The sequence below is a fragment of the Ancylothrix sp. D3o genome, from assembly GCF_025370775.1.
GTDB lineage: Bacteria > Cyanobacteriota > Cyanobacteriia > Cyanobacteriales > Oscillatoriaceae > Ancylothrix.
The window spans coordinates 1-41,595 of sequence record NZ_JAMXEX010000024.1 but is presented as its reverse complement, the minus strand read 5'-3'; the positions used below and the strand labels follow the sequence as shown (position 1 = coordinate 41,595).

Sequence of the window (41,595 nt, the reverse complement as noted above, 5' to 3'; positions counted from 1 at the left end):
GAGTTTGAAACGTTCTATACCAAGAACATTCTCCTCAACGAAGGTATCCGCGCTTGGATGGCACCGGCTGACCAACCCCACGAAAACTTTGAGTTCCCCGAAGAAGTTCTGCCTCGCGGTAACGCTCTGTAAGAGTCCATTGTCATTAGTAATTCGGCTGGAAATTCGATTTGACAAATGACAAAGTACAGACGTTCTGCCAGAACGTCTCTACTGACAAAGGACAATTGACTTGTAAAACAATACCCCTCACCTATGGACGGTGGGGGGTATTTTTACGCAGGCCGCTCTCAACCGATTAGAAATAATAATAAAATATTCAGCTAAAGCTAAGAAAATTAAATATTTAGTTTGATTTAGATAGCGGTTTTCAATTTTTCGAGCGTAGAGGCCGGTGTTTAAAAAGCTGTCAATTTGGCGAGCGAAGGGGCGGGGTTTTTAAAGGCTGTGTCTGGGATGCCGGTGCTTTTTAGAGTGAAGCAGCCTCTCCAAAAAACTGGGTTTGTTTGTCCGTACCTACATAGCTAAAAAAAGCCGGTGGCATTTTCTGGGCACTCCAGCAAAATCTTCAAAAAAATCAACAAAATTACCCAAAAACAACTTGTCACTCCAAAATCTTGTGCTAAAGTAAGAGATAGCTGAATCCAATAAGCAACAAACCGCTTAGGGAGAAAGGAGGTGATGCCTATGCCAGATAGTAGTAAACGCATGGGTCATCAGATTGAAGTAAGCCGGCTGTGCGCCGGGGCTGTTCTCTAACAGCGAGCCTAATTCCCTTCGGGGAAACTTAGGTTTCAGAAGTTAGGCGAGCTAGGAGTTCCTTCCGGCAGTCTGGTTCAATCTGAAGACCCCCTAGACCGCTCTCACATTGGTAATTTGGGATTAAACCCAAAAAACCCCGCGTGAGAGCGGATAGTTTTTTGAGGAAAAATTTTATGAAAACGCCCGACTGACTTAAAATAAAACTACACATTATGTTAGGCGTGGCGTGGGCTAAAAAATATGGATCAATTACTCCCAGAGGCTGAGATTCAAGAACGTGCCGCCCAGTTGTCCGGCTGGACAGTGGAGGGCAAACAATTAAACTGTCAAAGGGAATTTAAAGATTTTGTCGAAGCGATAGAATTTATTAATCGGTTGGTGGAACCGGCAGAACAAGCAGGACATCACCCAGACCTGGAAATTTCCTATAACAAAGTTACCATTCGCTTGAGCACTCACGATGCCGGTGGTTTAACAGAAGCAGACTTTAAACTAGCTCAGGTAATTGCTGAGATAGTTTGAGACAAGAGCAAAAATTGAAAGCAGGCTTTGTAGAAAAGTGAATTATCCCCAGATCGAGGTCATGGTGCTAAAAAACCAGGAACTTCAGGCAGGAGATGCCGAGAGAACAGAATTAATAGAGCAACTTTTGGATATTGGCGCCGCGTTATCCAGCAGTTACGATCTGGGAGAATTACTGAATTTAATTTTAACCAAAAGCAGAGAAATTACCTGTAGTGATGCCGGCAGCGTTTATTTAGTAGATGACAGCGACGGCAACCCAAAATTATTATTTAAAGTCGCTCAAAATGCCTCCCAGCCAAACGTATCATTTAGGGAATTTGCGATTCCCATGACAAGGCAAAGTCTGGCAGGCTATGTAGCAACAACCGGCCTGAGTTTAAACTTGGCAGATGCTTATAACTTGCCAAAAGAAGTGCCTTACCAGCTAGACAGAAGTTTTGACAGAGATATAGAATATCACACGCGCTCGGTGTTGGTTTTACCAATGCAAAATCGCTCAGGAGAAATCATGGGAGTTTTGCAACTAATTAACAGAAAAATAGCGCCGGATGTGGTGGTGACGGCAGAAAACGTCCTCGAAGTCACCCAACCTTACTCAACCTGGGAAGAAAGAATTATCCGTTCTTTGGCATCGCAGGCAGCAATCTCGATAGAAAGAAATCATTTACAAGAAAATATTCAAAACTTATTTGAGGGATTTGTAAAAGCTTCGGTGCAGGTAATAGAAGCACGAGATCCTTGTACATCGGGGCATTCCGAAAGAGTGGCAACGCTAACAGTTCGCCTCAGCCAAGAAGTTAGCAGCATCCACAACGGCCCCTTGAGAAGTATTTACTTTAATGATCGGCAAATTCAAGAACTGCGCTATGCAGCATTGTTGCATGATTTTGGCAAAGTCGGAGTCCCCGAAGCAATTTTAGTAAAACAAAAAAAACTGTATCCAGAACAGCTAGATGTGATTCGTCACCGCTTTGCTTTAGCACGGCGCACCGTAGAAATGGAGTACACCGAAAAAAAATTTAAGTACCTCGTGAGTGACATCAAGCACAGGAAAGATATTTTAAATGAAGGCTGTGCGCTTTGCACAGAAATAGAGCAACTAGACCAGCAGTTAAGCCGAGAAATTGACCGGCTCAATGATTACTGGAAACTGCTACTCGAAGCAAACGAGCCGCGCATTTTAGCCGAAGCCCCCCTCTCAGAACTGTCCGAGTTGTCGGGCTATACTTATCGAGATGTGGACGGAGAAATTAAACCGCTTATTTCGCCTGGTGAAATGGCACAACTATTAGTTCGCAAAGGCAACCTTACACCGGCAGAACGTTTAGCTATCGAGTCTCATGTTAGCCATACCTACGAATTTTTAAAGAGCATTCCTTGGACGAAGGATCTTAAAGACGTTGCTAAAATTGCTTACGGCCATCACGAAAAGCTCGATGGCACCGGCTATCCGCGCCGGTTAAAAAAAGAAGAAATTCCCATTCAAGCACAAATTCTGACAATCGCTGATATTTATGATGCCTTGACGGCTGGAGATAGGCCATACAAAAGAAATTTGCCGGTTGAGGCCGCTTTGCAAATTCTGCGCTATGAAGCCGGTCAAAATAAAATAAACGCCGACGTATTAGAGATATTTGAACAAAGACAAGTGTTTTCTGTGCTTGGGCATAGCTTAGAAGTAGAACTAGAATCAGCATAAACTCGCCGACAGCGTTTGCCTAGTTAGGGCGGATTAGAAGTAGGTCGAGAAAAGAACATATTGCCCAAACCAGAAAGCATCCAATATAAACCAGACGACAGAGTTAAATCAGTTTTTTGAAACAGCAGTGGCGATGACGCAAACCACATCAATGTGCTACCCTTATAACAACTTCATTAGCGACAGACTGGACAACCAGAAAGTAGCAATGACTCGGTGCTTGGCACGCCGATTGAGAAAACAGCTAAAAGCTCAATTCTCTAAAATCCCTTCTCCAGTTCAAGGAGCGGGAAATGCCAACTCCGGGTGAGTCGCCACTTTTAGAACATCCAAACTCATAGCTGGATGGGAAAAACGCTGGTTGTGTGGTAAACATAAAGACATAGCCTATTAATCTCTCAAAAAAAAAGGTGTGAGGAGAAGAGGGATGATGAATAAAATTTTGTTGAATACTCTACTGGTCAGCCCAGCCGTTTTAGGAGCGGCTTTAGCAGTGATGGGGCCGGTTTCGGCTGCAAACACAGCGGCAACTCCTGATCTGGGTACAAATCAAGCAACCGCGCAAAATCTGCCTTTAAACGTAGAGGCCGAATCGCCAAAGGTTGAGATGGCTTTAAGCGCAAGCCAACCGGCCATCGACACAAGCGCAGCAAAAGCTAATTCTCTGCTTGTGACGCCCGAACAAAGCGATCTCAAGGCAGTGACACCGGCATCAGCACCGGCACAGCTTGCCCAAACGCCGGTTAACAGCAACCCGGCACCGGCTCCGAATTTGCTGCAACAAATCAACAGATACAGCAAAGAAGGCGCGGCCAATAACTCAAACGGTCAGGTGACATCGGTTTCGCAGCTATCAGACGTGCAACCGACAGACTGGGCCTTCCAAGCCTTACAAAACCTTGTTGAGCGCTATAACTGTATTGCCGGTTATCCCGATGGCACGTTCCGGGGCAACCGGGCGATGACTCGTTATGAATTTGCAGCCGGTTTAAATGCTTGCTTAGAAAGAATTACCGAAATCATTCGGCCAAACGCTAACTTTGTCACCATAGAAGACTTAGCGGTACTCAACCGGCTGCTCGAAGAATTCCAAGCCGAACTGGCCACCCTGCGCGGTCGCGTGGATGCTTTGGAAGCTCGCACCCGCGAACTGGAAGAAAATCAATTTTCTACCACCACCAAACTCGTCGGTGAAGCAATTTTTGTCGGTACCGACTCAATTGGTGAGACCACTGATGTGCCGGCAGCCCAGCAACGGGTACGCCTGAACCTCAACACCAGTTTCACCGGCAAAGACTTGTTAATCACTCGTCTGCAAGTCGGTAACGCCACCCCCTTAGATGTAAACGGATTTTCCCGTGAAGGCACCCAAACCTTTAACGTCTTTGGCGACACCGGCAACTCGGTTAGACTGGACACTCTCGAATACTTCTTCCCCTTCAACGACAACATCGATGTTGTGATTGCAGCCAACCGGGGCCAGTGGGATGACTTTACCCCCACCGTCAACCCCTACATGGAAGACTTCGACGGCGGTAACGGCTCGATTTCTGCCTTTGGTCAACGTAACCCCATCTACCGTTTAGGCGGTGGTACAGGGATTGGCGCAAATATCCGCTTAGGCCGCACCAACATCTTAAACATCTTCAAACCAAGCTCGCTCACCATCGGCTACTTGGCCCCAAGAGGGTTTGATCCCAGAGCCAATGAAGGCGGTGGCGGCTTCTTCCGGGGTGATTACTCGGCATTGGCCCAGCTTAACTTTGCCGTTGGTAACGTTTCACTGGCTGCAACCTATATCCACTCCTACTTCCGCCCTGGCAACTTTGGCTTTGATAATGGCCTGGCCAACGGCTTAGGGACACCAGACAACCTTAACACCAGCGGGTTTGTGGGAACCAATTTCGCCAACAACTTTGCTGGTAACCCAGTCTCTGCTAACTCCTACGGTTTGCAAGCTTCGATGCAGCTTAGCCCCCGCTTTGGCCTTAGTGGCTGGGTTGGCATGACCGATGTAAACTTACTGCGGAGTGATCGTGGCTTTGGTCGTGGCACAGGCCGGATCTGGAACTATGCTGTTACCCTTGCCTTCCCTGATTTGTTCAAAGCCGGCAACTTGGGCGGTATCGTCTTAGGTGCTCAACCCTACATGACGAACTTTGACGTCGCTGGAGATAATAATCGCTACGACATCGATGGAGATAATATTCCCTGGCACGTTGAAGCTTTCTATAAGTACCAGATCAACGATAATATCTCCTTCACTCCGGGTGTGATTTGGCTGATTAACCCCAACCAAAACCTCAATGTGGGGGCGGAAGATGCTGTGATTGGTACACTACGCGCTACTTTCACGTTCTAAGCATTTTTAAATCTTATCTAGCGTAATGTAGAGACACGATTCGTCGTGTCTCTGCTTTTTTCGGGCTATTAAACCAATTTTGTCCTTTGTTGTTGGTCATTCGTAAAAAACAAAACAAATGACTTTTGACAAAGGACTTTTGACAAATGACAATAATCATCCAAACTCCGGTGGAGAACCGGGGTATAATAAAAATATACCCACCACCCTCAATAAACACCGTGCAGCTTTCATCCAAAAGCGAATACGCTCTCCTAGCTATGCTAGAGTTAGCCTCCCACTATAACGATGGGGAACCCCTGCAAATTCGTCAAATTGCAGCCCAGCAAAATATCCCTGACCGATATCTCGAACAACTCCTGGCCACCTTAAGACGCTGTGGCTTAATTCGCAGTCAGCGCGGTGCGAAAGGCGGTTATATTTTAGGCCGCGAACCCTGGAAAATTCCTTTGTGGGAAGTTATAGTCTGTATAGAAGGGTTGGAAACTCACAAATCTGATAATCTCGCCCCACCCAAAACCCTTGAAGGTGCAGTGGTTATGGATGTTTGGCAAGAAGTTCGCTCTCAGGCGAATGGTGTTTTGCAAAAATATACTTTGCAAGATTTGTGCGAAAAAAGAGATGCCCGCCGACAGATAGATATTATGTATTATATTTAGCTGGCAAAATTTAGCTTCGTAGAGAGTTTTTGGTGGCTCTGCTACTCTATCAAAAAGAACATGGGAGGGCTAGAACCCCTGAGTTTTAAGCAGGTTATGAAGCCCGACGCACGAGGCTTTAGCCTCCTGTTTCCATTTCATTTCTTAACACAAGACGGTCAATCGAGCCTTCTCTTCAAAGTAGTAATAGTCTTGTCTTTTTCTACTGTGTACAAGCATAACTTGTGTTTTCGCCTGTCAGATAATCTAATTCTCAAATAATTATTTTTGATGTGCGTTCACAACGTTGCTGCATATATGACAATATATTTCTCAGGAGGTGAAAACAAGTTGTACAAAACAATTCCAGTTAAGGCAAAGTTTACAGACGCAGAAAATGATTTTTGGCTTGACCAATGCAGTCATGCAAATAGCTTAATTAATTGTGCTGTTTATCATACTCGCAAAACTTATTACTCTCGATTGGAAGAAATGGATAATGCTTTCGCAACTTACTGGCGAGGGGATGATTTAAGGCATAGTTGGAAGGTTTATAAATCTCAAACAAATTATCTGGAACTAGACAAAGTTATGAAACAGAACCCACACTACAAATCATTAGCCGCACAAGCAGCCCAACAAACATTAAAATTAGTTGGTGAGTCAATTGCTAGTTACAACGGATTGGTCAATGCTTATTATAAAGGAGAAGTGGATAAGCCTTCGTTACCTAAGTACAGAAAGAGAGGAGGATTAGCAGCATTAACTTTCCCTCGTCAAGCACTTAACTACCGGGATGGTCTTTTTTATCCTTCCATTAGTAGGGAGACTAAGCCTGAATTAATTAGCGAAGTTAAATTGTTTTTACCGTAATTTATAGATCCTGATTGGGTAAAGGAGGTAACAATCCGTCCTTATTACGGTGAATTTTGGGTTGACTGGGTGATTGATGATGGGAAGGAACCGATTAAGCACAATCCTAACCTCGACTACTCTCAGGCTTGGGGATTTGATCACGGCGGAACCAATTGGCTAACGGGAGTTTCAACTCTGGGTAAGAGTCTCATCATTGATGGCAGAAAACTTAAATCAATCAATCAGGGTTATTGTCGATTGGTGGCTAAGTACAAACAAGGAAAGTCAGAGCTTTACTGGGATTCCAGCCTTGACAGAGTACAACGCCGACGCAATAACCAAATGCGTGATGCCATTAATAAAGCTGCTAGATTCATTATTAACCGTTGTTTAAATGACCGTGTTGGAAACTTAATCATTGGATGGAATAAAGGACAAAAGAATTGCTCCCAGATGAGTAAGCGTAATAATCAAAACTTTGTTTTAATACCGACTGGGAGATTAATCGAACGACTCAAACATCTTTGTAACGAATATGGAATTGTTTTTATCCTAACCGAGGAAGCGAATACTTCTAAAGCGTTCTACTTGGATGGCGATACCCTCTACAAGCATGGTGAGAAACCCGCAGGATGGGAAGCGTCAGGTAAAAGAGTAGAGCGTGGTTTGTATAAGACAGCTAAAGGGAAAGTTATCTCAGCAGATGCTCAAGCAGCAGCAAATATTATGAGAAAAGTAGCCATACAGCTAGGCATTAGCCTAGCCGAGGTGGGTAGGGGATGCTTGACAGTCCCGCAACGATTTGATTTGTTTACTAAAATGAGCAAATCATATCGTCAAAAGACGTTACGTCGTGTGGCTAAAGCCCACGAAGCAATAAACTTTTTAGAATCCCCTGTGCTTCTAGGCAGGGGAGATGTCAAAATTAACGTTGTTCCCTAATTACAGCACTTCTCGTGACCATAACTCCCATCTCACCCAACTTAAACCAACGACCCGACAGCCTTGGCAGATTTGGCCAGTTTGGCGGTAAATACGTTCCTGAAACTTTGATGCCGGCTCTGGCAGAACTTGAAACTGCTTATTACCAATACCGCAAAGACCCGGATTTTCAACAAGAATTACAAGAACTTTTACGCGATTATGTAGGCCGGCCCAGTCCCCTTTACTTTGCTGAACGCCTCAGCGAAAACTACCGCCGGCCCGACTGCCAACCGCAAATTTACCTGAAACGCGAAGACCTCAACCACACCGGCGCTCACAAAATTAATAACGCTTTGGCCCAAGCTTTGCTGGCAAAACGCATGGGTAAACAGCGCGTTATTGCCGAAACCGGCGCCGGTCAGCATGGAGTCGCCACTGCCACCGTCTGCGCTCGCTTTGGCATACAGTGTGTTATTTATATGGGCGTACATGATATGGAACGCCAATCGCTGAATGTATTTCGGATGCGCTTGATGGGAGCAGAAGTGAGGCCGGTTTCATCCGGCACCGGCACCCTCAAAGATGCCACCTCCGAAGCCATCCGCGACTGGGTAACAAACGTTGAAGACACCCATTATATCCTTGGTTCCGTTGCCGGCCCCCACCCCTACCCGATGATTGTTAGAGATTTTCACGCCATTATCGGCGAAGAAACCCGCGCCCAAAGTCTCGAAAAATGGGGCGGAGTGCCTGATATTCTCATGGCTTGTGTAGGTGGCGGTTCTAATGCAATGGGGCTGTTTCACGAATTTGTCGGCGACACAAGTATCCGCCTGATTGGGGTGGAAGCTGCCGGCCTAGGCGTCAACACCGGCAAACACGCCGCTACTCTCACACATGGCCGCGTCGGTGTGCTACATGGTGCTATGAGTTATCTACTTCAAGATGACGACGGGCAGGTGATTGAACCGCATTCCATTAGTGCCGGTTTAGACTATCCAGGGGTAGGGCCAGAACATAGCTATTTAAAAGACTTGGGACGGGCTGAATATTACAGCGTGACTGATGAGGAAGCTTTGGCTGCTTTTCAACGCCTTTCTAAACTAGAAGGCATTATTCCGGCGCTGGAAACATCTCACGCCATTGCTTATTTAGAAACTCTTTGCCCCCAATTAACCGGCTCTCCCCGCATTGTTATTAACTGCTCAGGTCGGGGTGACAAAGACGTGCAAACTGTGATTAAATTTCTCACTCCTAGCTAATTGTTAAAATGGGGAAGTAACAGGTTTGAGCGGCCAATACTTTGCAAGACAAACTAAATTCTATTCCCAGCCAAATTTCCCCCGCCTCTGAGACTTTACCGGGGGAGCAAAATGTAGTTAAAAAAAACCTAACCCCCCGGCCTTTTTCCTTGGAAAATAAGGGAGAAGAAAGGCTTATTTGTCTTAAAAATATAGGGGTGAGGCCAGAGTTCAATCACAGCCAACACCCTCAGCAAAATCAGCGATGGAAAAAGCATTTTTATTTAATGTTGCCGGTGACTTTGTTGTGTTTAAGCTTGGGTACAGCGGGGTGTGTGGTTGTGCTAGATGAGAAGAATTTTCCTAAACTACCTAACTCGACTGTAGCCCCTCCCCCGCCTCATAAATCCATAAACCCTACAACTTTAGAAAGAGCGATTCACGAACAAGTAAATCAATACCGGCTCTCTCAGAATTTACCGCCGTTAAAACTTGATCCTAATATTATTGCTGTTGCCAGAGTACACAGCCAAGCAATGGCAAGCGGACGGGCAACATTTAGCCACGATGGTTTTGATCAGCGAGTGGAAGAAATCTCTCGTTGGATAGATTATCGAAGTGCTGGCGAAAATTTAGCATATAATTTTGGCTACAGCGACCCCGGAAAACAAGCTGTGGTCGGGTGGATCAAAAGTCCGGGCCACAGAAAGAATATGGTGGGAAATTTTGATTTAACCGGCATTGGTGTTGCACAAAATGCCAAAGGAGAGTATTACTTTACTCAGCTTTTTATTCGTCAGCGATAATTATGGACTTAGATAGGTTTCAGGTTTATGACCGCGATTTACCGGATAGCGTACTCGCAGAATATTTGGTTGGGGATGGATTAGCTGTTGATACCGAAACAATGGGATTACTGCCTTGGCGAGATCGTTTGTGTTTGGTGCAGTTATGTAACTCAGAAGGTCGTGTTACAGTGGTTCGGATTGGCAGAGGTCAAAGACACGCTACAAATTTAAAAATGCTTTTGGAAGCGGAAACGGTGCTGAAAGTTTTTCACTTTGCCCGCTTTGATATGGCGACTTTGCGTTACCATCTGGATATAAAAGTGGCACCTGTTTTTTGTACCAAAATGGCGAGTAAACTGGCGAGAACTTATACTCAAAAACACGGGCTTAAAGAGGTTGTGCAAGAGTTAGAAAAAGTTGAATTAGATAAAACTGCTCAGAGTTCTGATTGGGGAAATGCAGCCAATCTTTCAGACGTACAGCTTAGTTATGCGGCAAATGATGTGCGTTATTTATTGCCGGTGCAGCAAAAGTTAAAAGTTATGCTGGAACGCGAGGAACGCTGGCAACTGGCCCAGGATTGCTTTAATTGTTTGCCGGTGTTCGTGTCCCTAGATTTAATGCAATACAAAGATATTTTTGAGCATTAATATATAGCTTGGTTAAGCAATTTTTCCCAAACTTAAAAACCCGTTTTCCTAAAGAAACCGGGTTTTTGAATAGGCCAAAATTTAATTAAACATCGCGCGATTGAGTGTCTGCGTGGTGTTTGATTTGAGCGGCTGTATTGTAAGCAGAAGGGCTGGGGGGCTGTCTGTCTTCGTTAGCGCCTTCGGTGGAACCGGCAATGGCTCTCCAAGCATCTAAACCGCCGCGTAATTCAGCTACACTTGTAAAACCGGCTTCGCGTAGCAAACTTGCAGCTTGAGCGGTTTGCTCGTCGCTTTCACCATAAACGTAAATGTCTCGGCTTGGTTCCAAGCTGGATTGTGCCCGCTCGACGAGTTCATCAATAGGCATACACATGGCACCCAAAAGGCGAGCTTGGTTGAAGGTAGCACGCTCACGGACGTCTAAAATAGTTAAAGCAGGTTCGCCCCATTCCAAGCGAGCTTTCAAATCGTGAGCCGAAGATATGGCTTTTAACTTGGGAGGTGTGGGAGTAATATCAGGTAGGGCATCTTTTGCTTTTGAAATTGCGTCTGAAATATTCGACATGGGAATTTCTCTTTTCTCTACGTTATTGGCAATATAACAAGCCATTTCAGGCCAAAGGATCTTTCTAGGGAGAGAACTGTTTAACTATCTTTGGGCATAATAAATTGGGAAGCGTTGATTGTTTAGAGTCACAAACTCACGCACCATCAATCAGAAAAAACATCAAAAGCTTTTATTCAATGTATTTTTTAAGGAAAAATTTTTAATAACGTGCTTGGCTAAAAATTACTTGTGAGTTATTTTGATTAAATCACTGATGACGAATATGATCTCTGTTGTCCCAAAAACCGCTTATATGCAGCGCATCGAATCTTTGCCGGCTGATGTTTGTTCCTTAATCGCTGCCGGTGAGGTGATAGACTCGCTGGCGGCGGTGGTGCGAGAATTGGCGGAAAATGCCCTCGATGCCGGTGCAACGCGGATTATGATTGGTGTTTGGCCGGAACAGTGGCGCGTCCGCTTGGCTGATAATGGCACCGGCATGGACTTAGAAAACTTGCAAAAATGCGCCCGTGCCCATACCACCAGCAAAATTCATAACAGGGAAGACTTATGGAAAATCAAGAGTTTAGGTTTTCGTGGTGAAGCTTTGCATAGTTTAGCGCAATTGTCAAGCCTGGAAATTTGCAGTCGGGTGAGTGGCGAGGCGGGGTGGCGGGTATTTTATAACAATTTGGGGGAAGCTTTAGAAACAGAACCGGCAGCAATTGCTCCTGGTACAATTGTCACGGTTTCTGATTTATTTGGCAATTGGCAAGCACGCCGAGCCGGTTTACCCACGCCTGCTCAACAGTTGCGAGCAGTGCAATTAATGGTACATAATTTAGCCTTGTGTTATCCGGGGGTAATGTGGCAAATTGAACAAAACGAACGCCGGTGCATGAGCCTTAGTCCGGGGGTTAATTCTCAGCATATTGCAGCGCAATTGTTGCGGGATGTGAAATTACAAGATTTGCAATATCACGAAGTAGAATTAGGGCAAAATCAAGGTTTAGAAATTGTAATTGGTTTGCCAGATCGCTGTCACCGACACCGTTTAGATTGGGTAAAATTTGCCATCAATGGCCGGTTAGTAAAAAACCCAGAAATTGAGCAAACTTTGCTTACTTGTTTTGCGAGAACTTTACCAAGAGATCGCTATCCCGTATGTTTTTTACATTTGCGAGTTTCTCCAGAACAAATAGACTGGAACCGGCACCCTGCGAAGGCAGAAATTTATTTACATAATATGGCAGAATGGCAGGCGGCGATAGCATCAGGAATTGCTGAAGCTTTGCAGTTAAGTAATAGTCATCAACCAGAGGCCGGTCAACAAAAAGTCGGAAAATTATTAAAAGCTTCCGAACAAAAAGGCGGGTATGCTGTTAATCGTTCTATTGAACCGGCACCCAAAGAAAGTATCTCTGAACGTTTACAACTGCGAGCAGTTGCCCAAATTCATAATACCTATATTTTAGCTGAACATCCGACTGGTTTGTGGTTAATAGAACAACACATTGCCCATGAGAGAGTTTTGTATGAAGAAATTTGCGAACGATGGCGATTGATTAATTTAGAAAAGCCGGTTATTTTAAACCAATTATCGGAGACGCAATTGGAAAATTTACAAAAAATTGGCATAGAAATAGACCCTTTTGGCGACCAACTGTGGGCCGCAAGAAAAGCGCCTGAGATGTTAGCAAGTCGAGATGATTGTGCGGAGGCAATTTTAGAAATTTCTCAAGGTGATTTGCAAGCGGCACAAGTCGCAACCGCTTGTCGTAGCGCCATTCGCAACGGTACAACGCTCTCGTTAGCCGAAATGCAAATATTAATTGAAAGATGGCAAAATACAAAAAATCCCCGCACTTGTCCGCACGGAAGACCGATTTATTTAGCTTTAGAAGAAACGGCACTTTCTCGATTTTTCCGCCGGCATTGGGTTTTGGGAAAAAGTCATGGAATTTAAGGAGGGCTGGCAATTACAGCAATCATAATAATCGCAGGCGGGACGCCTGCGCCACTCTGGACACTTACATTTATTTATCATTGGAAAAGATGGGAGGAAATGAGGTATTTATGAAAGTGATAATTTTAGGGATAAGTTGTTTGTTGATGTCGGGTTTTTGGGGTATGCCGGCTAGTGCAGAAAATTCGGAACATCTGGAAAAATTACTTAAAACCAATGAATGTATTAAATGTGATTTAAAAGGGGCAAATTTGAAAGGAAAAAATTTAAAAGGAGCGAATTTAAGCGAAGCAAACTTAAGTGAAGCCGATTTAACAAATGCTGATTTACGTTCAGCAAACCTGAAAAACACTCAACTGCAAAACACAACCTTAGTCGAGGCAAATTTAGAAAAGGCTAATTTAGAAAATGCCAAAATGCGAGACGCAAAAATGAGAAATGCAAAACTGCGAGGTGCAAACCTGAATTATGCGAGAATGCGCGGGGTGAGGTTGCGGGGTGCAGACTTGCGAGAAACAAAATTAGCGGCAACTTTTTTAAATGAAGCGATTTTGATGGAAGCTAATTTAAGGTTAGCAAATATGACTGGGGCTGATTTAACCGGCAGCAAATTAAATCAAGCAAATTTAGATTCGGTAAACTTACAAAATGCTAACCTAACAAATGCTGATTTAACAGGAGTTTTTCTCAATGATGCAGATATGAGAGGCGCAAACCTCACCAACGCCAACCTCACCGGCGCACAATTAGTATCTGTGGGTTTAGTTTCGGCAAAATTAAATAATGCTAACCTGACATCTACAAATTTAACTCGTGCAAATTTCAGTTATGCAGATTTATCGGAGGCGAAGTTAAACAACGCTAATTTAACGAAAGCTATTTTCAGTTTAGCAAAATTAATCAAAGCAGATTTAACAGGTGCAAGACTGCAAAATACTTATCTTTATAAAGCAAATTTATTTCACGCAAACCTCACCGGCGCGAATTTAGAAGGAGCAAATTTAGTACAAGCAAACCTCATTGATGCGAATATGACGGGGGTAAATTTGGCCGGTGCTAATTTAACGGATGCGAATTTACCCAAACCTTAAAATTAAAGTTTTGGAAATGGTTAGCGCCGCGCCTGTAAAAGCAAATGGGACAAAATCTTTGCAATATTGTAAGCATCATCAACTCCCCGGTGATGGGTTCCTTCTAGGGGTAAATTCAAATACTCTAAAGCCGCCACCATTCCCAGTTCTTTTGGCAAAGCATAAACGAGAGCAAACAGGGTTTTTACGTTGATATGTCTGGGATTGAAAGGATAGGGAACTAAACGAGATTCGCATTGTTTAAGGAATTGTTTTCTGTCATAGTCACCATAACTTGCCCAGACGCAATCTTTAGAGTGATATTTTCGTTTTAAAATCTTACAAGCGTCTGCAAAAGTGATGCCTTTCTCGACTTGTTTTTGAGTTAAAGTTGTTAATTCTGTGCAAAATTTACTCACTGTTGAAAGTTCAGGCTTTATGAGTATGCTTTGACGATCAACCGGCTTCCCAGAGGCGATATCCAGCGTACAAATTCCTATTTCTATAATTTCGTTTTCTTCGTTGGGTGGGGGTGCAGTTTCCCAGCAAGTTGCTTCGATGTCGATAACAAGAATTGTGTTGAGGTTTTTTGACATAGTTTTCGGCAAGTAAGAAGAGGTTTCTGAAATAATTTTAGTTAAAATTTCATCAACCCTGAAAAATTCAGTTTCAAATAGCACATCAGCGTTCATCCGCGTACGCACGAAGTGCAGGCTACGCCTAACATCTGCGGTTAAAAATCCACCCCATCCCCGCCAAACCCAACAAAACCGGCACCAACCAATCGCCCCACCGCACATACAAAGTTTGACTATTTCGGCGGTAAATAACATCAGAATGAACCTCAAAACTATTAATACCAGAAAGCCAAATAGTATTACCATGAGGATCAACAATACCCGAATAGCCGGTATTAGTTGATCTTACCGCCCAACGATCAGTTTCAATTGCCCGCATCACATCCTGTGCGTGGTGTTGCGCCGGCATAGTTTCCGCATAATGAGCATTATTAGAAGCAGTCAAAATAAACTGCCCACCCAAAGCAGCTTGGCGGCGAAAATGTTCCGCAAAAGCAGACTCATAACATATTCCCATAATCGCCCTACCAAACGGCGTATCAAACACCTGATTTGAACTTCCCGCCGCCATGTGAGCATCCAAAGGAGAAAGCCGATCAATCAACTTGCCTAAAACATTTTCAAAAGGAATATATTCCCCCAAAGGAACCAATTTAACCTTATTATACCGGCTAAAAGCCTCCCCATTTCCCATCACCGTAAACAAACTATTCGTATAACTTAAACCCTGTTCACCAAACGCCCCCAACCACAGCACAACTTTCTTATCTAAAACCGCCTTAAAAATCGGTGCATTTTTCAAATCATCAAAATAGTAGGGCAAAGCACCTTCAGGCGTTAAAACCGCATCTACCCCCCTCAGAGCTAATTCTTGATAACCCTTCGTATAGTTATCCATAGCCCGATTTTTACCCTTCTCAAAAAGCTTAATCGTATTCGGAATATTGCCTTGAATAATCCCCACCTTCAACGCCATTTCTGACGGTGTTGCCACCGGCTGCAAATAAATCCCCAAACCAGTCAAATGTAGCAAAACCAAAATACCACCCGCCACCACCAAATCACGGCGCATCTTGGCTTTTTTATCCCACTTCATCAACCCTTCCGCAATCAAACCATTAACCGCAACAATCGCCGCCGTAATTGCAGTGGGCCCCCCAATCTTTCCTAACTGCAAAATCAGCAAATTATGCGGACTTTGCGTATAAGAAAGCGAAGTCCACCAAAGCGGGCCACTACTCCAAACAGCCTCCAAAAAACACCATAAAGCCGTCCCCGTCAACACCCACAACCAACCCGAAACTTTAGGCTTTTTCTTAACAATTAACCTTAGACAAAAAGCCCAAAATGTAACTAAAGCCGCCCCCCAAAACGTAATAAAAACCCAGCAAAAAAAAGCAATAGCCAAACTAGCCAACCAAGGCACACCCATCCAAGTCATCGGATGAATGCCAGTAATCCAAAACAAAGCCACCCCATGATAACCAAAAGCCCAAAGCAAAGGAAGCAAAACAAAAAACTTCCACCCTTTTTCCGCCTGCCGTTTCACACAAACCCATAAAGGAACAAGAGCAACCCAAGCCAGCGGCCAAGCCTCCACCGGCGAAGTTGTCACTCCCATTAAAACCCCCCCAAAAAAGGGAAGTAAAAAGTAAAAAACAGACATCCCTACATTTTTACTCCCCAACTTAAACATCATCAAACCTCTTGCAAAAGCCCATAAACTCATCCTATTTATCTGCGTTTATCTGCGTTCATCTGCGGTTAATAAAAAAAGCTATAGACTTTTGCAAAAAACCTATTCTGCCACCTCTTCCTCCTCACCATTAGAAGGAGGAACCAAAGCCACAGCAGCAATAGCATCATCCTCATCCAAACGCTGCACCCGGACACCAGTTCCGCTGCGAGATTGAGGAGAAATAGCATTAACCGCTTGACGAATAATAATCCCGCGACTTGTCACCATCATCAACTCATCGCCCTCATTTACCACCCGCAAAGCAGCTAACTGATCGCCACTGCGACGAGACTTAAACTTAGTAGCAATTACCCCCTTACCGGCCCGATTTTGTAAGCGGAATTGCGAGAAAGGAACACGTTTCCCATAGCCGCCGGTAGTAATCACCAAAATCCACAATCCCTGCTGAGTATTCAAATCAGCTTCTTGTTCTGTGATTTCAGATTCTTCGCCAATAGCCTCTATTTCCAAAGCATTGGTTTCCGTTTCTTCCACCACAGCATCTATCTCTTCATCATCCTCAATTTCCGCCTCTTCATTCGACGTTTGAGCGAGGTTAGCAATGAGTGAGCCGGGCAAAATATCCATGCTAATCAATTCATCATCCTTGGCGAATTTCATGGACTTAACACCCCGCGCCGTGCGTCCCGTTGGTCGCAACTGAGCACCATCAGCTTTAAAATGAATAGCCATACCCTTACGAGTGCCGATAATAATACTATCCTCGGCTCGCGCAAGGCGTACCCAACGCAATTGATCGCCCTCTTCCAAAGAAATAGCAATTAACCCATTAGCGCGGATATTGCTAAAAGCAGAAAGCACAGTTTTCTTAATAAAACCGGCCTTCGTGAGCATAATCAAATACTCATCCTCGCTAAACTGACTAACCGCCACCATTGAGGTAATTTTTTCTGTTACCGGAATTGGCAACATCTGCACAATAGCAGTACCGCGAGCAGTCCGTGAACCGGTCGGAATTTGATAAGCACTAATCGAGTAAACAACACCCCGATCACTAAAGAATAAAACCGTGTCGTGGTCGCAACAAGTCAAGAAATGCTCAACACCATCATCCTCTTTCATTTTGTTGCCGGCTTTGCCACGAGTGCCCCGGTTTTGAGCCTCAAAAGTGCTGACCGGCATCCGCTTGATATAGCCTTGTTCTGTTAACAAAATCAAAGCCTTTTCATTAGCAATTAAATCCGTTTCATCTATCTCACCTTCGGCGTGCTGAATTTCAGTTCGACGGGGGGTAGCAAATTTTGTTTTAATCTCCAGCGCTTCGCTTTCAATAATTTGCAAAATCCGTTCACGCCGTGCCAAAATATCGCGCAAATCAGCAATTTGCTCTTGCAAATCTTCGTGTTCTTTGCGTATTTTCTCAGCTTCCAAAGCCGTCAGCCGGCGCAATTGCATTTGTAAAATTGCATCGGCTTGTTGTTCGGAAAGACCGTAATCGGTTATTAATTCTTGTTTAGCAGTGGCCGTATCAGCCGCATGGCGAATCAGGCGAATAATTGCATCCAAATTTGCCAGAGCAATTAACAAACCCTGCAATAAATGATCCCTTTCTTCAGCTTTTCTCAGTTCATGTTCGGTGCGGCGGGTAATCGTTACAACCCGGAAATCTAAGAAAACAGTGAGGAAATCTTTAATGGTTAGAGTTTGGGGTTCCGCATTCACCAACGCCAGCATATTTGCGCCAAAATTGCTTTGCAGAGGCGTTTGCTTATAGAGGTTATTCAGCACCACGCGGGGGTAAGCATCGCGTTTTAATTCGATGACAATTCGCATTCCATCGCGGTCACTTTCATCCCGAATATCTGCAATACCTTCCAGGCGTTTTTCATTCACCATTTCGGCAATTTTTTCAATTAACGCCGCTTTGTTGGTTTGATAGGGTAATTCAGTGATGATGATTGCTTCGCGGTCGGGCCGGTTGCGGTGTTCAACGGTTTCGATAGTGGCGACGCCGCGCATGGTGATCGAACCGCGTCCGGTGGTGTAGGCATCACGGATACCGCCCACGCCTAAAATTAAACCGCCGGTGGGGAAGTCTGGGCCCGGAATGTGCTGCATTAACTGCTGGTTGGTAATTTCCGGGTTGTGGATCACCGCCACTAAACCGTCTACCAGTTCGCTGAGGTTGTGGGGGGGGATGTTGGTCGCCATCCCGACGGCGATCCCAGAGGAACCGTTGAGCAACAGTTGGGGAATGCGGGCCGGCAAGACAACGGGCTCTTGTTGGGAACCGTCAAAGTTATCGGCAAAATCAACGGTTTCCGAGTCGATGTCTCGTAACATCGCGTCGCTGGCCAGCGTTTGTAAACGGCATTCCGTGTAACGCATGGCTGCCGGTGGGTCATTGTCGATGCTGCCAAAGTTGCCGTGTCCGTTGATCAGGGGGGAGCGCATGGAAAAGTCTTGCGCCATCCGTACTAGGGCATCGTACACCGCCGTGTCCCCGTGTGGATGGTATTTACCCAGCACTTCCCCCACGACGCGAGCGCATTTACGAAAGGGGCGATCAGGGCTTAAGCCTAATTCGTGCATAGCGTAGAGGATGCGCCGGTGTACGGGTTTCAGACCATCCCTGGCATCTGGCAGCGCTCGTCCTACGATTACGCTCATCGCGTATTCCAGATAGGACTGCTGCATCTCGTGGCGTAGATCCGTTGGGATAATCCGCTCGGAGGAATAGGTCATACTGGGCTAAACTCCAAAAAATTGTGAGGATTTTGCTGGTATAATTCAAAAAATGCTGGAAGGTTTCCCAGCTTGCTTGAATTTTGGGCAAATATTGTTAATATTCTATCACAATTTGACTGTTTTTTTTCGTCACTAATACGCCTCTGTTGGGGGCTTGCATAAAGATAGTTTGGGTGGATTATGATCCCGGTTATTTATTCAGAAGAATTTTTGCAACACTTGACAGGCCGTTTTCATCCAGAACGCCCCGACCGGCTGCGAGCGATTGTTCACGCGCTTGAAACTGCTCCCTGGGCAAATGAAATTGACTGGCGCGAACCTACACCGGTTGCTGTGAGGCCGGTGACGTCTTTGCTGGAGAAAATTCACGCCCCAGACTACATTCGTTTGGTTAAGGAAATAGCCGACAATGGCGGCGGCCATATCGACCCAGATACTCCTGTTTCTCCTCGCAGTTATGAGGTGGCTTTATTGGCTGTTAGTGCTTGGTTAGATGGGGTAGATCGGGTATTGCAAACCGGCGATCCGGCTTTTGTTTTTGTGCGTCCCCCCGGACATCATGCTGAATACGCAACGGGGATGGGTTTTTGTTTATTTTCTAATGCAGCAATTGCCGCTCATTATGCTTTAGAAAAAGGGGGAATAAAACGGGTAGGAATTTTGGATTGGGATGTGCATCATGGCAATGGCACTCAAGCTTTGGTGCAGGGAAATTCGGCCATTGCTTTTTGTTCTTTGCACCAGTCCCCCGCCTACCCCGGCACCGGCAGTGCGGCGGAACATGGCCCCTATAACAATGTCTTAAATGTGCCGGTTTTGCCGGGGAGTACAATTGAGGAATACAGCCAAGCTTTTGAAGAAAAAGTAATTCCTTTTTTCCAGAATTTTCAGCCCGATTTATTATTGGTTAGTGCCGGTTATGATGCAAATTCGGCTGATCCTCTGGCCGGTGTTGAATTGCAACCACAAGATTTTGGAGTTTTTACCGATTATTGTTTGCAATTAACTCGCCAGATTGTATTTGGCCTAGAAGGCGGCTATGACTTGGAAGCTTTGGCCCAGTCTGTTGTTGCCACCGTTGAACGTTGTTTATAATAAAAAGCTGCCTTTTTTTACCTCCTCTTGATAAAAAATTGAGCCTTTCGTAGGCCGTTGCTCTGCCCACCGGCAAACCACCCGCAGCCCTAAAAAACTTTAATATTTTTTTTACTTTTTTCTCGATTATTTGGGGAAAATTCCAGGTTGAGAGCCTGTACATTTGTTATGCTTTGCTGCTATAAAACAATTGCCAGGGATTCGTGTGTGGATTACAGACAGTAAATAGTCTATTCCGCTGCGATATCCTTTCAAACCAAAGCAACACAGGAAAAAATCATGGGAAGATATGATGCAATTTTTGCGGTAGAAGAAGAACTCGACACCGAGTTTACTCCAGAAGAAGCCGTCCTTGCCATTGGAACTGTTGCACTTTTTGCAGACGGACAGCCAACCGATGAAGAAAATGCAATACTCACCGATGTAGTGAACAACTACGGGCTTTTTGATGAATATGCTGCCGAAGATATCCAGGCGGTGTTGGATAAGATTATTGCCATTATCAATCAACAAGGACTTGGGGTTTTGTTTAACACTGCTGTCAATAGTCTTTCCGAAGATATGGTCGAAAGTGCGTTTGAGGTAGCGGCGGCGGTTGTTTTATCGGATGAGGTAGTGGACGAGTCTGAAGACAGTTTTTTAGGTGCTTTGGCGGAAGCTTTGGAGTTAGACGAAGAAGCCGCCCAAGATATTATTGATGCTTTGCTCGAAGAAGTAGAGGAAGAAGAGGAAGTTTAAGCGGAATTTTCGCATTTTTAAACTTCAGCAGAACGCGCTTAGATCATGTCTTAATTTATTCTTGTTTTCCCCAATTTCCAGTCAGACATCAAGATTTCCCAATCCCGAATTACCTATCACTAGGAGGAAACGATAATGGGTTTATTTGATAAAGTTTTGGGTGTTCAAAGTAAAGCGAATGAAATGCTGAGTCCAGCGGAAGCGTTTGCGGCGATTACGTTAGCGGCTATTGCTTCCGATGGATATCTTTCGGATGAGGAAGCGCGGGGGATGTCTTTTACTCTGTCGCGGATGAAGTTGTTTCGGAGTTATTCGGATGATGTGATGCGGCGAATGTTTGATAAACTGCTGAATATTTTAAAGCGGGAAGGGGTGGGTGCTTTGTTTAATGCGGCAAAGTCTTCGCTTCCTGAAGATTTACACGCGACTGCTTTTGCTGTTTCTTGTGATTTGGTTTTGGCGGATGGTGTGGTGACGGAGGAGGAGCAAGATTTTTTGTCGCAATTGCATCAGGCGTTGAATATTCCAGAAGAGAAGGCGGTTCAAATTGTGGATGTGATGATGATTAAGAATAAGGGTTAAATTGCTTCTTAGAAACCGGTTTTCTTCTTAGATATCTCGTTGAGATTTTTAAGTTTTTGAGAGAAAGCCGGTTTTTTTGCGGGGGGTTGAGAAGAAGTTTCTGCCTAGATATCTAGCGGCTATCTCTGTGTGTTTTTTCGCCAAATTTAAAGGGTTACAGAGGTTTAATTAATATTATTATCTTCGTTTTTGAGGTCTAGGTTTTCGATGCAGAGTGTGGAAGGGATGGGTATAGTTATGTGTACAAATGCGTCTATTTTTATATGATTGTTTTCGCAATATACATTAGTTATATTTATCGAGCTATTTTCTGGCAAGTTATTTTTAAGGTTTCGTTTAGAAGAAGGCTCGGATTTATAGCCGGCTTCGTTGAGCCATTCCGTTATATTTCGCCAGTTATCGATTTTATCACTATTTTTGCAAACTAGATTTTTGACATATTTATACAAAGTGGCGCACAGATCGGTTTCAACGCCTCTGGGGGTTTTTTTGAGTCTTTCGGCAATTTCCAGGGGGCTATGGCCGCAGAGGAGTCCGCGCAGGTGTAGTTTTTCGGTTGGGGTGAGGCGTTTTCCTTTGGCGGAGGCGAGGTCGGTATAGAGGGTGTCTAAGTCCCATTCTTCGGCAGCTTGGGAGAATTCTTCGTCTGTGCGTGCCATAGTTGGTTTCTGAAAATTACTGACAAAAGTCTAACACAACTCCTGATATATGTCAGGTTTTAGTTGAGGTTGGTTAGGGTATTATCAGTATAAGTTAGAGGGAAAGAGCGGTTGGGTTTATGGACAATGCCTTTGTGGGTGTGTCAATAGAGCCGGTGCCGGTTCTTTGCTGGGGTTCATTTGTGTAGGTGTCGCGTTATGCTTTGTAAACTTTTGTAAAAAAACTTCTCTTTTTGCATAAAAGCGAGGGCGATCACCCGATAGAGAAATAGAAACTAGCAAGCAGATTGAAGATGCAATTCTCTTATGGAATTCTTTGAAATTAGCGGCGAACAAGAAAGTCGCTACGGAAGGCACTATCTAATTGACTGGTGGGATCAAGCAAAACTCAAAACTGCTAGGGTGCTAGTTGCTGGGGCCGGTGCTTTAGGCAACGAAGTCCTGAAAAATCTCGCACTCCTGGGAGTCGGGCATATCACGGTTATTGACTTTGATACTGTCTCGATTACCAATCTCACTCGCTCAGTTTTATTTCGGGAATCTGATGCTAGGTTGCAGTTGTCGAAAGTCGAGGTAGCCCGTCAGCGTCTCCTTGAAATTAACCCACAACTTTCCATCGAAGCTATTCATGGCGATTTGGAATTTGACCTGGGTGTTGGCGATGTTCGTGAACATGACATCATTATTGGTTGCTTGGATAGCATCAATGCTCGGTGGGTAATTAACCAGCTTGCATATCGGGCGGGCATTCCCTGGATCAATGGTGGCATTGGCATAGCCGAAGGAGAAGTTAGTTTTTTTGATCCCAAAACTGAGGCTGCTTGTTATGAGTGCAGCATTTCTCCGCCAATGTGGGAACGCAGAAACCAGCGATATTCTTGTCAGGGAGTGAAACGAAATATTCCTGATGCTGCAATGCCGACAACAGCAACAATTACCTCAATCACAGGCGCCATGCAAGTTCACCAAGCACTCCTCTACTTGCATGGTAAAACAGATTTACTTGAAGCGGGGGAAAAAATCTTTCTAGGCTTAAGTCCTTGGACAGCTTTTAAAGTAAAAATTCAGCGTCAAGAGGATTGTCTAGCACACGACTTATTAATTGAACCAACGATCAGCTTCAAACACGATCCGAATTTGGAGGTGAAAGAAATTCTTAAACAGCTAGAGACATCAGGATTTTTGTCTCCTGTTGTTTGGTTACGCAATGAGACTATTGGTCAGATGAAATGTCAGAATTGCGGCTATGAGGAAAAGGTAAATACTCCTTTACGCCAATACCCAGAATCCCAATTAGCTTGCCCCAAGTGTAGTTATGAGCAAAGGGATTTTGAAGTTATTAGAAATCTGAACCTAGACAATTCCTGTACAAATATTTTAGGAGATTTATGTCTAGCGAAGAACGAGATACTACATTGCGAGACCGCCAAAGGTCAAATAGCAATCCAATTTTGCCAAATATAGTAGGAGTAAATATGGCTTCTGTAGTTGTACGCATGGCTGATGGAACTCGTAAAGCAGCCGTTAATTTACCTGGTAATCTCACAATCGGACAACTTTTGCAAACCACACAGCAAAAGTGGAATCTTCCTTCTAATGCTAATTATGCTGTCCGCTTAGATCGGACTGGTGAACAGTTAGATCCTTCCGCCACATTGGATTCAGTGGGAGTTGAGGAAAATGATGTTTTATCAGTTTTACCAATTTTGGAGGCCGGTCAAAAATGAAGGTTAGAGAAAAACGACTTCAAAATGATTTTAAGGCATTATCTGAACTGGTGGATAATGCCGGTGGTACGCTGGCGATTATTTCAAAAAGCGGTAATCCGCCTTATCAATACGTCATCGAATATCGATGCCGAGGAATAGAGAGATTGCAGGGAAATGATCCTGTATTTCGCACGACTCACCAGGTAGAAATTTCGCTGGGAAGCAATTATCCGAAACAAAAGCCTGATGCTAAATTTCTGACTCCCATCTTTCATCCTAATGTCTGGCCAAAGCTAGATATTTGCCTTGGTAACTCTTGGACAATGGCCGAGACACTGCCAGAACTTGTTATCAGAATTGGCAAAATTATTCAGTATGCCTATGACATAACTAACTTAAACAGTCCAGCGAATGCAGTAGCAAAAAATTGGGCTGAACAGAATAGGCGGCGTTTTCCAGTTGATACTCAAACATTCAAATCACAAATTGAGTGGGAGGACAAACGAGTTAACATTTCATTCCAAGATTTTTAGGAGGATAATCATGTCACCAGAACTACCAAATTTTGACAGAGGGAATAACCCTGGAAACCGAAGTAATTCAGATTCGGAAGACCAAAACCAAATTGTCTGGGTAGACAGTGAGGATGTATATAAGCCAATTCCCAAGAAACTCAGCGAATTTACAGCAGCGCGAGGTATTCAAGAAGCACCGGTCACGCCTGTATATGTGAAAGCGGAAGCTCTCGATAGCTTAAAAGCGCATCTAGCATCTAATTTAAGAGTTGAACAAGGAGGCATTCTTTTTGGTAATGCCTACGAAGACCCATTTCTTGGGATATACGTTGAAATTATAGCAGCAGTAGCAGCACCGGCAACAATAGGGACAGGCGCACACTTAGAATTTACACCTGATTCTTGGTTGGGAATTATGGATTATGCGCGGTCTGAACATCCAGATGAAAATATTGTTGGCTGGTATCATTCCCATCCAAATATGGCTGTATTCATGTCAGGAACAGATATGAGAACACAGCAATCATTTTTCTATCATCCCTGGTGTTTATCGATAGTTCACGATCCTGTAAGTGAGGCTATTGGCTACTTTTTGGGTGAAAGTGCTAAGCGAGTTAAACCAGTTATATTCGGGGGAGTTAACAGGGGTTACTCTACAGAACCTATGATTGAGCCGCGAGGAAATCAAGAAAATGTTCAGCAAATAGAAAATGCCAGCATACAAACAGAAGGCTCCCTTGCTGCAATCAGCAGACAACACAATAATAGATCCAGAAGGTCAAGAAAGTTTTTATATTTCCGATTATTTTTGCTGTTTTTGGTGTCGCTGCTGGCGCTTTTTCTCATCGTGTTGAAGCCCGAATTATTAAATAGCATAATTAGTCAATCAACTTCTAATCCGTCTCCTACAGCTAATCAGCCACCTTTACCTTTCAAAGCCTCGCTAGAAAGTATGCCTGCCATGGTATTTAGATACCTTGAAAATGATAAAATTGATAAACTTTTCCTTCGCTTTCCAGTTATTGAAAAGGCTGGGAAGGAAATTGGAAGAGGAGAAGAAGTAACTTTGCTGGTTATCTCAAAAGAAGGAACAGAAGAAACAGAAAATATTAATTTAGAGGTAAAGCAATTGACACCTAAAGAAGTTGGTGAAATTGACAACAAAAAAGTTATTGATTTTCTTAAGGCTAAAATTGCATCTTTTGAAAAACGTTCTGATTTAGGTGATTTAAAATCTTTATCCTTGCCGCTTAAAATCGGGGAATTAGGCGTGATGATTCCTCTGTTTAGCTTTAAGGTTTCTAACAGTGAAATTTCAGGCAGTCCTGATAAAGCACCAAAGTCCACAATTAAGACAGATGACGTGATTTATTTCCCGATTAAGCTTACATACCAAGATGCCAGGCAACAAGAAAAGGAAGTTGCACTTAAGGATATCCTAAAATAAGATGACTCACAATGGAATTTATTATAATATTTCTTCTTCTTCTCGGCGCTTTTGTCCAGTTGGTAGTTGCTTTTGGTGAGTTTATTGGATCGCTCATTAATCAGAAGGGAAATAGCGCTCAAGGCTGTCTAGGCTTCTTCAAGTGGCTATTCATTTTTGTTGGTTTTTTCAATGCAGAATGGTGGCTATTTGCATTTATTGCTTTTATATTAGAGTCCATTGCTAACAATTTCCAGCCTTCTACAACTACTACTCCTAGTCCTGATCCATCTCCCCCCATACCTGACGATCTGGATAATATTCTGATGGATTTAAGTAATGGAGAAATAAAAGACCCTGTAACGCAAGAGATATTTCATCCTGGGGAAAAAGTGTATTTGTGTCATGTTCACCGGCTCGCTTACCATGACGATAGCTGGCAAGAAATGGAATGTAAATGTATGGTGTGTGGAAATTCTGCACACACCAAACTTTATGTATTGCCGCATCCAGTTAATATTAATTTAGATATTGCTAAAAGATTAAAAATTGAATTTAGAGACATTGAATAGTTAGAAAATACAATTATGGGCTGGATAGTTTTAATAGCATTTGGAATAATAACTGCTATGGCAGCACAGGTTTACATTAAAAATAACCCTTCTCTACCTTCGTCAAACAGAAGCTTTTTAAGAAATCCATTTTCTCCACTTCCAGATAGATCAAGTTCCCAGACAATAGTAAAGCAAATTGAATGGGTTGATATAAATATATCTTCAGAAGTCAATCAAAATGGATGGAGAGACATAGACATACCTTTAGAGGTTAGTCAAATTGAATGGGTAGATATTGATCTCAATATCCCTCCTATTGCTAGGGATGATCCACTGATAGATGATAATTTCTTAAACGTAGATTTACCCGACGATTTGGATAACATATTAAGGAGTATAATAGGAACCAGAGACCTTTACACCCAAGAAATATTTAACCCAGGAGAAAGGGTCTACTTGTGCCGTCGCCATAGACTTGCCTACCACGAAGATAGCTGGAGAGAATTAGGATGCCAATGTTCCGTATGCGGGAGTAATCAACATACAGGATCTTACAATCTACCTGTCAGTTTAAATTAAATTTGTAAGTAGCAAGTATAAGTTAGTAGGCTAGTGGATTTATGGCTTTATGACTTCAATTTCCCGATGTAAAAAATTAAGTAATTTCAAGTAAATCTCAGCGAGGATAGGATGAATATCTTATACGGTATTGAGCCAGATTTATGTATTTCTAACCCTGATATCTTAGTTAAGGCAACTAAAGACGTACTTTTACCGAAGTATTTTTATAGCCAAATTTGCCATCTGAAACAAGGCAATTTTCAGTTAGCTACAGAAGCGGCGCACCAAATAATTAATTCCTTTAAAAAACAAGAAAATTCAGACATTATAATCTTTAATACAATTTGTGGGGGAACCGTATATTTTCATAACGAATCCGAATTTTTAGACACCGATCAGATAGTGCCTCCGGGTTTTGATATGAGAAACCTTTTAGATCGTTATCTACTAAGCTTTTTAAAAGTAGCTGAATTGCTGAAATCTGAAGTCATCTTTATTGCCTCATCTTCAGAAGTCATCCGTAAATGCCTTACCTTAAAGTTTGAGTTAATAAGTGTAGAAGAATTTTTAATCAATGGAAATTCTTGGTTACACCCACAAATGATACTGGATATCCTAGTCAAACTTGACCCAATGGCAAGCATCCAATGGCAGGAAGATGTCGAAGACGCAGTAAAAGAGCAAGATAGCATTCGCTGGATAGATATGACTTCCCGCTAAAATTTTAAGCCAAAAAGCTTATAGTTTTATACGGATTTTTCTTTATACTCATATCTGTTTTCTTTAAACCTATACCACCACCTTCATTCTGTACAACTAACTCCCAATCACCGGCCCCATCCCTATCTAAAATTTCCTTAATTTATAATCAAAAAAACTCATAACTAAGCTCAAACAAACCGGCATCCCCATAAATTAAAATAACAACCCAGGCCACCCAATCAACTCCTAAAAAATTGTATAGCTTTTAACAAAAACTCTTTTATTTACGCTTTTTTCTTACCAATTTTATCCCCCCATCACCCCAACAGTTCTTTAACCTCCCCCACCTCAACAATCTTCTTTATACACATTTTGATCAACTTGTCAAGATATTTTGACGGTTCTGCCAAAAGATATACTCCCCAACATCTTCCCCAAAACTCAGCCCCACCGAAAAAGCACAAATATCAAGCTTTTTCAGCCATCTTTGCAGCCCAGCAAAAAAAAATTAAAAAAAAATTAAAAATCGTATCTATCTCAGGATAGAGGAGCCTACACCTTTGGGTATAATCAGCAAAACAGCGAGACGGACTCCCACAGCCGTAAAACGCTCCTCCACAAAAACATCAATGTCAAATATGAACCAGTTTGAGCTAGAAAACGCAAGCAAAAAAATGACGCTGGCGATTAGAACCCGCAACCCTCAGATCAGCACAGACATTTTAGCTGCCCTACAAACCCTTTATAGCCTCGAAGAAGTTGCCGGTGTAATGCTCGTTACCGTTGAGCGCTTGCTCTTTTGGTCAGATAGCGAAGCCGTTGTGTGGACTGTCCGCAACGTGATTCCACCCCAATTAATGTCCGAAATTCAAAGAATAACCTCCGTTGCTGTCTATCAACGCTTGATTGGTAAAGGCTTAATTCCCGGTCAAGACTTTAGCGTAGACGGACACGGCAAACTTTTATTAAACGACCGCGCTAAAACAGCAGTTTTGGCTCACTAATTAACATTAATATACCCAAATATCAACCCGGTTCTTCCCAAAAATCGGGTTTTTATGTTGACTTTATCTCGCCCTATAACAAACTAATAAGTTTCCTTTCTAATCACCGACATCCACCTATTTAACCCAACTTTTTCAAAGTTACAAATTTTTTATGAGCCAACTACAAATCAAAAAATGTCTAATATTATTAAGCAAATCCCTCTGCCTGTTTGTGGCTTGCCGCCTGCTTTTGAGGAAAACCTCATGGACGCCACAGCCAAAAATCCTTTAACCTAGAATTAACCGGCCAAAGGCTTGAGGACAAGTATTATTTGAACTTAAGTTACATTATTAACCCAGCCTCTATTCACCACAGACAAACAATGGCAAAATACATTTGGATAAACCAGTTTTACCCAGCAGACAAACCGGCTCTGATTCAATATTCATCGCTCCTCAGAATGCCGGTCTAAAACTCAGTCTTGGCCGGTTCACCCTCGATCAAAGGCCACAAACCCTAGATTTCAAGGAGTCCCCCAAAAACAGCCCCTCCATCAAAGCAAAACAAAATCCTAGACAAAATTGCCTAAAAGCCCGATTATACTGGTGAAAAAGAACAAGCAGCCTCTCAAAGAGATTTCTGAGCATCAGGCGCATCGGATCTGCTAAAAATTAAGGTTGGGCCAAACAAAGCCAGAAGGCCAAAACTTGCACCAGCCAGACGTTAACCTCTAATTTACTCGGACACTAACAGTGAACATAGCAATCATCACCGGCTCAGGCGGCCTAATTGGTTCAGAAGCCACCGCATTTTTTGCAAAAGTTGGCTTTCAAGTCATCGGTATCGATAACGATATGCGCGGCTATTTCTTCGGCAAAGAAGCCTCTACCCTTTGGAACCGGCAACGCCTCCAAGAAACCCTAGGTGAAAACTACACCGACCTTTCCATCGATATTCGAGACTACGAAGCCATCAGCCAAGTATTTAACCAATACGGCAGCGACATAAAATTAGTCATCCACACCGCAGCCCAACCCTCCCACGACTGGGCAGCCCGCGAACCCCACACCGATTTTAGTGTCAACGCCAACGGCACATTAAATATGCTGGAAGCGACCCGAAATTTCGCTCCCGAAGCCGTTTTTATCTTCACATCCACTAACAAAGTGTATGGCGACACCCCCAACCGGCTGCCCCTTATCGAACAAGAAACCCGCTGGGAAATTGACAGAAACCATACCTACAATGGCGGCATCCGAGAAGATATGTCCATTGACCAAACCCTCCATAGTTTATTTGGAGCCTCCAAAGTAGCCGCCGATGTATTAGTTCAAGAATACGGCGGATATTTTGGCATGAAAACCGCTTGTTTTCGTGGCGGCTGCTTAACCGGCCCCACACACTCCGGCGCAGAATTGCACGGATTTTTAGCCTATTTAATGAAATGCACAGTCACCGGAAAACCCTATAAAGTTTTTGGTTACAACGGCAAACAAGTCCGTGATAATATTCATAGCTCTGACCTAATTCAGATGTTTTATGAATTTTATAAAGCCCCACGTTCTGGGGAAGTTTATAACAGCGGCGGAGGCCGGCACAGTAATTGCTCAATGCTCGAAGCCATCCAAATTTGCGAAGAAATTAGCGGCAACAAACTCAACTGGACTTATGTAGAGCAAAACCGCATCGGCGATCACATTTGGTGGATCAGCGACAACGGCAAATTCAGCAGTCATTATCCTAATTGGAAAATGAAATATAACGTCCAGCAAATTTTACAAGAAATTTATGGATTTAACCAGGAACGCTGGAAAGAAGAGCCCGTCTAAAAACTATGGCTAGATAGATCGAAGCCAGCTAACCAACTGTTCAGGGTAAAATAAATAAAAATTCCCTCGAAGAGATGAGGCAAAATATCTAAAACTTAACCAAAAACCTAAGAGGTACTCCCAATGATTGATCAGGGTAAAAAAAATCTCCTGGGCGTTTGGGTAAACGCTTTAGATTACGATGTGGCTGTCAGTAAAATCATTAACGCCGCCCGCGAAAGCAAACCCTGCGGCGTTTCTGCCCTTGCAGTTCACGGCGTAATGACCGGCGTACTCGACGAAACCCATCGTTACCGCCTCAATCAATTTCACTTGATTTTACCCGACGGTCAACCCGTCCGCTGGGCTTTAAATTTGCTGTATAAAACTCATTTACCCGACCGAGTTTGTGGCCCCACAACAATGTTATTGGTGTGCGAAAAAGCCGCAGAAGAAGGGTTGCCAATTTATCTTTATGGCAGCAAAATAGAAGTCCTGAAAACCCTAGCCGATAACCTTTGCCAGCGCTACCCAAAACTCAAAATAGCCGGATTTCAACCCTCAAAATTTCGCCAAGTTACCCCCGAAGAAAAAGCCGAAATTATCCAACAAATTCGCAGTAGCGGTGCAGCAATTACCTTTGTCGGTTTAGGGTGTCCCAGACAAGAAGTTTGGGTTTATGAACACATGGATAGTTTATCTATGCCCCTGTTAGCTGTAGGCGCAGCCTTTGATTTTTGGGCCGGCAACTTGCCGAAAGCACCAGAATTTTTATCACAGTTGGGATTAGAGTGGCTTTACCGGCTATTGCAAGAACCCACGCGCCTCTGGAAACGCTACGTTTTCCTTAACCCGCTTTATATGTGGCTATTTCTTTTACAAGCATTAAAAATCAAAAAATTTGAACCTTTAGAAGCCACTCCTCCCAGTCAAGAAATGCGTTATGGTTAACTCACTCTCCCCCCCAACCAGCGACAAATCTGCTATTTTTAAGTCCTTGTTTTTGCCAAGACAAAAAAGCTTGCTTAATCAAAAACAAAAGAAGTAGCCTCGACAAAAGCTTGCGCTGCGGTTTGGGGAGTGCTGCGCGAAATAATTTGCTGTGAACGTTCTCCCATAGAAGCAATCAATTCAGGGTCATCTAAAAGCCGCTGCATAGTTTCTGCTAAAGCTTGCGGATCACGAGGATCAAAAATATAACCATTTTTTCCTTCTTCAATTAACTCACAGCAAGCCGCACCTTTTGAACACAAAATTGGCAAACCAAACACCATTGCCTCCGGTGCCACCATCCCCCACACATCCTCATAAGTTGGGAAAACAAACACATCAGCCTGCGAAAAATAAGCCCCCAACCGGCCATATTCCACCCAGCCGGCCCAAGTAACTTGATCTTCAAAATCATTTTCTTTAATAAACGCTTCCAACTCCTGCCGCTGATCACCTTCTCCTACTAACAACAAATTATAATTCTTGTATCCTTTCTCGTTTAAAATTGCACAAGCTTGTAAAAGCGTAGTAATGCCTTTTCGAGAAGTAATCCGCCCCACATAGAGAAAAATTGGATGATTTAATGCTAAATTAATCGGTTCAGAACTTTCTAATCTTCCCAGCAAAGCTTGAGCATCTGGAACTAAATAAATGCGGGTAAAAATTTTATCGGGTGGCACAGAAAGCGCTTCTTGCAGATAAGCAGTACCGGCTTTACTGTTGGAAACAAACGCACAAGCAAACCGCGATAAAATCCGCCGCACAAAAGTACGAAAAACCGAATCGCGGAAATCCGCATTGGGAGAACTGCCATCATAAATAATAATTAGTTTCCACCGGCCTATCGGCATAAAAAGCACCGCCAAAAGCGTCCACAACGAATAAGCTTGCGCGAAAATTAAATCAGGTTTAAACGAAAGCAAATAACCAACAATACTGGGAGAAAGAATAAAAACTCCCCGATCATAACCATCTTTAATTTTTGTCGTTTCCAGATACTTAGTTTTGCCCACAAGTTGAATTACATCACAACCAGGAAGCGAAGGATCAAAACCAGGCCAAACCAGGCCGGTGTAAAAGACAGTATTCTTAAACACTTTGGTAAATTCTCTTAAAACCGGCTGCCAATAAGCACCTAATTCAACCGCCGGCACAAGCCAAGCAATCCGTAAATCCTTGTTCATTATTTACCTTTTTACCTCAATTTTATGGGTTTAGTTATCAGTAGATGCCAATCCCTTTATAACTCAAGCCGGCAAACCAAACAGACCGGCCTGTTTTTAAGCATTTTTCCCCTTAAGCCGGCCCATCAAAGAAATCCACAACACCCGCCGGTAGGGAATCAGCCAGAAAAATGGCCAAAACGGGCCGCTGTGTCGCTGCGCCAAAACTTTCCACTCTTGCATAGGTTGCAAAGTCCCATCTTCCAAAGTTAAACCTTTAGGCTGCTCGATTTTTTGCAGTTCTCGTTGCAGTTGTGCTTCGGTTTTTTGGGCCGGTTTTGGGTTGGCCGAACAAGTCCCCAAATATCCAGGGGCAATCCAAACCCCAAAACCCTCTTTATTAGCGCGTAAACCGTAATCCCAATCTCCAGCATAATGCACAAAAGCCGGGTCAAGATTGCCGATTTTTTGGACAATTTCACGCGGAATTAGCACACAATTACCACAGATTGTCAGACAAGGCTGAGGGTCATTTGTTGGCATCAAAGGGTCTAAATTCAGCGGACGCCACCAACGCCGGCGAATCATGCCACCATAGGTTAACTGGCCGGTTTGGGGATCACGGGTAGAAGCAGCCACCAAAACTGCTTTTTCCGTCTCAGCCGTTAGCCGGTGCGAAGTTTCCAAAAGCGTTTTCAGGGCGTGAGGATCAAGAATCGTGTCATCATTAAGCCACAGATAATAGTCAGGATCAGCTTGCATAGCTGTTTCAAAAGCCAGCCGCATTCCCCCACCCCAATAGAGGCTACCGTCACCAGAAATAATTTTTACCTGCGGATAGCTTTGCTGGACGGCTTCGCTTGTACCATCGGTACTGCCGTCATCCACCAAATAAACACCCACTTCTGTTGCTGGTGGCATTTCTTGGTTAAACAGTGCCTCCAGCGATGCTAAAGTTTTTTCCTTGCGGTTAAAACAAGTTAAGAGTGCTGCGATTGTTTTGTGTTCCATCGGCCCTTCAGATAATGCCATAGCGTGACGCTTGCCTAAAATATTTTCAGTCTACTTTGTGTTAAAAGCAAATGTGGTGGGAGTTTAACTTGAGGCATTGTTGGGAACAATAAGTCCAGTTACCCGCGATCCGTAGTTTTATTGAGTTTGTTTTCAGCCAATGCTCGCACAATCTTTAAAAAAATAAGAGTCTGGCACAGCCTTGGCATAACTTTACAATAAAATTATTACCTGCTTAACAGTCGAATCGGCTCCACAGTCTCCCAAAATCCCCCCCAGCGGTAAATATCTAAAGTTTAGTCTAGTCACTTTATCCCCCACTCAAAAAACGGGCCTTGATTAGCCCGTTAACTTTTTTATCCTTCCTGTATCCCGCAAACTTCGGATACGAGCGCTCGGAATAGATGCCGGCACGCAATACTCGCAAGATTTGAACGAATCAATCCAATTGGCACGCCGTTTGATTTCTTAAAATCGTAAATTTCCCCTAAATGCTGGCAGATTGGTTTGATGACAGGATTGCCGTCTAAATCTGTTGTCCTAATCAACCGGCTACCCTGTGGCCTATTTTTAACCGGCTCAATTTTTATAAAAATCCACTGCCAAAAAGCCTTTCTACAAAGGCTGCTACCATGAATGATGCTACGTTCTTCTTTATCTCCAGAAGCTTTCTCACTGGGTGATTCTCCCATCGCTTTTTGAAATCTCCTCAGTGAGAGGTGCTTTTTAGTTTTCTTCCCAGAGCGCCGGCCTTTACGCTCGACAACTTCGGGCTTGCCATCTTTCAAAAAATTTTCGATGGGGAAGGCAACCGACAAAATAATGGGTTGAGTCTTTTTAGGGAACGCAAAACTGTCCAGCACTTTTGAATAAGGTTTAAAGCGAGGGTCTGTCCGGTAGAGATAAGCCATCTCTTTCTCAATTGCAGCCATCTCTCGCTCTAGGTCACAGAGGCGCGCCGCGTCTAATCGCGATGATTCAGTTAAACCGGCACCTATGGTTTCTTGATAAAGCCGGTCGTATCGCGGTACTATTTTCTCCCCAGCAATCCACCCCCAAAGCGGCGGGCTTAAATCCGCATTTTCCTTTTTACTTTCAGAGCGCCGCACTCGTTTTAATGCCACTTCTGGAAACTGCCATGCTAAATCTTGACGTAGCCGGTTGACAATTGGCGACTGTACGCGGTTCAAGTGTTCGAGCCGGTTTATCATTGCCTTTAAAACTGCGATGATTCCATCACGAAACCCGACAAACCTGTATTTATGGTTGTCGTAGAAGCTGCAATAATGAGCCAAGCAGAAAGCATCTGTATCATCGTTTTTATCTTCAAACCTCAGCATTTTCCGATGAGATTTCAAGTCTTTATGATTAATCATTTTGACTTCATAGCGCTTTCCTAACTGCTCAATCCAAACGCGAGCATAATTCATGCCAGTTGGCTCTAACCCAACGACTATATCCCCATCTCCGATGAAGTTTAAAAGCCCGCTTAATCCTTCTGGATTAGCTTTAAACTCAGGAAACTCTAACTCATAAAATAATTGTCGAGGTTCAGTTTTGAGGTTATCGCTGTGAAGTTTACACGCAACAACCGAAGCCTTGCAAACGTCAAGGCCGATAAAAATCTTAGTCATGTTTGGCGGGTGTTAAGGTGAACAGTTGAAACAAAAACAGCCTACAAATCACCCAGAGGCCGGTGAGCCTGATTTAGTCTTAAGTGCCGTTTTTGTGTTTTTTGAAAACTCTTGAAAAGAACTAGCCTACAAAGAAAAAGAACGCCTTTACAGCTTGCTTTGTGGTTAAGTGCCGGTTTTTTTCTTGAATTTTTGCAGAATGATTTGGACTCATCCCGCGACACCGTAAAGAGGTGTTTCACCGGCCCGAATCCAAGGCCGGCTCATCAGGCGGGTTAATTAATAGTCATTATCATCGCAATAATAATCGGGGTAGTGATCATCATCATCATCATCATCATCATCGCTGTCGCATTCGATATATGATGGGTGTTCTTCGTATCTGTCGGGTATGAGTAGGGCTGGAAACCACCCCTCTTGTATTGCCTCGCAATAGTCACTGTGATGGCCATAAAAATAAACTATTAGGCAGTTTCGGTTATCAAAGAAAAAAGGTAATGTAACAGGCCACATATAACCGGCTGCTATTAATTCCTCTCTGTGATAAAACTGGCTAAAATTACGAACAATTAAAGCTGTTTCAAGGAAATAAAAAGGTAGAGTGCATTGATTTCTCGTTGCAGCAATGTTTAAACACTCGGATTGATTCGGGCATTCAAGAAAATGAAAGCCCGTCATCAATTCACAGCTTACTAACTGCGGGCATTCTTTAAAGACAACCATTTTTTAATTTTGTCCTCACTTAATTAAAATCAGCCCAATTTATTTTACCGTCTGAGTTTTTCACCATAAATCCCAGATAGCGGTCAATAAAAGAGATGATTTCTGTTTGGGTGTATCTGTTCAATATTTCCCCAACTTCCAACCGCAACCCATTTAAGTAGCTGGGGGAGATATGGGGGTTATCCTTTCTAATCAAGCAAACTAACATCAATGAAGTAACAAAACCTTTGAAGATGTTTTGATTTTCTTCTTCATGGCGGGCTTCAATTGTTTGAATGATTGGGAAAAATTTGGCTTCTCTGAAAATTTTACGGTTTTTCGGTAGCCGCAAATATTCACAAAAATCATGTAAATATTGTTCTGGACATTGCAAGACGGGAAGACATTTAGCGCCATCTTGATTAGCATCTTTTACAGCCTGCAATACAGGCTCTAGCATCATGTCAAAAATGAATTCTTGTGTTTTGGGTAGCATTGGTTTGTCCTGTTAAGTTGCTGGAATTATCGGGCCGGTGGTTTTATTAAACTGCTCGGTTACTGTGTGGGGTTGCTCGTTTTGGAGGTTAACAAAGTCCGCGTACCAATTGGCATCCTTTTTGCTGACTAAACCCTCACCCTCACAAAGCTTGCAGTCGTCATCTTCTCCTTCACCAGTTCCGCCACACTGGGGACAATCCACCATTTCCTCGTCGGGATTATCCTCAGATTCATAATGAAACTCTAAGTTTCTGATTGCCTCCTCAATTAACTCGCTCACCGGCTTACCAAGTTTTTTGGCTAATTGCTCCAAACGTTCAACACTACGGGCTGAGATTTTGACAGATTTTTTGTCAACCGGCTCTGGTTCACCATTAACTACCTCATTAATCATGGTGGCTGTGATCACGCCTTTTGAGTTGCGGTTGTTTGATTTGTCGGCACGGTCAAGAACCTCTTGCCATTTGGTTGTGAGTTCATCTCCTGTGAGGTTAGTTAGGGGCCGGCATTGTGCCTCGTTGGTGGGGAGCCGGTCAAAGCCGGCAATGATAAGTTCTAACGTGGTTTTCGCTGCTTTAATCAACCTCACGCAATAGGTTGAGGTTTTGTTTAGGTGTTTGGTGCAATACTCTTTGAAGCTTTTAATGCCGGCTAGTTTATAGAGACATTTGCGGGCCACGCGTGACAATAGCACGCCTACTTTAACGTGAGCCATAAGCCCGTCTTTGATTTCGGAGTCATAATACTCGAATGTTTCTAAATGTGGGCTTTCATCTTCCATGCAGTCCAACATAGAACCAGCAAAAGATTGCCAGTAATCACGATTAGTATCGGTACAAACCTGGTACAAATCTGCAACCAAGTCCTCTACTTCATCAAAAAGAGAGGCATCCTCTCGTTGATGACGAGAAAAGTTATATAAAAAATCATCAATGCAATCTGTTTTCATGTCATTAACTCGTATTTTCTAAGGTGTTCCATCAATTGCTCTTTCGACATCGTGTTACGCATTATTTCAGCGCTTTTAACACATTGCGAGAGGATTTCTTTAGGGTCTTTGTGAGAAACTTTTGCCAATATTTCGGCTAAAAGTGTCGATACTAAGTAGGCTAGTGTTGCACCGTTTATAAGTTCTGTTGTTGGTGTCCTGTGGTTATCAAGAAATACCAAGGGAATGCACTTTTGAGAGAGAATCTCATCCGACATTTCCTCTACCGCAGTAAGGAAAGATTCTAGTAATGCCGGTTCTGTAACAAAAGCCGGTGCTTTATTGTCTCGTTGTGTTGCAAGGGTTTCTCTGATGATTCCCTTACAATAATTTATTTTTTCCGCGTCATTCACTGTAAGTGCCTCCCAATCGGTAAACCATACTTTTCGCAATAGTCAACAACCTCTGAGGTTGTCATGCTAGAAAGCATTTCCTCAGCGGATTGAGCAAACCTATTGATAATCGTTTTAGGTTCGGAACGGGTCATTTTTGCCACTGTTTCGGCTAACAAAGTTAAGGTGAAAAACAGTTGAGTAGCACCCCTTGCCGAATCGTCCTCAACAATGATTAGCGGTATTACTTGACGAGTTTTGAACTCTTCCATCATTTCTTGAGCGGCTATACTAAAGCAGCTTACCAAGTCGGATGGCATAGAAAAAACGGGAATCTGATTGTCAGGGGTTTGTGCAAGTATTTTTTTTATCATTTCTTTGCACTTGATAATTTTTTCGTTGTCATTCATTAGAAAGGGTTCTCCTCTGTATTTGAAGGTTCCGCAAGTTTCGTATTTACCAGCTTGTCTACTGTTTTTCTCAAGTCAAGAGCGCAAAGTACGGGGTTGTCTCTCTCGTCTATTTCTGCGGTCATTTCAAGAGTAAGCGGACAGAATTGTTTAAGCTGGATTGTTTGTTTGACTGTGATTGTTTTGATTTGCATGATCAGTCTTTGGGGAATTTTCTGTCGTAGCCTGGTAACTTAAAGGTGAAATAGATAAGAGAAAAACCCTCTTCTTTTCGTGACGGGCTAATGCTAGGCCCATCAATTTTTAAGAAGGGTTTAGAGCAAGCCCTTAACATCCCTTCAAAGATAGTGGCAATTGTTGCCGCGTAAGGAGTAGCAACAACAAGACGCATTTTTAATTCCCACGCTTTCGGGTTATCTAAGTCTGCTTGTTTCGCCAAATTCCAACCTGTCTCAGGGTTCCATTCGTAACCGGCTTCTGTCAGCTTAAGGTAAAGCTCTTGATGTGATTTTGGCTTGATTTTTAGGCTTTTGGCCGTTTTGCACGCTGCTATATATTTTGCTGTTTGTCTCATGGCTGTTACATTGCAAAAAGGGTGAGTTGTCCATAGTGTTTCGAGCGTTTTGATGTTGCCGCTGGTTTTGGTGCCGGTGCCGGTTTTGGTGCTGGTGATGGTGCTGGTGCTGGTGGTATCAATGATTGTCGGAGATAAAGAACGGCATCTAAATTGAGCCAACAACTATTCAAGAAATCAATTAACTCTGACTCTTTACAGGTGTCTAAACTGCCATTGCTCCAAACAAAATTTCTTACGTTATCACAGAGAAACTGTCGGATGTTGTCTACAACTGGATCGGTTAGGTCATCGGTGGATACGTTGCCGTTGGTAGCTACGTTACACATCCCAAAAATTGCTTCACTTAAGACTTTCTTGGGTAGGAATGTTGCTGCTTTTTTTCCAGCAAGGGTGATGTAGGAAATCACCGGCACCCCGTTCTTTGTGAGGGTGATGTTGTAAATTTCCTTAATTCGTAAGTTCTGCCGGTTCAAATAATTGATGAATTCTTGCCGGCATTTTTCGGCTTTTTCAGCACGGGGATTTTCTTCTACCGGCTCTGGTTTTTTCACCGGCGCCACATAGACCACAGGCTCGTCACCGGGCTCGCAGTCTTCCCAGTCATAACTACTAAATTGTCTGGTTTGGTAGGCGGTGGTGTTAAACAGTGTGGGCGCTGTTTCGGTTGTTTGTTTACGTCTTGGCATGGCATCCTCTAGTGGTTTATTGAGAGGGAAACCGGCACAAAAGCAGATGCACGAGGGTGTGCGGTGCCGGTGGAAACATTGTTAAAAGTCAATCGGATTTGTACGGGCAACGAGCTTTAAGCCATAAGCATTAACCTCCTAAGTTGATGGGTCTTATTTCACGAAAACGGCAATCCTTAAAATAAGGCGGTGCCGGTGGAAGTCACAGACAAGTCAGAGACAAGTCAGAGACAAGTCAGAGACAAGTCAAGCGGTAAAAACTCAATGCTCGCTATTGAGTACCCCAGTTGTAGGGGTGTCACCGGCCCACATACCAGATTTAGTGGTAGCCCCGCAGTTTGGCGGGGGAGGTAGGGGCGGTTGCCGGTTCTTACCTGTATTTAGTTTATGGTTTTTTGCAGTAAATGTCAATATAGAACCATGAAAAATTTTGATTAACCAGGCATTTCGATATAAATAGATGTAAATATGTCTGAAAGAGAGCAGTTGAGTTCAGCACAAATACTCATAATCAACTGCATATCGACGGTTTCGACGCGACCATCTTCTATCTGTTGGAGATATTGATGGCTACATTGAACCCCTTTAGCTTCTAACTGCTCAGCAAATTTCCTTCTTGAAGTCTTACCCCTTAAGGATTTTAGCTTTTGGCCAAAATCCCTATCCCAAAAGATTCTAGCCACAATCTCTACAGGTATCATTGTGTATTGTAATTTTTTATGGTTCTGTGCTGACATTTTATCCCTGATTTATTAGACTGTGCAATAAGTTTACTTTCACCGGCCCTATTTTTCGGTTGCGGGATAGGGCCGTAATGCAGCAACCAATAACTACACTCTCGCCGGCATCTTGCACCCTCGGTGCCGGTTTCCTTCAAAGCTAAAACTATGGATTTAAAGGAAATGTCCGCTGATCAAAAAGCAGCGCTTGCCGCTGAATTAGACAGGAGACTTTTTATTGCGGCACACACTCTGGCCGGAATACTTACTTACGGTCACTGGGACGCTGAAACGGTTGCAAAGCAGGCGATTGAATATGCAGATGGCTTGATTAAGTGTGCGGATGACTTGATATCTACCGTTCCCAAAGACTAACGGGATTTCTTCCCTCAAAATCCCAAGAGTGCATTTTTACCATCGGCCCTATTTTTCGACTGCGGGGTAGGGCAATAGAGAAAGCAGTCAATAACCTTTCCTCTCTGCCGGTGCCTTTCATGCAGGTGCCGGTTTCCTTAGAACCCATGAAAAAACAGGTAATGCAAGAGTTGCGGCAATGCTTCAAAGGAGCCTTACCGATCCACCAAAAGGAAGCCAACCGGCTTTACAAACAGTACGGCCCCAAAACTGCCTTGAATTATTTACGGGTAGCCGGCAACGTCCCACCGGCGCCAAAACGCCCACAGGCAAAGCGAAAAAACCCAGCCATAAGAAAACCCCAACAAATCGAGTGTCCGCACTGTAAGCACCCGTTCTCGTTGGGTGTGGGTGGTGGGCACTGTACGGGGGGCCGGTATCGCACCTATAAATGCGAGTCATGTCTAAGATGTCATCGGATTTTTCTCGATTAATCCCTAAAACATCGCAACACAAAATGACCCTCTCAGGAAGACCGTTTTTAAGTAGTCAGCAAAAGGTGAAATATGGTAGAAACACACAAAGGCTGGAAATACTATTTCAAACCCATCTATGAATCAGCGGAAAACAGATCGGGTTCAGAAAGTTTAGAGAACGCTCAAATCGGGTGGACGATAACTTTTCTCACCCCTCGCGAGGAGGTTCATACAATGAAAATTTTTCGTTGTTCGAGTGATGAAGCTAACGAAAGGGCAAAAGAGGCGATTGACGTTCTCGCGGGTGAGCTATGAAAAAAACCAAGACAGACCCACAACCTTTAAAGGATTGGCGTCATAACGAGAGATGCCTATGTAAAAACCGACGGGCGCGTTTTGGGAAATACACTCACAACGGTAAGCGCGCTTCTGTTACTGTTTGCGTGGCCGGTGAGTCTGGGGAAATTCTCAACTGGCAAAATCAAAATGTGGCGCTCACTGATTTAACCGAGTACCCGAATCCGATGCCGACCGGTTTTTGGTGGGATGAAAACGGCGTGCTTTGTTGGCCGGCCCCTAGTGAGAAATCACCGGCAGATGATTCTCTCAACCCCACCATCGGAGAGAATCAAAACTCACCGGCAGATGATTCTCTCAACCCCAC

Annotated in this window: 44 protein-coding genes and 2 pseudogenes; 28 read left to right on the top strand and 18 right to left on the bottom strand. The window is 43.6% G+C overall.

What is annotated here, in order from left to right; all coding sequences use genetic code 11:
* From NG798_RS23475 to NG798_RS23435, 9 genes and pseudogenes are all read left to right on the top strand, one after another.
* A pseudogene (locus NG798_RS23475) lies at positions 1 to 132 on the top strand (photosystem II D2 protein (photosystem q(a) protein)); the annotation flags it as partial.
* Between the two features lie 870 nt (positions 133 to 1,002).
* Positions 1,003 to 1,284 (top strand): 4a-hydroxytetrahydrobiopterin dehydratase, encoded by a 282-nt coding sequence (locus NG798_RS23470; protein WP_261226141.1) that lies wholly within the window; start codon positions 1,003 to 1,005, stop codon positions 1,282 to 1,284.
* Positions 1,285 to 1,345: 61 nt separating this feature from the next.
* A complete protein-coding gene (locus tag NG798_RS23465; protein WP_261226140.1) occupies positions 1,346 to 2,986 on the top strand; it encodes an HD-GYP domain-containing protein in 1,641 nt (546 codons plus the stop codon).
* Between the two features lie 427 nt (positions 2,987 to 3,413).
* The gene (locus NG798_RS23460) at positions 3,414 to 5,348 is read left to right on the top strand and encodes an iron uptake porin (RefSeq protein WP_317619632.1); all 1,935 of its coding nucleotides are present in this window, start codon (positions 3,414 to 3,416) and stop codon (positions 5,346 to 5,348) included.
* A 221-nt stretch (positions 5,349 to 5,569) separates the two neighbouring features.
* Positions 5,570 to 6,007, top strand: coding sequence for an Rrf2 family transcriptional regulator (locus NG798_RS23455; RefSeq protein ID WP_261226144.1), 438 nt, complete (start codon positions 5,570 to 5,572; stop codon positions 6,005 to 6,007).
* A 330-nt stretch (positions 6,008 to 6,337) separates the two neighbouring features.
* Positions 6,338 to 7,783, top strand: a pseudogene (locus NG798_RS23450) (RNA-guided endonuclease InsQ/TnpB family protein).
* 14 nt (positions 7,784 to 7,797) lie between these two features.
* Entirely contained in the window at positions 7,798 to 9,027 is a 1,230-nt protein-coding gene (gene trpB, locus NG798_RS23445) for a tryptophan synthase subunit beta (protein ID WP_261226139.1), read from the top strand.
* A 41-nt stretch (positions 9,028 to 9,068) separates the two neighbouring features.
* A complete protein-coding gene (locus NG798_RS23440) occupies positions 9,069 to 9,812 on the top strand; it encodes a CAP domain-containing protein (protein ID WP_317619631.1) in 744 nt (247 codons plus the stop codon).
* A gap of 2 nt (positions 9,813 to 9,814) precedes the next feature.
* Positions 9,815 to 10,444 carry a ribonuclease H-like domain-containing protein gene (locus tag NG798_RS23435; protein WP_261226138.1) on the top strand — a complete coding sequence of 210 codons (630 nt, stop codon included), beginning with the start codon at positions 9,815 to 9,817 and terminating at the stop codon, positions 10,442 to 10,444.
* A gap of 85 nt (positions 10,445 to 10,529) precedes the next feature.
* Here the strand turns inward: NG798_RS23435 and NG798_RS23430 are convergent, their stop codons facing one another.
* Positions 10,530 to 11,012 (bottom strand): rhodanese-like domain-containing protein, encoded by a 483-nt coding sequence (locus NG798_RS23430; RefSeq protein ID WP_261226137.1) that lies wholly within the window; start codon positions 11,010 to 11,012, stop codon positions 10,530 to 10,532.
* 265 nt (positions 11,013 to 11,277) lie between these two features.
* Between NG798_RS23430 and mutL the strand changes: the two genes are divergently transcribed.
* Entirely contained in the window at positions 11,278 to 12,960 is a 1,683-nt protein-coding gene (gene mutL / locus NG798_RS23425) for a DNA mismatch repair endonuclease MutL (protein WP_261226136.1), read from the top strand.
* A gap of 110 nt (positions 12,961 to 13,070) precedes the next feature.
* Complete coding sequence (locus NG798_RS23420) at positions 13,071 to 14,051, top strand: pentapeptide repeat-containing protein (protein WP_261226135.1); 981 nt, start codon at positions 13,071 to 13,073, stop codon at positions 14,049 to 14,051.
* A 20-nt stretch (positions 14,052 to 14,071) separates the two neighbouring features.
* Here NG798_RS23420 and NG798_RS23415 read toward each other — a convergent pair whose 3' ends face one another.
* The 3 genes from NG798_RS23415 to gyrA all read right to left on the bottom strand — a co-directional run bounded on the left by NG798_RS23415 (position 14,072) and on the right by gyrA (position 19,052).
* Positions 14,072 to 14,626 carry a 3'-5' exonuclease gene (locus NG798_RS23415; protein WP_261226134.1) on the bottom strand — a complete coding sequence of 185 codons (555 nt, stop codon included), beginning with the start codon at positions 14,624 to 14,626 and terminating at the stop codon, positions 14,072 to 14,074.
* A gap of 124 nt (positions 14,627 to 14,750) precedes the next feature.
* Positions 14,751 to 16,337, bottom strand: coding sequence for an apolipoprotein N-acyltransferase (gene lnt / locus NG798_RS23410; protein ID WP_317619630.1), 1,587 nt, complete (start codon positions 16,335 to 16,337; stop codon positions 14,751 to 14,753).
* 69 nt (positions 16,338 to 16,406) lie between these two features.
* Complete coding sequence (gyrA, locus tag NG798_RS23405) at positions 16,407 to 19,052, bottom strand: DNA gyrase subunit A (protein ID WP_261226133.1); 2,646 nt, start codon at positions 19,050 to 19,052, stop codon at positions 16,407 to 16,409.
* A 183-nt stretch (positions 19,053 to 19,235) separates the two neighbouring features.
* Between gyrA and NG798_RS23400 the strand changes: the two genes are divergently transcribed.
* The 3 genes from NG798_RS23400 to NG798_RS23390 all read left to right on the top strand — a co-directional run bounded on the left by NG798_RS23400 (position 19,236) and on the right by NG798_RS23390 (position 21,470).
* A complete protein-coding gene (locus tag NG798_RS23400; protein ID WP_261226132.1) occupies positions 19,236 to 20,150 on the top strand; it encodes a histone deacetylase in 915 nt (304 codons plus the stop codon).
* A gap of 279 nt (positions 20,151 to 20,429) precedes the next feature.
* Complete coding sequence (locus NG798_RS23395) at positions 20,430 to 20,888, top strand: tellurite resistance TerB family protein (protein WP_261226131.1); 459 nt, start codon at positions 20,430 to 20,432, stop codon at positions 20,886 to 20,888.
* A 135-nt stretch (positions 20,889 to 21,023) separates the two neighbouring features.
* Positions 21,024 to 21,470 (top strand): tellurite resistance TerB family protein, encoded by a 447-nt coding sequence (locus NG798_RS23390; protein WP_261226130.1) that lies wholly within the window; start codon positions 21,024 to 21,026, stop codon positions 21,468 to 21,470.
* Between the two features lie 164 nt (positions 21,471 to 21,634).
* Here the strand turns inward: NG798_RS23390 and NG798_RS23385 are convergent, their stop codons facing one another.
* Complete coding sequence (locus NG798_RS23385; RefSeq protein WP_261226129.1) at positions 21,635 to 22,129, bottom strand: helix-turn-helix domain-containing protein; 495 nt, start codon at positions 22,127 to 22,129, stop codon at positions 21,635 to 21,637.
* A gap of 306 nt (positions 22,130 to 22,435) precedes the next feature.
* Between NG798_RS23385 and NG798_RS23380 the strand changes: the two genes are divergently transcribed.
* From NG798_RS23380 to NG798_RS23335, 10 genes are all read left to right on the top strand, one after another.
* Positions 22,436 to 23,593: a ThiF family adenylyltransferase gene (locus tag NG798_RS23380; protein WP_261226128.1), complete on the top strand. Its 1,158-nt coding sequence runs from the start codon at positions 22,436 to 22,438 to the stop codon at positions 23,591 to 23,593.
* A gap of 11 nt (positions 23,594 to 23,604) precedes the next feature.
* Positions 23,605 to 23,856 (top strand): hypothetical protein, encoded by a 252-nt coding sequence (locus tag NG798_RS23375; protein WP_261226127.1) that lies wholly within the window; start codon positions 23,605 to 23,607, stop codon positions 23,854 to 23,856.
* Complete coding sequence (locus NG798_RS23370) at positions 23,853 to 24,371, top strand: ubiquitin-conjugating enzyme E2 (protein WP_261226126.1); 519 nt, start codon at positions 23,853 to 23,855, stop codon at positions 24,369 to 24,371. Before NG798_RS23375 ends, NG798_RS23370 begins: the two co-directional genes overlap by 4 nt.
* A 10-nt stretch (positions 24,372 to 24,381) precedes the next feature.
* Positions 24,382 to 25,800, top strand: a complete 1,419-nt coding sequence (locus tag NG798_RS23365; RefSeq protein WP_261226125.1) for a Mov34/MPN/PAD-1 family protein — start codon at positions 24,382 to 24,384, stop codon at positions 25,798 to 25,800.
* An 11-nt stretch (positions 25,801 to 25,811) separates the two neighbouring features.
* Positions 25,812 to 26,351: a hypothetical protein gene (locus NG798_RS23360; RefSeq protein WP_261226124.1), complete on the top strand. Its 540-nt coding sequence runs from the start codon at positions 25,812 to 25,814 to the stop codon at positions 26,349 to 26,351.
* Positions 26,352 to 26,366: 15 nt separating this feature from the next.
* Complete coding sequence (locus tag NG798_RS23355; protein ID WP_261226123.1) at positions 26,367 to 26,912, top strand: hypothetical protein; 546 nt, start codon at positions 26,367 to 26,369, stop codon at positions 26,910 to 26,912.
* A 111-nt stretch (positions 26,913 to 27,023) separates the two neighbouring features.
* Positions 27,024 to 27,614 carry a hypothetical protein gene (locus NG798_RS23350; protein WP_261226122.1) on the top strand — a complete coding sequence of 197 codons (591 nt, stop codon included), beginning with the start codon at positions 27,024 to 27,026 and terminating at the stop codon, positions 27,612 to 27,614.
* Positions 27,615 to 28,225: 611 nt separating this feature from the next.
* Positions 28,226 to 28,600 carry a hypothetical protein gene (locus tag NG798_RS23345; protein ID WP_261226121.1) on the top strand — a complete coding sequence of 125 codons (375 nt, stop codon included), beginning with the start codon at positions 28,226 to 28,228 and terminating at the stop codon, positions 28,598 to 28,600.
* 735 nt (positions 28,601 to 29,335) lie between these two features.
* On the top strand, positions 29,336 to 30,412 hold the full coding sequence (locus tag NG798_RS23340; protein WP_261226120.1) for an NAD-dependent epimerase/dehydratase family protein: 1,077 nt from the start codon (positions 29,336 to 29,338) through the stop codon (positions 30,410 to 30,412).
* A 123-nt stretch (positions 30,413 to 30,535) separates the two neighbouring features.
* Entirely contained in the window at positions 30,536 to 31,342 is an 807-nt protein-coding gene (locus NG798_RS23335) for a WecB/TagA/CpsF family glycosyltransferase (protein WP_261226119.1), read from the top strand.
* A gap of 74 nt (positions 31,343 to 31,416) precedes the next feature.
* Here the strand turns inward: NG798_RS23335 and NG798_RS23330 are convergent, their stop codons facing one another.
* The 12 genes from NG798_RS23330 to NG798_RS23275 form a co-directional block, all read right to left on the bottom strand.
* The gene (locus NG798_RS23330; protein ID WP_261226118.1) at positions 31,417 to 32,565 is read right to left on the bottom strand and encodes a glycosyltransferase family 4 protein; all 1,149 of its coding nucleotides are present in this window, start codon (positions 32,563 to 32,565) and stop codon (positions 31,417 to 31,419) included.
* 96 nt (positions 32,566 to 32,661) lie between these two features.
* On the bottom strand, positions 32,662 to 33,576 hold the full coding sequence (locus tag NG798_RS23325) for a glycosyltransferase family 2 protein (RefSeq protein WP_261226117.1): 915 nt from the start codon (positions 33,574 to 33,576) through the stop codon (positions 32,662 to 32,664).
* A gap of 335 nt (positions 33,577 to 33,911) precedes the next feature.
* Positions 33,912 to 35,189, bottom strand: coding sequence for a transposase (locus NG798_RS23320; protein WP_261226116.1), 1,278 nt, complete (start codon positions 35,187 to 35,189; stop codon positions 33,912 to 33,914).
* Between the two features lie 279 nt (positions 35,190 to 35,468).
* Positions 35,469 to 35,912 (bottom strand): hypothetical protein, encoded by a 444-nt coding sequence (locus NG798_RS23315; protein ID WP_261226115.1) that lies wholly within the window; start codon positions 35,910 to 35,912, stop codon positions 35,469 to 35,471.
* A gap of 19 nt (positions 35,913 to 35,931) precedes the next feature.
* On the bottom strand, positions 35,932 to 36,387 hold the full coding sequence (locus NG798_RS23310) for a hypothetical protein (RefSeq protein ID WP_261226114.1): 456 nt from the start codon (positions 36,385 to 36,387) through the stop codon (positions 35,932 to 35,934).
* A 12-nt stretch (positions 36,388 to 36,399) separates the two neighbouring features.
* Positions 36,400 to 37,338, bottom strand: a complete 939-nt coding sequence (locus tag NG798_RS23305) for a ribbon-helix-helix protein, CopG family (protein WP_261226113.1) — start codon at positions 37,336 to 37,338, stop codon at positions 36,400 to 36,402.
* Entirely contained in the window at positions 37,335 to 37,730 is a 396-nt protein-coding gene (locus NG798_RS23300) for a hypothetical protein (protein WP_261226112.1), read from the bottom strand. Before NG798_RS23300 ends, NG798_RS23305 begins: the two co-directional genes overlap by 4 nt.
* Entirely contained in the window at positions 37,727 to 38,119 is a 393-nt protein-coding gene (locus NG798_RS23295; RefSeq protein ID WP_261226111.1) for a hypothetical protein, read from the bottom strand. The genes NG798_RS23300 and NG798_RS23295 overlap by 4 nt, the downstream gene beginning before the upstream one ends.
* Entirely contained in the window at positions 38,119 to 38,313 is a 195-nt protein-coding gene (locus tag NG798_RS23290) for a hypothetical protein (RefSeq protein ID WP_261226110.1), read from the bottom strand. The genes NG798_RS23295 and NG798_RS23290 overlap by 1 nt, the downstream gene beginning before the upstream one ends.
* A 2-nt stretch (positions 38,314 to 38,315) precedes the next feature.
* Positions 38,316 to 38,693, bottom strand: coding sequence for a hypothetical protein (locus NG798_RS23285; protein ID WP_261226109.1), 378 nt, complete (start codon positions 38,691 to 38,693; stop codon positions 38,316 to 38,318).
* Between the two features lie 5 nt (positions 38,694 to 38,698).
* Complete coding sequence (locus tag NG798_RS23280) at positions 38,699 to 39,382, bottom strand: hypothetical protein (protein ID WP_261226108.1); 684 nt, start codon at positions 39,380 to 39,382, stop codon at positions 38,699 to 38,701.
* A gap of 434 nt (positions 39,383 to 39,816) precedes the next feature.
* Positions 39,817 to 40,119, bottom strand: a complete 303-nt coding sequence (locus tag NG798_RS23275) for a helix-turn-helix transcriptional regulator (RefSeq protein WP_261226107.1) — start codon at positions 40,117 to 40,119, stop codon at positions 39,817 to 39,819.
* Positions 40,120 to 40,269: 150 nt separating this feature from the next.
* Between NG798_RS23275 and NG798_RS23270 the strand changes: the two genes are divergently transcribed.
* Positions 40,270 to 40,476: a hypothetical protein gene (locus NG798_RS23270; protein ID WP_261226106.1), complete on the top strand. Its 207-nt coding sequence runs from the start codon at positions 40,270 to 40,272 to the stop codon at positions 40,474 to 40,476.
* On the opposite strand, the gene NG798_RS23265 is transcribed toward NG798_RS23270, so the two are convergent.
* Positions 40,457 to 40,624, bottom strand: coding sequence for a hypothetical protein (locus NG798_RS23265; protein WP_261226105.1), 168 nt, complete (start codon positions 40,622 to 40,624; stop codon positions 40,457 to 40,459). The genes NG798_RS23270 and NG798_RS23265 overlap by 20 nt on opposite strands.
* Here NG798_RS23265 and NG798_RS23260 point away from each other — a divergent pair.
* The 3 genes from NG798_RS23260 to NG798_RS23250 form a co-directional block, all read left to right on the top strand.
* The gene (locus tag NG798_RS23260) at positions 40,623 to 40,949 is read left to right on the top strand and encodes a hypothetical protein (RefSeq protein ID WP_261226104.1); all 327 of its coding nucleotides are present in this window, start codon (positions 40,623 to 40,625) and stop codon (positions 40,947 to 40,949) included. The genes NG798_RS23265 and NG798_RS23260 overlap by 2 nt on opposite strands.
* A 72-nt stretch (positions 40,950 to 41,021) precedes the next feature.
* On the top strand, positions 41,022 to 41,246 hold the full coding sequence (locus tag NG798_RS23255; RefSeq protein WP_261226103.1) for a hypothetical protein: 225 nt from the start codon (positions 41,022 to 41,024) through the stop codon (positions 41,244 to 41,246).
* A partial coding sequence (locus NG798_RS23250) for a hypothetical protein (protein WP_261226102.1) occupies positions 41,243 to 41,595 on the top strand: 353 nt, incomplete at its 3' end. The genes NG798_RS23255 and NG798_RS23250, both read left to right, overlap by 4 nt.

Excerpts from the sequence above, each read along its gene's own strand:
- NG798_RS23470 (WP_261226141.1), top strand. The coding sequence starts at position 1,003 with ATGGATCAATTACTCCCAGAGGCTGAGATTCAAGAACGTGCCGCCCAG.
- NG798_RS23465 (WP_261226140.1), top strand. The coding sequence starts at position 1,346 with ATGGTGCTAAAAAACCAGGAACTTCAGGCAGGAGATGCCGAGAGAACA.
- NG798_RS23460 (WP_317619632.1), top strand. The coding sequence starts at position 3,414 with ATGATGAATAAAATTTTGTTGAATACTCTACTGGTCAGCCCAGCCGTT.
- NG798_RS23435 (WP_261226138.1), top strand. The coding sequence starts at position 9,815 with ATGGACTTAGATAGGTTTCAGGTTTATGACCGCGATTTACCGGATAGC.
- NG798_RS23430 (WP_261226137.1), bottom strand. The coding sequence starts at position 11,012 with ATGTCGAATATTTCAGACGCAATTTCAAAAGCAAAAGATGCCCTACCT.
- mutL (WP_261226136.1), top strand. The coding sequence starts at position 11,278 with ATGATCTCTGTTGTCCCAAAAACCGCTTATATGCAGCGCATCGAATCT.
- NG798_RS23420 (WP_261226135.1), top strand. The coding sequence starts at position 13,071 with ATGAAAGTGATAATTTTAGGGATAAGTTGTTTGTTGATGTCGGGTTTT.
- NG798_RS23415 (WP_261226134.1), bottom strand. The coding sequence starts at position 14,626 with ATGTCAAAAAACCTCAACACAATTCTTGTTATCGACATCGAAGCAACT.
- lnt (WP_317619630.1), bottom strand. The coding sequence starts at position 16,337 with ATGAGTTTATGGGCTTTTGCAAGAGGTTTGATGATGTTTAAGTTGGGG.
- gyrA (WP_261226133.1), bottom strand. The coding sequence starts at position 19,052 with ATGACCTATTCCTCCGAGCGGATTATCCCAACGGATCTACGCCACGAG.
- NG798_RS23400 (WP_261226132.1), top strand. The coding sequence starts at position 19,236 with ATGATCCCGGTTATTTATTCAGAAGAATTTTTGCAACACTTGACAGGC.
- NG798_RS23395 (WP_261226131.1), top strand. The coding sequence starts at position 20,430 with ATGGGAAGATATGATGCAATTTTTGCGGTAGAAGAAGAACTCGACACC.
- NG798_RS23390 (WP_261226130.1), top strand. The coding sequence starts at position 21,024 with ATGGGTTTATTTGATAAAGTTTTGGGTGTTCAAAGTAAAGCGAATGAA.
- NG798_RS23385 (WP_261226129.1), bottom strand. The coding sequence starts at position 22,129 with ATGGCACGCACAGACGAAGAATTCTCCCAAGCTGCCGAAGAATGGGAC.
- NG798_RS23380 (WP_261226128.1), top strand. The coding sequence starts at position 22,436 with ATGGAATTCTTTGAAATTAGCGGCGAACAAGAAAGTCGCTACGGAAGG.
- NG798_RS23375 (WP_261226127.1), top strand. The coding sequence starts at position 23,605 with ATGGCTTCTGTAGTTGTACGCATGGCTGATGGAACTCGTAAAGCAGCC.
- NG798_RS23370 (WP_261226126.1), top strand. The coding sequence starts at position 23,853 with ATGAAGGTTAGAGAAAAACGACTTCAAAATGATTTTAAGGCATTATCT.
- NG798_RS23365 (WP_261226125.1), top strand. The coding sequence starts at position 24,382 with ATGTCACCAGAACTACCAAATTTTGACAGAGGGAATAACCCTGGAAAC.
- NG798_RS23360 (WP_261226124.1), top strand. The coding sequence starts at position 25,812 with ATGGAATTTATTATAATATTTCTTCTTCTTCTCGGCGCTTTTGTCCAG.
- NG798_RS23355 (WP_261226123.1), top strand. The coding sequence starts at position 26,367 with ATGGGCTGGATAGTTTTAATAGCATTTGGAATAATAACTGCTATGGCA.
- NG798_RS23350 (WP_261226122.1), top strand. The coding sequence starts at position 27,024 with ATGAATATCTTATACGGTATTGAGCCAGATTTATGTATTTCTAACCCT.
- NG798_RS23345 (WP_261226121.1), top strand. The coding sequence starts at position 28,226 with ATGTCAAATATGAACCAGTTTGAGCTAGAAAACGCAAGCAAAAAAATG.
- NG798_RS23335 (WP_261226119.1), top strand. The coding sequence starts at position 30,536 with ATGATTGATCAGGGTAAAAAAAATCTCCTGGGCGTTTGGGTAAACGCT.
- NG798_RS23330 (WP_261226118.1), bottom strand. The coding sequence starts at position 32,565 with ATGAACAAGGATTTACGGATTGCTTGGCTTGTGCCGGCGGTTGAATTA.
- NG798_RS23325 (WP_261226117.1), bottom strand. The coding sequence starts at position 33,576 with ATGGCATTATCTGAAGGGCCGATGGAACACAAAACAATCGCAGCACTC.
- NG798_RS23320 (WP_261226116.1), bottom strand. The coding sequence starts at position 35,189 with ATGACTAAGATTTTTATCGGCCTTGACGTTTGCAAGGCTTCGGTTGTT.
- NG798_RS23315 (WP_261226115.1), bottom strand. The coding sequence starts at position 35,912 with ATGGTTGTCTTTAAAGAATGCCCGCAGTTAGTAAGCTGTGAATTGATG.
- NG798_RS23310 (WP_261226114.1), bottom strand. The coding sequence starts at position 36,387 with ATGCTACCCAAAACACAAGAATTCATTTTTGACATGATGCTAGAGCCT.
- NG798_RS23305 (WP_261226113.1), bottom strand. The coding sequence starts at position 37,338 with ATGAAAACAGATTGCATTGATGATTTTTTATATAACTTTTCTCGTCAT.
- NG798_RS23295 (WP_261226111.1), bottom strand. The coding sequence starts at position 38,119 with ATGAATGACAACGAAAAAATTATCAAGTGCAAAGAAATGATAAAAAAA.
- NG798_RS23290 (WP_261226110.1), bottom strand. The coding sequence starts at position 38,313 with ATGCAAATCAAAACAATCACAGTCAAACAAACAATCCAGCTTAAACAA.
- NG798_RS23285 (WP_261226109.1), bottom strand. The coding sequence starts at position 38,693 with ATGAGACAAACAGCAAAATATATAGCAGCGTGCAAAACGGCCAAAAGC.
- NG798_RS23280 (WP_261226108.1), bottom strand. The coding sequence starts at position 39,382 with ATGCCAAGACGTAAACAAACAACCGAAACAGCGCCCACACTGTTTAAC.
- NG798_RS23275 (WP_261226107.1), bottom strand. The coding sequence starts at position 40,119 with ATGTCAGCACAGAACCATAAAAAATTACAATACACAATGATACCTGTA.
- NG798_RS23270 (WP_261226106.1), top strand. The coding sequence starts at position 40,270 with ATGGATTTAAAGGAAATGTCCGCTGATCAAAAAGCAGCGCTTGCCGCT.
- NG798_RS23260 (WP_261226104.1), top strand. The coding sequence starts at position 40,623 with ATGAAAAAACAGGTAATGCAAGAGTTGCGGCAATGCTTCAAAGGAGCC.
- NG798_RS23265 (WP_261226105.1), bottom strand. The coding sequence starts at position 40,624 with ATGGGTTCTAAGGAAACCGGCACCTGCATGAAAGGCACCGGCAGAGAG.
- NG798_RS23255 (WP_261226103.1), top strand. The coding sequence starts at position 41,022 with ATGGTAGAAACACACAAAGGCTGGAAATACTATTTCAAACCCATCTAT.